Below are 55,581 nucleotides of genomic sequence, written 5' to 3'. Positions count from 1 at the left end.
CGTCCGGCGCCCCCATCGCATCATCGCTCCAGGTGTCTCTTGCCGCGTCTCAGTAGCGATAGGGATCGATATCGAGCAGCGGGAATGCGCTGAACACACTCGGCAGATTGGTCGGCGTCGCCGGGTGCAGATAGGACTTGTCCAGCTCGGCGAAGCTCGTGACGCCGAGCAGCCCGAGGCAGCGGATCACCTCGTCCTCCAGCAATTCAAGCATCCGGACGATGCCGGCCTCGCCGGCCGCGGCGAGCGCCCAGCATTGCAGACGGCCGATCCCGACAAGGTCGGCCCCCGAGACGATGGCCTTGACGATGTCGGTGCCGCGGCAGATCGAGCCATCGACCATGATCTTGGCACGGCCGGCGACGGCCTGGACGATCTCGGGCAGGACATGCATGGACCCACGGCCGTGGTCGAGCTGCCGTCCGCCATGATTTGAGACGTAGATCCAGTCGACCCCGTGATCGAGCGCGATCCTCGCGTCTTCGGCCGTAGCTATACCCTTGAGGATCAGCGGAATCTTGAACTTGTCCTTGATCAACTTCACCGTCCGCCATTCCAGCCCCTTCTGGAAATCGCCGCCGGTGGCGCGGATGCGGCTCTCGCGGACGTAGCGTTTGGCGATGTCACGCTCGCGCCGGCTGTAGTGGGCGGTGTCCACGGTGAGGCAGAACGCGGCGTAACCGTTGTCGATGCTACGGCTGACCACATCCTCGACGAAAGCATCGTCGCCGCGCACATAGAGCTGGAAGATGCGCAAGGCATCCGGCGCCGCCTTGGCGGTATTCTCCAGCCCGGGCTCGGACACCGAGCTCAGCATATGCGCCGCCCCGAACGTTCCCGCGCCGCGCGCGACGGCTGCGCCGGCGTCGGGATCGAAGATCTCGAGTGCACCGACCGGCGCGATCATCACGGGAAGCCGGAGCTTGCGGCCGAAGACCTCGGTGGAGGGATCGACATTGATGACGTTGCGCAGGACGCGCGGCCGGAATGCGATCTCGTCGAGCGCCATCCTGTTGCGGCGCATCGTGGTCTCGGTCTCCGACGCGCCGACGATGTAGTCCCAGGCGTTCTGGTTCAGCTTGGCGCGGGCTTTTTGCGCGAATTCGTGCAGGTTCTGAAATTCCTCGCCGCTGGCGCCGAGTTCGACATTGCGCACCTGCCGAATGGGGGTCCCGTCATTCATGGTGTTTCTTCTCCCGATTTGGCCGGCACATTAGCCGCAGACAAACCGGAAAAGCTACCACCTTGACCTACGAATCCTACCCGCGAAGGCCAGCTATACGCCTGTGAGATAGATCGGCTTTCGACGCAACGCCGCCGCCTCCGGATTGACCTTGCTAGCTGCCCGAAAACCGGTTTCGGTACTCGGTCGGCGACACGCCGAGATGGCGCAGGAAGGCGCGCCGCATTCGTTCGTCATCGCCAAACCCCGCGCGCTTGGCGACCTCGACCACGCCGCCGATCTGGCGGCTTTCGAGCAGCAAACGCGCGGTCTCCACGCGCAGCGCCTCGACACCGCTTGCAGGTGTCATGCCGGTGCGGCTGACATAGGTTCGGGCAAAGGTGCGCGGCGTCATCCCGGCCTTTTCCGCCAGCGTTTCGACCTTGAGATCATCAGTAATGTTCTCGATGATCCAGGCATGCAACGCGCTGAAGCGTCCCTCGACGTCCGACGCCTGGGCCGCAAGCACGGTCGAGAACTGACTCTGGCCGCCCGGCCGTTTCAGAAACACCACAAGCCTGCGCGCGACGTCTAGCGCTATGGTGTGTCCGAAATCTTCCTCGATCATGGCGAGCGCCAGATCGATGCCGGCGCTGACACCCGCCGACGACCAGACATGTCCGTCCTTGACGAAAATCGCGTTGGGCTCGACGCGGATATTGGGAAAGCTGTCCTGCAAACGAGGACAATAGCGCCAGTGCGTTGCAGCACGCTTGCCGTCCAGAATTCCGGTCCAGGCCAGTGCGAATGCGCCGAGGCAGACCGATGCGATACGGCGCGCCTTCGGCAGCGCCTTCGCAATCCAGTCCATCAACTCGGCGTCGTTGCGGATCTTCCAGATGCCGGGCCCGCCGGGGATCACCAGCGTGTCGACCTCGGCAGGCGCAACACTGGCGATCGGCGCCGTGTCGATCATCATGCCGACATCGGTCGGTACCAAGCCACCAGACGTCGACAGATAGGATAGCGAGTAGTCCGGCCCGGGCAGTTCGATCGCCTCCAGCTCTGCGAACACCTGAGCCGGCCCCGAGATGTCAAGCAAGGTCACGCCCGGAAAGGCAACGATCGCGATCCGACGCGTCGCTTTCCTGTCGCGCGGCTCCGGCCGGGGCGGTTTGGCAGCTTTCGAGGGCATATTGTCCTTTAAGCCATTCGAGGCCGCCCTGTATAGCTCGCGATGGAATTCTGGAGTTCTGCCATGTCGCGACATCTGGGCGGCGAATACGGGGCGATCAAATCGCCGTGGGCGGATTACGCAATCTACAGTCTACCCGATGCCTCCCGGATCGAAGCCTGCGACCGTCAGCCGCTGATGGACGCCATGAACGGCATCATCGCCGTCAACTGGCAGGCCACCGAGCCGCACTGGACAGCAACCTCCTCGCCCTTCGACAAGAAGTACAGCCTGATCCTCGTCTATGACGGCTCCGGCCTCGTAGCCTTCTCGGTCTACCGCATCCTGCAGATGTCGGCCGGACTTGGAATCTATCGCAGCGGCACCGAAGTGCTCCCGGCGCACCAGGGACGCGGCTTGTACGGCTTCTTCACGGCGGAAGTTCTGAAATGCTCAGGCGCCGAGCGAGTCGACGGCAACGTGCTCTACGGCTGGCGCACCCGCAATCCGATCGTCTGGGCAGCGAACGCTAAGATTTGCGAAAAAGTGTCTCCATCATTGCTCGATGATGCGCAGGACCCCGCATTGCAGGCGGCCTGTGTCGAGATGTGCACTTCGCTCTATCCGGGCAAGCCGCTCGAACTACCTGATATGATCATGCGCGGCGCTTACGGCCACATTAAGCACCATCGGCAGGCCTATCATGGCACCGCGTCGCTGGTCGATGCCGCGATGTCGCGAAAGATTCCGAATTCAGCGGATGCCCTTTTCTCGGTGGGTTACGCGAGGGTGTGATGTCGATGCTCGGACAACAGGCCGTATACGCCCCAACGTCGCGCTTCACCGATCGCGCTTATCTCGCCTGGACGGCCGTGGCGATCGCCTATGCCATCGCGTTCCTGCAGCGCGTGTCGCCGCAATCGGTCAGCCTCAGCTTCATGCACGACTTCAATACCGACGCGGCCGGTGTTGCGATGCTGGCCTCGAGCTACTTCTGGGGCTACACCTTGATGCAGATTCCGGCCGGCCTTCTGGTCGATCGTTACGGCGTCAAGCGCGCCGTCCTCGTCAGCATGATCGCCTCGTCGCTCGGTAGCGCAGCGTTCGCGCTGGCGCCGAACCTGCTCGACGTGTTTGCGGCCCGCCTGATCGTCGCCTGCGGCGATGCGCTGGTCTTCACCGCACTGCTGAAGCTCGTCGCACAGAGCTTTGCCGACGAGCGGTTCGGCATGATGTCGGGCATTTCACAGGTCTCCGGTTATGTCGGCGGCGTGATCGCGACGACACCGCTGGCCGCCGCCGTCTCGGGGTTCGGCTGGCGGGCCTGTTTCCTGTTCATCGCCTGTATCGGCCTCGCCAACCTTGCCTTTGCCAAGGTCACGCTCAAGCCTGATCCGGCCTCGCACAGCAACAAGACGCTGAAGGGCGTCGTGATCGCCGCGCGGCAATCGCTGGCCCATATCGCGAACTGGGGTTGCGCGATGACGTTTGCGTCGCACTTCGCGGTCGTGACGACGTTGTCGGGCGTCTGGGGCATCCCGATGGTCGCCCACTTCTTCCATATCTCCCCAACAGCCGCCGGCACGCCGCTGCTCGCCTTCATGATCGGCAATGCGCTCGGCTCGATCTTTCTCGGTCACGCCGCCGATCGTGCCGCCGCGGCGCTCGACCGCGCGCTGATCGGCATCTGCGTGTTGCGCATGCTGCTGATCGCGATGCTGCTGCCGCCGGTCGCCCAGACATTCGGTCTCGCCTACGTCACCGTCGTGTTCACGATCCTGGGCCTCGTCGCCGGCGGCACCGTCCCGCTGGTGCTGAAATGCGTCAAGAAGCTCTACACCTCCGACTTGATCGGCGTGGGCGCTTCCGTGAACACCACCGCCGCCGGGATCTTTGCCGGCGTCTCGCAGCCGATCATCGGCTTTGCGATGCTTACCGCCAGCAACGCCTCCGGCACCGACGCCCTGCACAACGCGGCCGCGATCGGTGACGGCGGTTACAGCGCCTTGATCGTCATTCTGCTTCTGATGTCGCTGCCGGGCATTGCCGGACCGCTGATGATGAGAAGCAAGTTGATAGCTCGTTAGTGTCGTTATGAGTGTAGGGGGTGTTATGGAGCGCTTGTTCTTAAGAAGAGGCGACGTTGCGTCGAACTTTCCGGTCAGCAGCTGGCAGAGCGTGATGTTCTCCGAGTTTGAAGCGCAGATGAGCAGCGAGGCAAGGCCTTTCCCTTGCGTGTTCGGAGTGACCGGACATCGCCAGGATCAGCTCCGCTACCTGTTCCTCGATCCGTATGACGTCGCAGTGCTCGGCGAACAGCTCGCACAATATGTTTCGGAGGCGCGCTCGTTCGGTCCCAACACGTCGTTGATCGTGTTCACGCGGCCCCGCCCGGTGCAGACGCTCGACGCCTATTATCGCAAGATGTGGCTGACGCTCGACCAGCTCGCGCGCCTGGACAAGAATCCGTGGCCATCGGACATTCCGGAACAGATCGACCACCCGATGTGGGAGTTCTCGTTCGCAGGCGAGCCGATCTTTGTCGTGTGCACGACGCCCGCCCATGTGATGCGCCAGAGCCGCCGGTCCAGTGCCTTCATGCTCACGTTCCAGCCGCGCTGGGTGTTCGAAAAGATCCTAGGGACGGAAAAGGCGGCGAACGCCGCATTCGCCGAGGTGCGCAAGCGCCTGATCCCGTACGACAGCGCGAGCCCCTCTCCGCTTCTTGGCCGCTACGGCGCGACCGATGGCCGCGAATATCTGCAGTACTTCCTGCACGACGACAACGCCGCGAGCGGGGGCTGCCCGTTTGCCAAGCTCGCGCAGAACAAGGCGCCACCGATCGCGAACAAGGAACAGGCAGCATGACCCAGATCATCGCCGGCACGAAGACTGAATTTGCCATCGATCCGGAGATCCTGAACCTGCTCCCGGCCCAGGGTTCCGTTGAGCTGCAGCACGATGCGGCCGGCAAGGTGCATCACTTCCATACCCATCCGGTCGATGAAATCCTGATGATCATCAGCGGCCGGCTGAACTTCATCTGGGACGGCGGCGAGCGGGTCGTCGGTGCCGGCGACACCATCTTTCTGCCTGCCGGTACCCGGCATCAATCCGAAGCGCTCGAGGGCGGCGCGATCTACGTCATCGCGACGCAGCCGCCCGCCAAGCCGATGAACAACTGACATTCAGGGAAAACGCGAACACCTCAGGACAGTGAAGGATCGCGCGGCGGTTCAACCGCCAAACGTTCGACCAGCTCGATGACCTCGGAACGCTGGCCGGGCGCAAGTCGAAGGAGAGCCTTCAAGAGTCGCAGGCTCTCCAGTGTTTCGCTCGATGGAGCTCCGAGCTTCTTCTGCAGCTCTGCAACATATGTGGGATTTTTCATCTCGCACCTTAAGTGAGGATTACGAATGGCATACCCAGGTAAGCGTGAAGGCTTGGCCCAGAAGGTCGACACCGCAGCTCAAGAGGCCGAACGCCTCGGCCTGACCACGGCAACCTTGATACTCCGGATGGCACGCCTCGAGATCGATCGGGCGGAGCCCGAGGAGGTTGAAAGTATGCCAAGGAACAACTTGCGCAGCAAGCCGAACTGAGCTCCGGACACGGGCCGGTTCCGGCTCCAGAGTCCGCCGGTCCGCACCGAGGCCGTGAACGACGTCGCACGAGGCGAGAGGCTTTGCTCTCGCCTGCCGTCAGGTTGATTTACGTGTATTTGATCTTTGGTGCAGGCTGACTGGCTAGCCGGTGTTGCCTGCCTTGCCGAACGCGCCCGCCTCGGCCAACGCGGCGATGCGCCGGTCGTCATAACCAAGTGTCTTGCTCAGCACATCCCTGGTGTGCTGACCAAGCAGCGGCGCCGCAACGGGATCGACCGTCGGCGTCAGGCTCATGCTGACCGGAGACTCGATGTTCGGAACCGAGCCGGCGGTTGGATGCGCGATCTTGCTGAGGCGGTCACGATCGCGCACTTCAGGTGCGTTGAACCCTTCCTCGACGGTGCGCAGATATCCCACCGGGATGTTGGCCTTCTTCATCTTCGCCATCCAGTGCTCGAGCGTGTCGCCAGCAAAAACGCTGGCAATGATGCCGCGCAGCTTCTCCTTGTTGGCGGAACGCGCCTTGCGGTGAGCAAACTCGGGATCGGTGACGAGATCCGGGCGTTCAAGCACGTCGGTAACAAGCCGGCGATAGAGCCGGTCGTTGGCGCAGGCCATATAGAGCGGACCATCGGACGCCCGATAGACGCCGACGGTCGGCGAACCGTTCGGAGAGTTGCCGAAACGGCCGGGGTTGTTGCCATTGATGAGATAGGCCATGCCATAAAAGCCGGTCATCGACACTGCAGTGTCGATGAGCGCGACCTCGACCTGCTGTCCGCGACCGAGCCGATCCCGCGCAATCAGCGCCAGCAGGATGGCGTTGCAAGCCGACATGCCGGTTGCCATGTCCACAATCGGTGGCCCGGTGCGCACCGGTTCGCCGTCTGGAAAGCCGTTGAGCGACATGAAGCCGCTTTCGGCCTGCGTAATCGGGTCGAAGCCCGGGCGCAGCGCGAAATCGCCTTTGCGGCCGTAGGCCGAGATCGAGCAATAGATCAGCCGCGGATTGGTCTCCGCCACCGACGCATAATCGAGACCGAATTTCTTCATTACGCCGCCGGAGAAATTCTCCACCACGACGTCGGCCTTGGCAATCAGCGCGCGCGCGATCTCGAGCGCAGCCGGATTGTTGAAATCGAGCGCGATACCCCGCTTGTTGCGGTTGAGGCTCAGATACGCTGCGCTCTCGCCGCCGATTTCCGCGTGCTCGTAGGCGCGCGTGTCGTCCCCGCCGTCCGGATTCTCGATCTTGATGACTTCGGCCCCGAAGTCGGCCAGCGTTTGGGTGCAGGCCGGGCCGGCGACGACGCGGGTGAAGTCGACAACCAGCAGGCCATCGAGCGCCGTCGGAACTCCCTCCCCGCGCGGCGCGCGCCCTGGCAATTCTGGTCTGGTCATGATCCGGCGCTTCCTCTGTTATTTTGTCAGGCGAAATACGACGGCCCCTGCCAGGACCGGCACTGCACCGCCTTTTAGCGGAAGCCCGTCACCAAAACCAAACCCGGATTTTGCAGGGCGGGACCTTCGCGCGACATGGCTGTTGTCGGCAAAGGAGGGCCCGCAGTGCCGACGCGGTCGGACGATTTGAATGTCAGGGAGTGCGGCAGGATACCAGAGCCGGAGGTCCGTCCGGCGAGCGGAAGGCGGTCGAAACTAATATCGGCGGGTAGCAACAGTCGTTGCCACCCGCTTTCGTCATCGAGAACCGTCGCGCTATTCGGCGATCATTTCGCCGGAACCGCCGAACTCGGCCGGAAAGTCCTTCAGCTTCGGCAGGCCGTCGCGGATCGGCAGCACCGCCTCGGAATAGTTGACGTGAACGCCGGGGCTGAACTTCAGCGTCGGGATCGTCGCGGTGAACACGTCGACGAGCCCAAGCGTCGGGTGGTTGGTCATCAGGTGACCACCGCACTTGGCGCAATATTTGCGCTGGCTCATCGCGGTCTTCTCGAATGTCGCGATGTGGTCGGCTCCCTTGGTGACCTCGACCGCCTCAGGCTTCCAGAGACTGAACGCATTCACCGGACCGCCGGACCAGGAACGGCATGAACGGCAATGGCAGTATCCCATCGCCTCAGGCTCCCCCGTGACCTTGAGCTCGACGGCGCCACAGAAGCAGTTTCCAGTGTGATTCATCGGTCGGTTCTCCTTGGGTGAAGTGGTCGGATTCCGCGCCCGCATCGACCCACGTTACTCGTGGTGTTCGCGATGCAGGATAAGACGTAAGCGGGCGTAGCCGCAGCGAGCTCCCTTGTGGACGTAACCAGACCCATTCCCCACACAAGAGGCAATCACATTGCACTCGCATGCAGGCAGGTCGTCGACGCCAGCGAAGTTACATGAGAGTCCGCGCGGCTGTCGACCATCTTCCACCCGGCGCGGCCGAGCACGTCGCGCATCACCCATGGATGGCGCTCAGTGTGAGGCAAAGCACAGTGCAGCAATGTGATGAACCGCTGTCGTGCCGGTTGCCCGCACGGCAACCGGCACGTGAGCACGTCACCCTGGATGACGGTCCTTCGCGGGAACCGGGCTCGGTGTGGCAAGTCCGTACATCAGCGCCAGCCGACCCAGGCACTCCTTGAGGCGCCGCGCGAAATAGTCCTGCCAGCGCTGCGTCCGCAAACCGCGCCGCTGCCCGACCTGCTCCATGGTCATGCCAAGGATCAAGACATCATGCACCAGCGCCGAGCCATCGGCGCCAAGCTCATGCTCAGCGCGATTCAAGCGCAAGGTCGCTTGGCGCTGCCCCTCCGTGATCGGCTCACGTTGCAGTCCGCCATCAACATATTCGCGCGTCGTATCCACCGCGCGGGGGCCACGCTCGGCCTTCTCCCAGTCATTCTGGAAGGCCCGGCCGCTCCGATATTGTGTGTCGTCGATCTGTCGGTGCGCATGCAACCGGCCGAGCGGATCGTTGCGGATCGAGCGAAACGCAACGATCTTCTCGCCCGGCTCGATTGCAAGGGGATCGTCGACCTCGACGGTCGCCACCTCGGCATTATAGGGCAGATCCTGGGAGCGCCGGTCATGCGTTCGGGCGGGATCGTACGGCTTCCGGCGTTTTGCGCGCGGCATCGGTGACCTCCAAAATGTTTGATGATGGGCGCGCGGAATCTCTCCGCGCGATCGCGGTTGCGGACCGACACCCGTCGGCCGGAAGATGGCCGTCTCAGATGGCGCCGACAGCTTGAAGCCAGGCGTCGTTCAGGACCGGCCTCGCCGAGGCCTCGGGATCGCGGCTCAAGCGAAAATGCGGGCTGCAGTAGCTCGAGCCGGGCCGGCGCGGATGACCACAGAAGGTCATGGTTTCGCCGTCGGCGTCCCCGCCATAGGGATAGCGGCAGTCTCCGGGTTTAAGATCGAGCAATGAGAGGTGCCGTGGCGCGACCGCCGCGCAGCGAAGTTGGGGCATCTCCACCAATTCGGTGAAGATCTTGGGGTAATGAAGCGGATCGAGCTTCGGCTCGGCCTGCACGTCCCGCAGTCGGCCGATCCGCGTGAGCTCCGGCAGGACCGGCTTGGGTAGTTCGAGATGTCCTGGCAGGGACGGCTCGGGTCGATCGAGGCCGGCCAATCCCATCCGCTGCGCCCGGCTGAGCGCCGCGTTGCGCGTATAGGCCGTATTGAAGGTTGCGTTGATCGTGTCAGCTATTTCCGAATAGGACAAGCCGCGGGCGCGCAGGTCCTGCAAGGCAGCCGAATGCTCCGGCAGCCAGTTCATCATTTCCATTCCAAATTCCCATTTTTGTCATTCCGCCGGCGCCTCGCACAACTTCCGATATTCCGAACAAAAAGTCAAGCTTGATTTCTGATAATCGTAACGGTAGTAATGTGTCCGGGTCTGGAGAGGATGGAACATGCTGGACGCGGCACTGATCGAGCGAGCACTGGAAAAGACAGGGAAGAGCAAAGGCGGGCTGGCCCGCGCGATGGGAGTTCGGGCCGGAGCGGTGTCCGAAATCCTGTCTGGAATACGATTGATCAAGGCATCGGAGATCGCCCCGATCATGGAGTATCTGGAGCTGAACTCGGTGCCGATCGTGGGCCGAGTCGGCGCCGGCGCCTCGATTCAGCCGGAGCTCGAGCAGGTACCGCCGGAGGGGCTCGGGGAGATCGAGCTCCCGTTCCCGATGACGGAGGAGACGGTCGCTTTCGAGGTTTCGGGCGATTCGATGCTGCCCAAATACGAGAACGGCGACGTCATCGTGGTCTATCGCGAGCAGCGCTATCCGCTGTCGAGCTTCTACGGAGAGGAAGCTGCGGTCCGGCTGAAGAGCGGCGAGCGCTACCTGAAGACGATCGAGCGCGGCAGTTCTTCCGGAACCGTCAACCTCAAGAGCTTCAACGCCAAGCCGATCAACGGTGTCAAGCTCGAATGGATCGGCGAGATCTGCGTTACCCTGCCCCGTGGCCAGATCGAGCGGCTGCGTGGCAAGACGGCGGCGAAGGGACGCAAATCCGCTCCCAAAGGCGGCCGATCGTCCGAGAAATAGCAACGCTGCTGCCGGGGCCGGCCAGACCGATTCGGATGCCGCCGCACCGAATCGGCCTGGACGGGCACGCTCGAATTCCGATTATCGGCAATTTCTCTTGACATAATTCCGATTATCGGAAACAATGGTCGATGACAGTCAACGCATCGAACCATCACATCAGGCAATGCAGTATTTCGTCGTGATGATCGACTACGGCCGCCGTGGCCGCGAGGCGATCGTCGATCCCGAACTGACGCGGCGCGAGGTCGTCTCGCGGATCGCGTCGGGAGAATATACAAACGTCAGCTTCATTCACGAGATTGCCGGGTGTTCGGTTGAGGATGTTACGGACGATATCCTTTCCGAGGCCGCCCTGCCCGAGATCCCCCTGACCGGCGCGGAGCTGCAAGCCAATACGCTGGATCACGTCCGCGACCTCCGGAAGCAGAGCCTGTCTGACGGCGCTCACGTGGTGATTGCGAAAACGTGATCTTTCTTGATCCGACCACTTGGCCGGAACCCGAAACGGACTAGATAGGGTTCACGCAGAGTCTATTCGGACCAGGCGTAGGTTCCCCTTAGATTAGCGAATCGTTTTCTCGGGCCGGCAGATTTCAGCTTCAGATGACTTCGACAACCAATGCCGAGATCGCGAGAGCCGATGGCGATCTCCGGATCGCGCTGCTGCTTGGCATCGCAAACTGGTTTCTATTCCTCGACCATATTCCGCATAACTTCGTCAGCGCGCTGACCATGCGCAATTTCGGCTTTAGCGGCGCGACCGATCTCTTTGTATTCATCGGCGGCTACGCGGTGACGCTCATCTACGCCCAGATGACGCTGGAGCGCGGATACCTGGTGGCAGCAACCCGCATCTTCAAGCGCGTATGGCAGCTCTATGCCGCCTACATCGTTCTGTTCGTTGTCTATGTCGAGTTGATCAGCTATGTCGCTGCGCGGACCGCGGCGCCCGAGATCATCAGCGAATTCAACATCACCGGGTTCATCGACCACCCGGTCCGGACGCTGATCTACGGCTTGTTCCTGCAGGCCAAGCCGCTCAATCTCGACGTGCTGCAACTCATCATTGCCCTGATGGCCTTCCAGCCGATCGTCGTCTTCGGACTGCTGTACGTACCGAACGCGACACTTCTCGCGTCCGTGACACTTTACGCCGCCGCCCGCGTGCTCGACTGGAACCTGACATCCTATCCGTATGGAGCCTGGTATCTTAACCCGTTCTGCTGGCAATTGCTGTTCGTGATGGGCGGCTGGCTTGCGCTCATCGGCACGCGCTTTGCCCCTGCGATCCGCGCGATGCAGGCCATTCCCGCGCTGCGCGCCACGGCGTTGCTCTATCTGCTGTTCGCGCTGACGATCGTATCCAGCAACGAAATTCCGGCACTCGCCCAGATGATGCCAAGCGGACTGAGCGATATGCTGCTGCAGAACGACCGCGAGGATGTCGCCCCTCACCGCATCCTGCATTTCCTGACCCTGACATTCCTGTTCACCTGGTTGGTGCCGCGCGACTGGGCATACCTGCGATCGTACGCCTTGCAGCCGATCATCAAATGTGGCGAGGAGTGGCTGGCCGTGTTCTGTGCGGGCGTGTTCCTCTCCTTCGCTGCGCACCTGATGCTGATCACCGGCCCGTACTCGCTGGCAAGGCAGGTCGCGGTCAGCCTCGCCGGTATCGCGGCGATGACGGCCGTTGCCTACTACGTCTCGTGGTCGAAGCAGCAGGACAACAAATCGGCCGTCGGCGCTCATTCCTGAAGCGCGCGGTCTAGAGCGTTTTCGAGCGAAGTGGACCCGGGTTCGCGTGAAGAAAACGCGTCAAACAAGAATCTAGAGCTTTCAGTTCTCGTTCAATCAGAACCGAAGCTCTAGTCGATCAGCTGCGCGTGCCTTAGCCGCGTCTCGCTCTCGCGCAACATTGCGGTGTCGAGCCCGCCCCCCGCCGCCGCATCGGTCGCGCAGGCGAACAGGCGGTAGAACTGCAACCCGTCATAGGCGACCAGCAACAGATCGACGCCCGCATTCAACGCCTCCACGACCGCCGTGCAGACATCGTGCTGATAGATCGCGCCCATCACCAGATCATCCGTCATGACGATGCCCTGATAGTTCCAGGTCTTCCGGATCAGCCCGTCGACGACGGCCTTGGAATGCGACGCCGGCCGTCCGGGGTCGAGCGCACTCACCGCCACATGCCCGACCATCAGGCGCGCGCCGCTCGTTGACAGCACATCGCGGAACGGGCGCCAGTCGGTCGCCTCGAGTTCGCCGACCGGCGTATCGAGATCGGCACTGAAGTGGTGGGTGTCGGCGCGCACCCGGCCCAATCCGGGAAAGTGTTTCACGGTGGCACTGACGCCCGCGGACTCGAGGCCATGGATATAGGCGCCCGCGATCGCGCTCACCTCGGCCGGATCATCGGAGATCGCACGCTGGCTGGTCAGCGTATTGAAATCGAGTTGATTGTGTTTCGCGTCCGGCCGAAGGTCGAGCACCGGGGCAAAATTGAGATTGATGCCAAGCGACGCCAGCTCGCGGCCATGGATGCGCCCGAACTCCTCGGCCTTTGCCTTTCGCTCGTCGGGCGCCAGTTCCGCCAATGAGGCAAGCGCGGGCAGCCTCGTCAGCGGCGGCGCGAGGTGCGAGACGATGCCGCCTTCCTGATCCGTCGCGACCATGAGCGGTGGCAGCCCCGCGGCCCGCCGCCTGGCCTGCAGTGCCGCGATTTCCGCCTTCAAGGCGTCGGCCGTCCTGCCGGCAACATTACGCCGGGTGACATAGATCCCGGCAATGAAGCCTTTCTCCACAAGTGGCGCGACCTCGTCGAACGACCGATAGCCGACGACAAAGTGCTGCCCGAGGGACCGGGCGAGCACCGGGTCCGTCCGGAGAACACGATGCCTTCGCACCTCGAGCACGCCATGCGAGGCCAGCGTCGCAAGCGGCGGCAGGCACCACAGGACGACCAGAAGCCTCCCCGCCCAAATCCGCCTGCGCCAGGCCGCGCGGCGAACCAGCATGAATACGACCGCAATGCTTGCGGCCACGAGGACAAGGTTTCCGGTCCCGCGCAGCGGGACCAGATACGGATCGTTGTCGTTGATGCCGGCAAAGACGAAGACCAGCCCCGCGACCCAGAGCAGGAGTGTGCCGATACATTTGCTGACTTGCATGGGACCACGCGCGACCGGAGAGGCTGATCGGCCTCGTCCGTATCAGACGAGATGGCGCGAGCCGATAAGTCGCCCCTGCACGCAATCTGCATAAAAATCCTGAACTCCTGCAGATCGTGCTCCCGGCATTTGCACATGTACGCTTCAAGGTTCGTCCGAGCGGCGCTTCGATCCCGAACCCAAGCAAGCGGCTCGAGGCGCTGCGGCCGACACATCCCAGCGATCCTGAGGTCATCATGACAAGCCTTGCGCCACCGGAGATCGAAACCCGATCAGTCGACAACAAGCTTCTCCCGGTCAAGATCGGGGCCACGCTCGCTCTCGCGGCATTGGCCGATTGGTTGTTCTACGACCAGCGTCTCGGACTTTCCGTCGTCATTTTTGCAGTCGTGCTCGCTTGCGCGTCATTGTTCGTCAACCTTGGCAATCTTGACCATCGTCGATTGCTGCTCGCCGGAACGATCGTGCTCGCCGGACTGCTGCCTGCGATCGAGGAGCTCAACGCGGCTTCACTGGTCATTATTGTCCTCGCGCTCGGCGCCGCGCTGATGCTGACGACCAATCGTCATCTCGACGGTCTCGCCGCGGGAGCTTCCTCCTTGCTCGATCTCTATCTGGTCGGCCCCTTCAGATTGTTCCAGGATGTGATCTGCGCATTCAATTGGCCTGCGCTCACCAGAGGCTTCACCCTGTGGTGCGTGCCATTGGTGCTCGGAAGCCTCTTTATCCTGCTGTTCGTGGCAGCCAACCCATTGCTGGCGAAATGGATCGGCCAGCTGAATCCGGGTGACCCTTCCTCCTATCTCAGCATCGGCCATACGCTGTTCTGGATCGCGGCGCTGGCACTGGTGTGGCCCTTCATCCAGGTCAAATGGCGGAGCAGTGCCGAGCTTGCGGACGACGCACGCCGATTTGCCGCAAACGATGCGCCGCGCACGGCCGATATCATGAGCTTGCTCAGTGCTGGTACGATTCTGCGCTCGCTAATCCTGTTTAACCTGCTGTTTTCGATCCAGACCGTCCTCGACCTGATCTATCTCTGGGGCAACGGGACCCTGCCCGCCGACGTGACCTACGCGTCCTATGCGCATCGCGGCGCGTATCCACTGATCGTCACCGCGCTGCTCGCCGCGGGCTTCGTCCTGGTGACCATGCGGCCGGGTGGCGCCGCCGAGCGGTCGCGCGTGATGCGCGCACTCGTTTATTTCTGGATCGGACAGAATGTCCTGCTGGTGATCTCATCGATGCTCCGGCTTGACCTTTACGTCCAGACTTACCTGCTCACGTATTGGCGTATCGCGGCTTTCGTCTGGATGCTGCTTGTCGTGCTCGGCCTGGTCCTGATCCTGGCGCGTATCATCCTGCAGCGCTCGAACGATTGGCTGATCCGCACCAACCTGCTCGCATTGACGGTCGTCCTCTACGCTTGCTCCTTGATCAACTTTGCCGCCATCATTGGCGACTACAACATCAGCCATAGCCGGGAAGCCTTGGGCAGCGGGGTCAACCTGGATATCGACTATTTGGTCCGGCTCGGACCGCAGGCTCTCCCGGCCATCGATCGGGAGCTCGTGCTCCACGGTTTCGATCCCAACCTTGTTTACCGCCGCAATTGCCTTGTAAAAGAGCAGCGCGAGCGGATGACCTCCTGGCGCAGCTGGGGTTTCCGCAACTGGCGGCTTCAGCGCATGCTGGATCGCCAGCAGGACTCCGCCGCAAGCTAGATGGCCTCGTATCCGGAGCGCACTGTGACCAACCGCATTCTTGTCGTCGACGATGACCTCCATATCCGGGAGGTCACCCGCGTCGCCCTCAAGAAGGCGGGTATGAACGTGATCGAGGCACGCGATGGGAAGGAGGCCCTGACCCGGTTTTCCGCCGAGCAACCGGACCTGATCGTGCTCGATATCGGCATGCCGGAATTTGACGGCCTCGATGTCTGCCGGGAGGTCCGCAAATCATCCGACGTGCCGATCTTGTTCCTGTCCGCCCGCGACGATGAGATCGATCGCGTCCTCGGGCTCGAGATCGGCGGCGACGACTATGTGACCAAGCCGTTCAGCCCGCGCGAACTCGTCGCGCGGGTCAATGTGATTCTGCGACGGCTGGCACCGCGGCCGGGCCTGGCGGAATCGGGCGCGCTCTCCAAGGGGCAGCTCTCGGTCGACCCCGAGCAGCACGTCGCAACGTACGCTAGCATGCCGCTGCACCTGACCGCGATCGAGTTTGGCATCCTGCGGGCCTTCCTGACACGGCCCACCGCGGTATTCAACCGTGAGCAGATCATGAGCGCTGCCTATCAACTCAATATCCAGGTCTCCGACCGCACCATCGATAGCCATATCCGCAACATCAGAGCCAAGCTCGCCGCGGTGAAATGCGACAATGTCATCGAGACCGTGCATGGCGTCGGGTTCAAGCTCGGCAGGTGCGAGCCTCCCGCATGACATCGTTCCGTGCCCGACAGAAGTGGCGCCCGTCGCTCAGCTTCGTCATCTTCGCCGTGCTCGCCCTGGTCGCCGTGCTCCCCTTGCTCGGGCTGTTCTTCTTCCGGCTCTATGACAACCAGCTCATTCGCCAAACCCAGGCCGAACTGATCGCACAGAGCCGCGTACTGGCCGTGATCTATGCGCGGGACGTGCAGGCGCAGCTTGCCAATGGCATCCCTCTCGGCGCCGCGGTTCCACCCGAGGCGCTTCCGGATCCGGGCGATCAGGTGACGCCGATCCGGCCCGAGCTCGATCTTGCCGGCAACGATCTTCTGCGGCGACGACCCGACGCACTGCCCGCACCCAAGTCGGCAGATCCGGCCCATATCGCCATCGGCGCGCGGCTCATGCCCCTCGTGCTGGAAACCCAGAAAGTGACGCTGGCAGGCTTCCGGATTCTCGATCCGCAGGGCGTCGTCATCGCGGGACGCCAGGAGGTCGGACTATCCCTGGCTCATATTGAAGAGGTGGCGGTGGCGCTGCGCGGCCAGTACAGCGCCGCGTTGCGCATCCGCATCCCCGACAAGCCTCCGCCGCCGATCTATTCGATCAGCCGCGGCGTCGGCGTTCATGTCTTCTCGGCGATGCCTGTCATCGTCAATGACCGGGTTGCCGGCGTGATCTATGCTTCGCGGACGCCGAGCAACATCTTCGAGCATCTCTATCGGGAGCGCGGCAAGTTTTTGCTGGCCGCAATCGTTGTCGTCCTGGCCACGATCGCCATCGGCCTGGTATTCTCACGCACGGTCACGCGTCCGATGCGCGAGCTGGTCGAGCGCGCCGTGCGGATCGGCCGCGGCGACCGCAACGCGTTTCAGCCGCTGCAGCATTATGGCACCCGTGAGCTCGCCCAGCTCTCCGACAGCTTTCTCGACATGGCCCAGCAACTGTCGCGCCGCTCCGACTACATCGCGACGTTCTCCGCGCATTTGACCCACGAACTGAAATCGCCGCTGACATCGATCAGGGGCGCAGCCGAGCTGCTGCAGGATTCGCATCAGAGCAAGTCCGATACGTTGACGCGATCCGAGCAACAGCGCTTCATCTCGAACATCCTCGGCGACGTCGAGCGGCTCGATGCGATGAGTCAGCGGCTGCGCGAGCTGGCCCGCGCCGAAAGCGCGCCGCAAAATGAGCAGACCCCGCTCTCGAGCGTCATCGCGAATTTGAAGAGCCGCTTTCCCGGGCGGACAATCGCGGCGAGCGGCTGCCTCGACCGTTCGATCGGGATGTCCGGCGAAAAGGCGCTGATCGTGCTGGCGCATCTGGCCGACAACGCGTTCCGTCACAATGCGACATCGGTGCAGCTCGAAGCGACCGCCGAAGCTGCAGCCATCAGGGCGACGGTGAGCAACGACGGCGACCCGATCTCCGCCGCCAACAGCGACAAGATCTTCGATGCCTTCTTCACCACCCGCCGCGACAGCGGCGGCACCGGCATGGGGCTCGCCATCGCGCAAGCCGTCATGGCGACTCACGGCGGCACGATCCGCCTGCTGCCCTCCAGCCGGGGCGTCGCCTTCGAGCTGGAGTTTCCCGCGGTCTGACCCGTCCCGGACCCGTGCGATGATGATCGCGGGGCCGTGCGCCGACGCACCCGAGAAATTTCCCGCGCGGTGGACAAAGCATATCGAGACGCGGGTGCTTCTGCAGGATCAGCCATCATCAAACTGCTGAGCCGAGCCCTGCTTGACGCGCAATTTTGTTTGTGCGCAGCTGCTTAAAACAACAAGGCTACTCTGGGGCAGGACATATGGGCGGGCTTCGACGGGCGTTGGCCGGTTACGGCTTCCTCATCGCATCGATCAATCTGGCGGCAGCGGCGGAACCGATCAAGCTGCGGGTCGCCGACTCCTTTCCGAAGGGACACTATCTCGTCCGTCTCGTGCTCGAGCCATGGATGGCCGAGGTCCAGAAGCGCACCAACAATGCAGTGACGTTCGAGCACTATCCGGCGCAGCAGCTCGGCAAGGCCGCCGACATGCTCAAGCTGACGCAAACCGGTGTCGCCGATATCGGCTATGTCGCGCCCGCCTATGTCTCCGACAAGATGCCGGTCTCCGAAGTCGCGATGCTCCCCGGCGCGTTCGAGCATTCCTGTCAGGGCACGCTGGCCTATTGGAAGACTGCGCGAAGCGGCGTGATCGCACAGCAGGATTATACCGCAAACGGCATCCGCCTGCTGCTCGCGGTGAGCCTGCCGCCCTATCGCATCCTGACCGTGAAGCAGCCGGTGAAGGACACAGCCGACATCAACGGACTGAAGTTGCGATCGACCGGCGGCGCGCAAGACCTCACCTTGCGCGCGATCGGCGCCGTGCCGGTGCGCATGGCGGCTCCCGATGCCTATGAGTCGCTGTCCCGCGGCACGATGGACGGCCTGCTGTTTCCGCTCGAGAGCGTCGTCGCCTATGGCGCCGACAAGCTCGTGAAACATTCCACCGATGGCTTCGGCTTCGCGAGCTTCGTGGTCGCCTATTCGATCAGCGAGAACGCCTGGAAGAGGCTGTCGCCCGAGATCCAGAAGGCGATGATCGACACCGCCGAGGAGATCCTGCCGTCCGCCTGCAAGGAAGTGCAGAAGCAGGACAGCGAGACCATGAAGTCGATGGAGGCCGCAGGCGTCCACTTCGATACCCTGCAGCCCGACGTCGTCGCCAAGCTCAAGGACCTCACCAAGGGCGTGGGCAAGGCATGGGCCGACGGGCTCGACGCGCGTGGCAAGCACGGCAGCGACGCCCTGAAGGAATTCAGCGCTGCCGTTGCGGCCGTGCCGGCCCAGTAACGCGGACGGAGCCATACGTGATCAAGACAAGTCTGAGAGCCCTGACTGCCATCGAGAAGGTGACCTCGGCCATCGCCGCGGCCCTGATGTTCGCGATCATGATCATCGTCTTCTCCGATGTCGTGATGCGCTACGTCTTCAACCGGCCGTTCTCCTGGGCTTACGACCTGATCTCGCTCTACGTGATGGCCGGCGTCTTCTTTCTGTCGCTCTCAGGCACCTACGCGGTCAACGGCCATATCAGCGTCGACATCCTGCTGCCGCGCTTCTCCGCGATCATCCAGCGCCTCTGCGTCATCATCTCCAACGTCGTCGGTCTCGCCATCTTCGTTCCGATCACCTGGCTCGGCTACCAGCGGGCGCTCGACAATTATGTCTCCGGCGATGTGATGGCCGGCGCCATCCCGTGGCCGACCTGGGCGTCCTCGATCTTCGTGCCGATCGGCGCGGGAATTCTCGCGCTGCGCCTTGCCATTCATCTCATTGCCAATACCGCAAGCCTCCTGACCGGCGAAAACCTGTTGCCGCTGCCGGCCATCTCCGGCCATTCGGACAAGGCTGCCGGAGGTTTCGAATGATCCCGACCTTCATCCTCGCGCTGCTGTTCTTCCTGCTGGCGATAGGAACGCCGGTCGCTTTCGCGATGGCCTTCTCCGGCGGGCTCGGCCTCTATCTGACCGGCGGCCTGCCGATCCTGCTCGGTGTGCTGCAGACCACGCCGCTGTCGGCCGTCACCTCCTACGAGCTGATCACGATCCCGATGTTTCTCCTGATGGCGGACCTCGTGCTGCTGTCGGGTGTCGCCGACGACCTGTTCAAGACCGCGGCAGCCTGGGTCGGACGCATCCCCGGCGGCCTCGGCATGGCGACCGCGCTCGCCGGCGCGGGCTTCGGCTCAATCTGCGGCACCAGCACAGCCTCGGCCGCGACACTGTCCTCGACCAGCCTGCCCGCGATGATCCGCCAGGGCTACGAGCCCAAGATGGCCGCCGGCGTCGTCGCCATCTCGGGCACGCTCGCGATGCTGCTGCCGACCTCGGTGGCACTGGTGATCTTCGGCCTGCTTGCCGAGGTCAACATCGGGAAGCTGCTGATCAGCGGCATCATTCCGGCGATCTTCGTCACCGTCATCATCATGTCGACGATCTATATCCTGGTGTTGCTCGATCCCTCGCGCGCGCCGACGATCTCGGCGGTGACATGGTCGGAGCGGTTCAGCCTGCTCTGGCAGGTCAGCCCGATGGTGATCCTGTTTTCGATCGTCACCGGCACGATCTATCTCGGGATCGCGACTCCGACGGAAGCCTCGGCTTTCGGTGCATTCGGCGCCTTCTGTCTCGCCTGCTGGAAGCGCAAGATCAACCTGACCTCGCTCTACACGACGTTACGGCACGCCGCCCAGGGCACCTGCATGATCGTGCTGATCATCATGTGCGCGCATATCTTCGGCTATTTCTTCACGCTGACGCAGGTGACGCAGAACATCGTCGGGTGGGTCGGCGGCCTCGACGTCTCGCGCTGGATCATCATCACGCTGATCCTGTGCGGCTACATCGTGCTCGGCTCGTTCATGGATCAGATCGCGATCCTGGTGCTGACGGTTCCGATCGTGTTGCCGCTGATCAAGTCGCTCGGCTTCGATCCGATCTGGTTCGGCGTCATCAAGATCGTGACCGCCGAGGTCGGCATGATCACGCCGCCGATCGGATTGAACTGCTTTATCGTGGCGCGCTACGCGCATCGCCCCGTGGGCGAGGTGTTCCACGGCACATTCCCGCATTTCATCGCGCATCTGATCGCCATCGCCATTTTCGTGGCATTCCCGGAGATCATCCTCTGGCTGCCGAACCATATGCAACATTGAAGAAGCCGTCGGTCGAGACGGCCATCTCTGGGAGACTATGATGAATTTGTATTCCCGTTTCCTCGTCGGCGCAGCTCTCGGCACGGCCCTGCTGGCGGCTTCCGCATCCTCGGGCTTCACCCAGGAGAAGATCACCCTGCGACTTGCCGACAGCCTGCCCTCCGGCCACGTCATCCATGAACTCGTCGGCAAGCCGTTTTCCGAGCTCGTCACCAAGCTGACCAACGGCCAGGTCACGTTCCAGCACTTCCCCGCCGAGCAGCTCGGCAAGGCCAAGGACATGGCGCAGCTCACCGCGCTCGGCGTCGCCGATGTGTCCTACATCGTGCCGTCCTATTCGTCGGACAAGTTTCCGCTAACGGCCGTCGCCGAACTGCCCGGCATCTTCGACAGCGAATGCCAAGGCTCCCTCGCCTTCTACAAGATCTCGCACAATGGCGGCATCCTGGAGACCAAGGAATTCGCGCCCAACCAGCTCCGGCCGCTGGTGACGCTCGCGCTGCCGGCCTACCAGGTCCAGCTTGCGACCAGCCGCGATGTGAAGACGGCAAAGGACCTTGAAGGCCTGAAGATCCGCACTACCGGCGGCGCGATGGACCTCATGATGCGCTCGATCGGCGGCGTGCCGGTGCGGATGGCCGCGCCGGAAATCTATGAATCGCTGACCCGCGGCACGCTCGACGGGCTGATCTTCTCCTACCAGAGCTCGGCGTCCTACGACTTCGGCAAGATCCTGAAGTCGGGTACCGAGGGGCTGAACTTCGGCACCGCGATCTTCACCTATTCGATCGGCGAGCTGAAGTTCAAGTCGCTGCCCGAGAACGTGCGCAAGGCGCTAATCGAGGCCGGCGAGCAGACCACGCGCGAGGCCTGCAAGCGGTTCGAGGACGGCGAGAAGGCCGCGGCCGACAAGATCAAGTCGCAGGGCATGAAGGTCATCAACTTCAGCGCCGACGACAAGAAGGTGTTCGATACCGCCTTCAAGTCGGTGGCGCAGGATTGGGTGAAGGACGTCGACAAGCGCGGCAAGCCGGGCACCGACGTCTTCAAGGCCTTCACCGAAGCACTGGCCGCCACCCATTGAGCCCGGCACCGACGAGAGACGAACCATCAGCGCCGGCGGGCCCGCTCGCCGGTGTCAGGATCATCGACCTCACCAGCGTCATGATGGGGCCCTACGCGACCATGATCCTCGGCGACTACGGCGCCGACGTGATCAAGGTCGAGAGCCCGGATGGCGACGTGATGCGCCACGCGGCCCCGATGCGCCATCCAGGCATGGGCGCGATGTACTTGCAGGGCAACCGCAACAAGCGCTCGATCGTGCTTGACCTGAAGAAGACAGGCGGCCGTGCGGCCCTGCTGCGGCTTGCCGCGGACGCCGACGTGTTCGTCCACAACGTCCGGCCCGCGGCGATGGCGCGGCTGAAGCTTGGCGCCGACGATCTGCTCGCCGTCAACCCGCGGCTGGTCTATGCTAGCCTGCACGGCTTCGGCGAGACCGGCCCCTATGCAGGCCGGCCCGCCTATGACGACCTGATCCAGGGACTGACGGCGCTGCCGACGCTGACCGGCCAGATCACCGGCGAGCCGCGCTACTCGCCAGCCACAATGGCCGACCGCATCGTCGGCCTCAACGCGGTCCACGCCATCCTGGCAGCGCTGTTCCACCGCGAGCGCACCGGCGAAGGCCAGGCAATCGAAATCCCGATGTTCGAGACCATGGCGCAGTTCGTGCTCGGCGATCACATGGCCGGCCGCAGCTTCGAGCCGCCGATCGGACCGCCCGGCTACTCCCGGCTGCTGTCGCCGGACCGCCGTCCCTATCAAACCAGCGACGGCTATATCTGCGCGCTGGTCTACTCCGACAAGCAGTGGAACGCGTTTTTCGCCAAGATCGGGCTCGCCAATGAAGCCGACCGCGACCCGCGGCTGAACAGCATTTCGGCGCGAACGCGGAACTACGATTTCGTCTACGACTGGTTCTCGCAGGTGATGCAGACCCGCGGCACAGCCGAATGGATGCGCTTCTTCGACGAGGCCGACATCCCGCACGCGCCGCTGCACGACCTCGACAGCCTGATCGACGATCCGCATCTGGCTGCCGTCGGGCTTGTTCAATCACTGGAGCATCCGACCGAAGGCACGCTGCGGGTCGCCGGACCAGCCGCAACCTGGAGCCGGACGCCGCCGTCGATCCGGACCTATCCGCCGAACCTCGGCGAGCACGGCCGGGAGATCCTGCGCGAGGCAGGACTTGCGGATGCGGAAATTGCGGCCCTCCTCAAGGAGGGCGCGCTGATCGAACCGAACCGCTGACTATTTCCTGCGCGACGCCAGGATCTTCTCGGCAGCGCGCAAATGCGGCTTGTCCAGCATCTTGCCGTCCATCTTGGCGACACCGGATGGGTTGTCGGCAAATGCGGCAATCACGCGCTCAGACCACGCGATCTCCTCATCCGTCGGCATGAAGGCCGCGTTGACGACGTCGACGTGCTTGGGATGGATCACGGCCTTGGCCAGAAAGCCGTCCTGCCGCGCGGCGATCGCCTCTGCCTTCAGTGCATCGAGATCGTTGATGTCGGTGGCGATGGTGTCGATCGCAACGACGCCGGCCGCGGCCGCGCCGATCAGGCAGAGATCGCGAGCCAGGATGAAAGGCGAGTGATAGCGGCCGTCGGTACGGTTGCGGGTCGCACCGAGCGAAGCCGCGAGGTCTTCCGCACCCCACATCATGCCCCACAGCCGCGGGCTCATATTCTCGAAATCGAGGATCTTCAGCACTGCCCGCGCCGTCTCGGTCGCGACCGTGACGATGCGCGTGGTACCCTGCGCGATACCCGAGGCGGCCTCGAATGCATCCAGATACAGCGCCAGCTTGTTGACGTCGGCGGCGCCGGCGCATTTCGGCAGCACGATGCCATCGGGCTTGCCGGCCATCACGGCGGCGAGGTCGCCGAGCGTCAGGTCGGTGTCGAGGGCGTTGACGCGGATATAGAGCTTCTGCTCCGGATTGCGCGCATCGAGCATTGCGCGCGTGATCCCGCGCGCGACGACCTTCTGCTCCGGCGCAATGGAATCCTCGAGGTCGAGGATCAATGCATCGGCCGCGGTCTTCTTGGCGCTTTCATATTTCCGGGTGCTGTCGCCGGGAACGAACAGGAACGATCGCATCACTTACGCCTTCGGCTTGCAGTGCATCAGCCCGGTGCGGCGGCAGCTCGCCACCACCTCGCCCCGCTGATTGGTCATGGTGTGCTCGAACTCGACGATGCCCTGAGTCGGCCGCGACTTGCTGGCGCGCTTGCCGATGATCTTGGTATGCGCTTTCAAGGTATCGCCATGAAACACCGGCTTCGGAAACTTGACGTCGGTCATGCCGAGATTGCCGACCGTCGTGCCCAGCGTCGTATCATACACGCTCATCCCGATCATGATGCCGAGCGTATAGAGGCTGTTGAACAGCCGCTGGCCGAATTCCGTCTTCTCGGAGAAATGCGCGTCGAGATGCAGCGGCTGCGGGTTCATGGTCAGCAGGCTGAACATGGTGTTGTCCATTTCAGTCACGGTCCGGCTGAACTCGTGGTGAAATTCCCGGCCGACCTCGAACTCTTCGAAATACAATCCAGCCATTTACCGTCCCTTGTAGTTGGGCGCCCGCTTTTCAACGAACGCATTCAGCCCTTCCTGGCAGTCTTCCGTCGAGGCGACCACCACGAAACTTTCCGCCGTGTTCTCCACCGAGCGGCGGAAATCGGCATCGACCGCCCGCATGAAGGCGTCGCGGCCGATCTTCATCACGATCGGCGACTTCGCGGCGAGCTTCCGTGCGATCTCGCGAGCCCGCTCGAGTGCCGCGCCTTTCGGCACCACTTCGCTAAGCAGCCCCATGCGATAGGCGGTTGCGGCATCGAAGGGCTCGCCGAGGAACAGCGGGCCGAACGCCTGGTGCTTTCCGACGAGCCGCGGCAACTGCACGAAATGGATCGCCGGGATCAGGCCGACGTCGATCTCGGGATAGCCGAAGGTCGAGCTATCGCCCGCAATGATCATGTCGCAGGAGATCGCAATCGTCATGCCGCCGGCCCGCACCGCGCCGTCGATCGCGGCAATGGTCGGCTTGCCCATGCGGTACTGCGTATCGTTCAGCGCGAAATACAGCCGCTCGAGGAATGTTTTGGTCTCGATCGCGGGCTTGCCCCTGACGATGTCGAGGTCGAGCCCGGCGCAGAACACCTTGTGGGCGCTGCTGATGATGACGGCCCGCACCGCGTCATCATCGCGCGCCTTTGCCAGCGCCGCCAGCAACGCGTCGATCAAGGGGATGCTGAGCGCATTGACCGGCGCGCGATCCAGCACGATTTCGGCAATTTGCTCAGTGACTGAGTAACGAACGAGGTCAGTGCTCATGTTGTCTTGGCTCCCGTCATCGCCTGGCTTGCCGCACCGCGCCCGACAGCAAGAAGCCATCGATCTCGGCAGGACCAAATCCAGCCTCTGTCAATATCCTCAGGCTATCCTGTCCAACGTCCGGCGCGGGACAAAGATCGTCCTCGGACAGGCTCGCGATCCCCGGCGTCCGCGGCGAATAGACCGCACCAACGCCCGGCGTATCCTGGCGGACCGACGCCCTGGTCGCCTCGACATGGGGATTGCGCAGCCATTCGCCGGGATTGAGGATCCGCTCCGCGATAATATCGGCCGCGTGCAGCGCCGTGAGCCAGGCATTGGTCGGCTGCATCAGGAACACCTCGCGCAGCTGCGGGATCAACGTGTCGGCCGCGTCCGCACGCCGCGCAAAGTCGGCAAACCGCGGATCGCTGGCGAGGTCCTCGCGGCCGATCGCGCCGCAGAGCCGCTTGTACTGCGGCTCGTTCACAAGCGTCACCATCATCCAGCCGTCCTGCGTCTGGTAGGTGCCGGCTGGTACATTGAGCGCGCGCGGCGCGCCGCCCTCCAGGATGAACTCGGCGACCTTGTGCCCGAGCAGCGCTGACGTCGACTGGCAGAGATTGACGTCGATCCAGCGGCCGGTGCCGACCGTCGCGCGCGCGAAAAGGGTCGTCGCGATGGCCTGGAACGCATAAACGCCGGTGACCACGTCGGAGATCGTAGTGCCGACCCGGTGCGGCACGCCATCGGCGCCGACATTGACCGAGACCAGTCCCGAAAACGCCTGCGCCACCGAATCCGAGCCGGGCCGCTTTGAGTACGGCCCGCTTTGCCCAAAGCCGCTGACCGAGAGATAGACGAGGCCTGAATTGTCGCGCGACAGGCTCTCGTAGCCGAGCCCGAGCCGCTCGGCGACACCAGGGCGGAACCCTTCAATCAGCACATCAGCCTCGAGCGCCAATCGCTGCGCGATCGCGATGCCGTCCTTGTGCTTCATGTCGAGGCAAAGGCTGCGCTTGCCGCGGTTGTAGACCGCCGACAAGGTCGTGTGATTGCCATAGGTCGTGCCGAGATAGCGCGACCAGTCGCCTTCCGGCGGCTCCACCTTGATGACGTCGGCGCCATAGACCCCGAGCAGCATCGCGCAATAGGGCGAAGCGATCCCCTGCCCGAAATCGAGCACTTTCAGCCCGCGATACGGCGCCTCGTGCGTCGGCGTCAGCTTGCGTTCGCCCGCCATCTGTCCTCCCCGTTAGTTTCGAAGGGCCCTACAGCGCCAGATAGCGCTGCCGGATGTTGTCGTTGGCCTTCAGCTCTTCGATCGAGGATGTGTAGACGATCTGTCCCTTGTCGATAACCGTCGCGTGGCTCGCAAGGCCAAGGCAAAAATGCATGTTCTGCTCGGCGATCAATACTGTGGCACCGGTGCCGCGGAGCTGCCGCAGCAGCTCGCCGATGCGTTGCACGATGATCGGCGCCAGTCCCTCGCTCGGCTCGTCCAGCAGCAGCAGCACCGGGTTGCCCATCAGCGTACGGGCGATCGCCAGCATCTGCTGTTCGCCGCCGGAGAGCCGGCCTGCGATCCGGTGCCGCAACGGCTCCAGCAGCGGAAACACGTCATAGACGCGGCGGATCGACCACTCGTCCTCGCCATCGGGCCCCTTCTTCTGGCCGATCACCAGATTGTCCTCGACCGTATGCTCGGGAAAGATCTGGCGGTCCTCCGGCACGAAGCCGAGCCCGGCCCGCGCGATGCGATGCGGCCGCATTCCGGACACCACCTGACCGCGCAAGCTCACCGTGCCGCGCCGTGCGGGCGCCAGCCCCATGATCGCCTTCATGGTGGTCGACTTGCCGGCGCCGTTGCGGCCGAGCAGCGCCATGGTCTCGCCCTTGCGCACCGAGAGACCAACGCCGAACAGAATCTGGCTGGTGCCATAGTAGACGTCGAGGTCCTCGACCTGCACCACCGGCTGCGCGCTCATGCCACCGCTCCCGCATGGTCGTCGCTGCCAAGATAGGCTTCGATGACGGCTTCGTTCCTCCGGATCGCATCCGGCGTCCCGGTCGCCAGAATCCGGCCGTAACACAGCACGACGATCCGCGGCGCGATCTTGAACACGATGTCCATGTCGTGCTCGATGAACACGACGGTGATCTTCTGCTTCTCCCAGAGCTCGCGCACCTTGTCGATCATGCGCCAGCGCTCTTCGGTGCCCATGCCCGCGGTCGGCTCGTCCAGCAGCAGCACCTTGGGCTCGAGCACCAGCGCCAGCGCGATATCAAGCAGCTTCTGGTCGCCATGCGACAGCGTCGCCGCGGTCCTGTTGCGCTTGCTGGCAAGGCCGAGCAGCTCCATTGCATGCTCGGCGCGGTCGCGCGTCTCGGCCAATGGAAAGCGCCGATGCATCACGCCGGCTCGGCGCTGATCGGCGCAGACCGCGGCCAGCATCGTCTCCTCGACCGTCAGCGACGGGAAGATGCTCGCGACCTGAAAGGCGCGGCCAATGCCGTGGCGCACGATCTCCGGCGGCGCCCGGCCCGCCATGTCGACGCCATTGAGCAAAATCTGCCCAGCGTCCGGCCGCAGCGCGCCCGTGATCAGGTTGAAGAAAGTGCTCTTGCCGGCGCCATTGGGGCCGATCACGGCGGTCAGCGAACCGTCGGCGAAGTCGAGCGAGACGTTGTCGGTCGCCCTGACGCCGCCAAAGGATTTCGAGAGGGCGCGAATCTCCAGCATGGCTAACCGCTCGCCTCGCCGCGACGCTGCGCGAACCATTCGACGACAAAATCCATCAGGCCCTTTCGCAGGCCGATGGCAAAGAACAGGATCACGACGCCGAGCACGATGCCGTGATACTCGGTCAGGCGGGTGACGGTATCATTGAGGATCAGCAGCAATACCGTGCCGACCATCGGCCCAAGGAAGGTGGTCACGCCGCCGAGCATGTTGATGAAGATGCCCTCGCCCGAGATCGTCCAATAGGCGAATTCGGGATAGGCGCCGGAGACGAACAGCGCCATGATCATGCCGCCGGTCGCGGCGAACAACGCCGCCAGCACGAAGATCGTCAACTTCGCGCGCCAGACGTCGATGCCGATGAAGCTCGCCCGGGTGGCGTTGTCGCGAATCATGCGCAGCGTGTAGCCGAACGGCGACTGCGCGATCTGGCGCATCAGGAACAGCCCGATCACCAGCAGCGCGCAGCTCGTGATGTAGAGATGCAGATGGTTGGAGAGGTCGATGCCGAGAAACGGCGGCCGCGGAATGCCACCACGCAGGCCCTGGTCACCGCCGGTCAGCGACTGCCACGACAGGATCGTCGAATGGATCAGCATCTGGAACGCCAGCGTGACGAAGGCGAAATAGATCTCCTTCAGCCGTACGCAGATCGCGCCGATCACGACGGCGACGACGCAGGTGATCGCCAGGGTGGCGACGAAGGCCACTGGAATCGGCACGCCGGTCTTCTGCATCATCAGGCCGAAACCATAGGCGCCGAGGCCAAAGAACATGCCGTGGCCGAAGGAGATCAGTCCAGTATATCCGACCAGGAGATTGAGCGAAGTTGCGAATAATCCGTAGGCCGCGCAGCGGATCACGAAATCGAGCAGCTGCTTGCTGCCAAAGATGAACGGCAGCAGTGCCAGCAAGGCAAACGCCACCAGCGCGATCAGCACATCGCGATAGCGCTGCGGTCTGGCGTCGATCCGGGGAGGCGCCAAGGTTTGCGCGCCCTGCCCGGCCTGCAACTCGGTCATGCGACCTCCTTGCCGAACAGGCCGGTCGGACGCGACACCAGCACGATCACCATGAAGAGATACATCAGTCCCTCGGTGAACAGCGGGAAGCCGAGCGATCCGAACGAGCGGATCAGGCCGATCAGGAGCGCGCCGATCAGCGCCCCCAGGATCGAGCCCATGCCGCCGATCACGGTGACGATGAAGGACTCGATCAGAACCGAGAAACCCATGCCCGGTGTCAGCGAGCGCACCGGCGCGGCCAGCGCTCCCGCGAGCCCCGCCAGCATGCCGCCGAGCGCGAACACGCCGCCATAGATAAGCCCGGTGTTGATGCCAAGCGCCGACACCATTCCCGGATTCTGTGCGGCCGCGCGGATCACCTTGCCGATCCGGGAGCGCGCCAGCCCCAGTCCGAGAACGACGGCGGCAGCCAGTGCCACGCCGATCAGCAGCAAGTAATAAGGCGGCACCACGCCGCCGGCGATGAACAGCGGCGGCACCTGGAACGCAGCCGGCATGCCCATCGACTTGAATTCAGGTCCCCAGATCATGCGGACGACGTCATCGAAGATCAGCACGAAGGCATAGCAGACCAGGAGCTGCATCAGCACGTCGCGGCCGTAGACCCGGCTCATGAACACGCGCTCGAAGATCAGGCCGAGGATCGCGGTGCCGGCGGCGCCCGCCAGGATCGCCAGCGCAAAGCTGCCGGTGAGCTGATAGACCGTCATCGCGAAATAGGCGCCGAACATATAGAAGGCGCCGTGGCTGAAATTGACCACCTTGAGCACGCCGAAGATCAGCGTCAGCCCGACGGCGACGAGAAACAGCAGCATGCCGATGATCAGGCCGCTGGTGGTCTGCGTCACCAGGCAGGCAGGGCTGGCGAGGCAACTGGCGAGCGCGTCGAGGTCCACGGGAATCATCCATTACGGCGGGCCGCAACGCCGGCGCGCGACAAACATCAGATGAAAGGCGGAGACGGCTTGCGGCCCTCTCCGTCTGACATGTGGATCAGGTGTAGCCCTTGCTCTTCTTCCACTCGGCTTCGAGTTCGAAGATGGTCTTCCAGTCACCGGCCTTCACATCAGGCACATAGGGCTCCTGCGGGATCGTGGTGCCCCAGCCGATCGCGTAGCCGACCAGCGTGTGGTCGTCCGCCCGCATCGTGACGGTGCCATCGGCGCCGAACGGGCACTTGATGGTGAGCCCGGTGAGGACTTCCGCGACCTTCTTGCCGTCGGTCGAGTTCGCCTTCTTGACGGCTTCGTTGAGGAACATGACCGCCGTCGCGTTCTGCCAGGACCAGTTGGTCGGGTACTCGTTGTACTTCGCCTTGTAGGCATCGCCCCAGGCGGCATTCTCCGGCGTCGCCGGGAACGTCTTGATGTAGCGGTCGCCGGAGTGGATGCCCTTCGGCAGGTTCTTCACCACCGTGAGCGCGGTGTAGTCGGCCATGTTGACCGCGAACACCTCCATCTGGGTGAACAGCGCGTAGATATTGGCCTGGTCGATATAGGAGGTGAGATCGCCGCCCCACAGGCAGGAATAGAGCGCCTGCGGCTTCGCCTGCAGGATCTTGGTCACCACCTCGGTGTAGTCGGGCTGGAACAGTTTTGGCCAGGACTCGCTGATGACCTCGACGTCAGGCGCGAATTTCTTCAGGTACAGCACGAACTCGCCGGTGGTGTCGCGGCCATAGGCATAGTCGGGCGAACAGGTCGCCCATTTCTTCAGCCCCTTGGCCTTGGCGATCCCTGCCGCGTAGCCGGCGCCGACGATCGAGTCATGAATACCCTGCCGGACGCAACGGAAGGCGTTTGGTATGTGCTGCTTCGGATCGGCCGTCAGCGACGACGCTTCCGAGCAGGTGTGGATGCAGAGCACGCCGAGGTCGCGCGCCACCTCGTGAACCGCGAACGATCCCGACGATGCCTCACCGTCGAGCAGCATCTCGCAGCCGTCGGTGTTGACGAGCTCGCGCGCGATACGCGCGGCTTCCTGCGGCTGTCCCTTGGAGTCGCGGATCACCATCTCGATCTGCCGCCCGGCAAGGCCGCCGGCGGCATTGACCTTCTCGACTTCCAGCATCACCGCGTTGCGCGAGGATGTGCCGAGCTGCGCGACGCGACCCGACAGAATCGTCGGCATGCCGATCTTGATCGTCTTCGCCTGCGCGCGCGCCACCCATGGCGCGGCAAAGGTCACCGCACCGGCGCCCATCAGCGCAAGCGTCGAGCGCCGGCTGATGCCCGGTTTCCGGGTCCTCGTCATACTCCCCTCCCTGTCGGGTTCGCGTTCCCAAAAATCCCTTGCGGAGATCGTTTCGTCTCCATGGCCATGATGTTTTCAGAGCAAGGGGGGTGACGTCAAGCCAAATATGAATTACGACTCATAGTTCATCAAGGGAGAAAACGGCGCCGGAGTTGGCCCGACGAGCGGCAAATGATCAATCTTTCCAGCTTCATCGCATTTCATGCCAGGCGGACGCCGGACCGCTGTGCGCTGAAATATCGCGGCGAAGACATCTCCTATGCGGATTTTGACCTGCGGATCCGCCAGGTCGGCAGCTGGCTCGCGATGCACGGGATTGCGCCCGGCGATGTCGTCGCCGTTTTGATGAAGAACAGCACCGCCTTTCTCGAGCTGGTGTTTGCGGCCAGCCATATCGGCGCGGTGTTCCTGCCGATCAATTATCGCCTATCGGCCGATGAGGTCAGCTACATCGTCGGCAATTCCGGCGCGCGCCTGCTTGTCGCCGACGAGGAATTTGCTGCGATTGCGACCGGCGACGCGCCGGTGGTGCCGTTGGGTGAAGTCGCGCAATCCAGCGTCACCAACCTTGCGCCCGACATCGCGCCGGCGCCGATGCATGTGCGCCAGCCGAGCGACCTGATGCGGCTGATGTACACCTCAGGCACGACCGATCGTCCCAAGGGGGTGATGCTCACTTACGAGAACATCTACTGGAAATCCGCCGACCAGACCCTGGTGCTCGGATTGAACGCCGACACCCGGCTGCTCGTCGTCGGCCCGCTCTATCATGTCGGCGCGCTCGATCTGCCCGGCATCGCCGTGCTCTGGCACGGCGGCATGCTGTGCATTCACCGCAGCTTCGAGCCCGAGCCGGCGCTTGCCGCGATCGAGCGCGAGAAGCTGAACGCGGCATGGTTCGCGCCGGTCATGACCACGGCCCTCCTCACCTGCCCGAATCGCGAGCGCTACGATGTCTCCAGCCTGCGATGGGCGATCGGCGGCGGCGAGAAGACGCCGGAGGTTCGCATCCGCGCCTTCTCCGACTATTTCAGGAATGCGCGCTACATCGATGCCTACGGCCTCACCGAAAGCTGCGGCGGCGACACCTTCATGGACGCCGGCCGGGAGATCGAGAAGATCGGCTCGACCGGCCGCGCCATCGCCCATGTCGAGATCGATATCCGCGACGACACCGGCAAGCGCCTGCCCGCGGGCCAGGATGGCGAGATCTGCCTGCGCGGCCCGAAGGTGACGCAGGGCTACTGGAAGGATCCCGAGAAGACCGCGTCCGCCTTCTTCGGCGACTGGTTCCGCACCGGCGACATCGGCTATCTCGACGACGACGGCTTCCTCTATCTGACCGACCGCAAGAAGGACATGATCATCTCCGGCGGCGAGAACATCGCCTCCTCCGAGGTCGAGCGCGTCATCTACGAAATCCCCGGGGTGCGCGAGGTCGCGGTGATCGGCCTGCGGGACGACCGCTGGGGCGAGAAGCCGGTCGCCATCGTGGTGCTGGCGGACGACGCAAGGCTCGATCTCCCTGATCTCACCGACTTCTGCCGCGCGCGGCTGGCTGCCTTCAAAGTGCCGAGGCAACTCATCATCCGCGACAGCCTGCCGCGCAATCCATCCGGCAAGGTGCTCAAACGCGTGCTCCGCGCCGAACTCGAGGCCTCCGCATGACACAAGCGACACCTGCCAAGGTGACAAAGCTCAACCGGGTCGAGCGCAACGCTTGGACCAAGCAGAAGATCTTCGACGCCGCGACCAAGATCGTCGGCAAATATGGCTATGCCGAAGCCTCGGTCGCCCGCATCACCGAGGCCGCCGGCGTCGCGCAGGGCACCTTCTACAATCATTTCGAGAACCGGCAGGAGCTGCTCGATCAGCTGCTGCCGAAGATCGGCCTCGACATGGTCCGCTTCATCCATGCGCGCACCGGCACCGCCAGCGAGGCCCGGCAGGAGATCGAGCGCTTCAGCGCCTTCTTCGATTTCATCCGCGAGGTGCCGGAGTTTCTCCGCATCCTCAACGAGGCCGAGTTCTTCGCACCGACCGGCTACCAGAAGCATTTTGACAACATCTCGAACGCCTATGTCCGGATCCTCCAGCGTGCACGCGCGGCCGGCGCCACCAACACCTTCAGCGACGAGGAATTCGAGGCCATCGTCCAGGTCCTGATGGGCGCGCGCGGCTATCTCAGCCGGCGCTATTCCTATTCCGAGCAAGGCGTCACCGCCGTGCCCGACTATGTGATCACGGCCTATCAGAAGCTGGTCACGCATGGCCTGTTCAACAGCAACGTAGGGAAGAAGCGATGAGCGTTGACGGCACCATCCTCATCACCGGCGGCAGCCGCGGCATCGGCGCGGCGACCGCGACGCTGCTTGCCAATCAAGGGCACCGCGTCGTCATCGTTGACATCGCGCCCGAACCGCTGGTCGGCACGAACGCCATCCTCTGGCCGGCGCCGTTCGACGTCGCAAGCGAAGCCGCTGTCGTCGCCGGCATTGCCGATATCGAGAAGGCGCACGGCCCGATCACGGGCCTCGTCAACGCGGCCGGTGTGTTCGGCAAGATGCACACGATCGACCGGGTGCGGATGGAGCAATGGGACCGCGAGGTCAATATCGACCTGCGCGGCACCTTCCTGGTCGCGCGCAGCGTCGGCATCGGGATGGCGAAGCGGCGGCAGCACGGCGCAATCGTCAACGTCGCTTCCGTGGCCGGCATGACGTCGGGCCCGATCCACGCCTATACCGCGGCGAAGGCCGGCGTCATCCAGATCACGCAGACGCTCGCCGCCGAATGGGGACGTAGCGGCGTGCGCGTCAACGCGGTATCGCCCGGCTTCACCCGCACGGCGGCGCTCGAGGCCGGCATCGCGTCAGGCGCCCTGAACAAGGATCTGCTGGCACGCCCCACCGCAATGAACCGGCTGGTCGAGCCGATGGAAGTGGCGCAGGCGATCGCCTGGCTGCTCTCACCGCAGAGCAGCGGCGTGACCGGCATCAACCTGCCGGTCGATGCCGGCTACATCGCGGGCACCACCTGGGCCGCCTATGGCGGTTTGCCGGACGCACCACGGAGCTGAGGACAACGCATGAATATCGAGCTTCCGCGCCAACACCTCGACCTGTCCTCCGCCATCGCCGAAGGCGACATCCGCGTGCTGCTGATGGTGCTGGTGCACATGACCGGCGACGAGAAGTGGCTCGAGCCGCCCTACAAGCCGAAGCGCGACGTCCGCCTGATCCCCGATCCCGACGCCGGCGTGCCGAAGGAGATCCAGGACGAGATCCGCGCGGCGGCCCTGAACCTGTTCGCGAACGGGACGCCAAAGCCCGTCATCACCGATCCCGGCGATGAGCTGATGCTGCGGATGATGCGCGCAACGCTCGGCGAGAACGTCGCGCCCGAATATGCCCCGCTGATGCGGGAGGAGATGGGCTTCGTTCCCCGCGAGGCGCGCTGGCGCGAGCGCCCGTCCGGCGAGAAGCTGGTGCAGCAGCATGTCCTGATCGTCGGCGCCGGGGTCTGCGCGATCGCGCTCGGCGTTGCGCTCGGGCGGCTCGGCATTCCCTACACGATCGTCGAGAAGCAGGACGAGATCGGCGGCACCTGGTACGTCAACCGTTATCCCGGCTGCGGCGTCGATACGCCGAACCACTCCTATTCGTTCTCCTTCGGCGCCCGCAATCCGTGGACCCGCTACTTCGCACAGCGCCAAGAGCTGCTGGACTATCTGCTCAACGTCGTGCGCGAACACGATATCCGCAGACACGTCCGCCTCTCGACCGAGCTCGTCGCTTCGCGCTGGGACGACGCCAAGCGGCGCTGGGTCTCGACGCTGAGGACCGCGGACGGCGAAGCGACCTTCGAGTCGACCGCGCTGGTCAGCGCGATCGGGCAACTCAATGATCCCCTGCCCGCCCGTTTCGACGGCGACGAGGATTTCGCCGGCCTCAAGGTTCATTCGGCGCTGTGGTCCGACGACATCAAACTCGACGGCAAGCATGTCGCCGTGATCGGCACCGGCGCGACCGCGATGCAACTGGTGCCGTCGATCGCCGACCGCGTCGCCTCCGTCACCGTCTACCAGCGCACCGCGCAGTGGGCGCGGCCGGTGAAGGGCTATTCCGATCCGATCACCGACGGCGCGCAGTGGCTGCTGGCGCATCTGCCATTCTATGTGCAGTGGTATCGCTTCAACATGTTCTGGCGCTACGGCGACGGGCTGCTGCCGTTCCTGCGCAAGGATCCGGCCTGGCCGCATCCCGAGCGCGCCGTCAACAAAGGCAACGACCGGCATCGCCAGGAGCTGGCCGAGTTCATTCTCTCCGAGCTGAAGAATCGTCCCGATCTGATCGAGAAGTGCATGCCGACCTATCCGCCCTACGGCAAGCGCATCCTGCTCGACAACAACTGGTTCAAGACGCTGACCAAGCCGAATGTCGAGCTGGTCACCGACAAGATCGATCATTTCGCGGCTGACAGCATCGTCACGGTCGACGGCATATCGCGGCAGCACGACGTCATCGTGATCTCGACCGGCTTCAAGGTCTCCGAGATGGCGGCGCGTCTCAACATCACCGGGCGCGAGGGAAAGAACCTGAAGCAGGTCTGGAGTCATGACAATCCGACCGCCTATCTCGGTCTCACCGTGCCTGACTTCCCCAACCTCTTTCTGATGCTCGGGCCCAACTCGGGACCTGCGCATGGCGGCAGCGTGATCTTCCAGTCGGAATGTCAGAGCCGCTATATCTCCGCTTGCCTGGTCGAGATGATCGAGAACGACATCGCTGCGATCGACGTCGATCCCGACGCGCATGACGAATACATCCGCAACGTCGATGCCGAGCATGAGCGGTTGATCTGGACGCATCCGGGCATGACGACCTACTACCGCAACAGCCGCGGTCGTGTGTTCTCAGCAATGCCGTGGCGATTCGTCGACTACTGGAAGATGACGCACGATCCCGACTTCACACAGTATCGAAAGACCAAGGCGCGACAGGATTCCTGACCTGAATTCCCTTGTTCGTTAACTTGACAGCAGGCCATAACTGCCGCAGCATTTCCGTGACTGCACCTGTAGGGGTGCTGGAGCGCCTGCTCCTCGCGTCGCAGGAATTGACGGACGATTATGGGATCGGCCGCCAGGCAGCAGAAGCGGACAGAGGTCCGTCGGCCCACCCTTGGAGAGGAGCATGACGCCACCGGCGAAAGCCAGCGACCTTGCTCAGCGGCAAGGTCTCGGTGCACGTGAGGCGAACAGCAGCTGCTAGCTGCGTGCACTGCCGACAATCTGTACATATCCGCAGGACGAGAGCGCAAAGGCCAAGCGCTTTTAGGTCCCGAAACACCACTGGTCTACACCAGAGATCCTTCGCTAAAACGAAGTAGCAGGGCCCCGCGATGCTTGACTGCACCGGGGCCCGTTCGTTTGCCTGCGATCTCCCCGTCGTCACGCCGCATTGCGCCACCGCCTGCGATCAGGAACAATCGTTCTGACGGGGAGAGGAACGATGATGGAAAAGCCGAAGGTCCGAATCTACACCGACTACAAGTCTCCCTACGCCTATGTTGCCAACAAGCGGCTGTTCGAGCTCGAGGAAACCTACGGCGTCGAACTGGAATGGCTGCCCTACACGCTGCGCATTCCCGAGTTCATGGGCACGGTGGAAGAGCGCACGCCGCACTTCTGGCGCAAGGTGCGCTACGCCTACATGGACGCGCGGCGGTTCGCCAACGCGCAGGGACTCACTATGAAGGGCCCGCGCCGGATCTACGACGCCTTCTACGCCAGCGCCGGCATGCTGTTCGCGCAGCGGCACGGGCTGTTCCGGCCCTACCATGACACGGTGTTCCGGAAGTTCTGGAACCATGAGCTCGAGATCGACGAGCTGCCGGAGATTGCCGGCGTGATTGCCGCGATCGGTGGTTCCGCTGAGGCGTTCGAGACCTATGTTCACGGCCCTGCCCGCGCCGAACACGATCGCATCATCGACGAGGCCGAAGCGCTTGGCGTGTTCGGCGTCCCCAGCATGGTGTTCAACGGGGAACTGTTCTGGGGCGGCGACCGCATCGACCTGCTGATCGAGCGGATCAAGAATCCGGAGACGATCGCCGCAGCACTCGGGAGCAGGCACCGGACCTAAGCTCACGCTGATTTGAACCTGCTTGCCTTCCCGGATCGATCAGCCTCCATTCAGGACGGCCCAGCACCCCGTGCGCTCCAGGACGGGCTTCAACGCAATGCGATCGCCGGCACCGAGCGCGGCGAACTTCTTGCGCAACTGCTGCAGGCACTTGACCTGATATTTGAACGGCGCCAGCGCGTAAGGCAGTCCCCAGACGTTGATCTCGAGGCGAGCGAGGCCTTTCGCGAATGCATCCGCATTGGCGGCGAGGAACGGCAGATAGAGTTCGCCCGCGATCCGCAGCAATGCTTCAGCGAACCCGCCAAGCGCCTGCTCGCGCGAATACCAGGCGCCCTCGACACCGGATGCGTCGTCGAGCCGCCGCACCCAGTGATCGGTGAACGGCGCGTGCTCGCGCATGATCCGCATCGGGGTCGGGTCGGTCGCCATCTCGCTGAGTTGTCCGAACCAGGCGAAGTCCGCCAGCGACGGCCGGCTGCCGAACAGATAATTCGTCATGCCGACATGCGGCTCGAACGCCGCCAGCGTCCGCCGATAGCTCTCCTCGAGCAGCGGCCTATTCTCGTCCGTCGCACCGAGAATGCTCATGCGCGAAATCTGCCGCTGCCGGAACTCCTCGATCTCCTCCCGGCTGCCGGCCTCGGCTTCCGACGTCGACCATTCCTCGCCCGCCCAGCGCGAGACGTAGGCCTGGTCTTCCGGATCCCACCAGCGATAGAGAAACAACGGCTTCACCGCCCATTCATCGGCGAGGTCCTCGAGCAGATCGCAGACGAATGCGACCGCCTTGTCCTCGGGGATCACCGAGCGCCCCTGGTGGCGCGCTTCCAGATCATAGGCGAGCGTCGTGGTCTCACCGCGATAGCTGCCGTCGGGATATTGCAGCACCGGGATCAGCATCGGCTTCAGATGCGCGGTCGCCGCGCGCAGCGCCTTGCTCATGATCACCCAGTCGTGCGGGATCCGCCGGTAGCGCATCAGTGCGCGCAGCTTGATCGCATAGGGCGACGCGGTCGAACCGATCAGGCGATAGCGCCCCCCGGTCATGACGATGCCTCCGGAAACGTCGGATTGCCGTACGGATAGTACCGCGTCAGGTCGACATTCCTGTACGGCAACTTGTCGAGACGCGTCGTGCCGAGGAACGGTTGCTCCGGCTCGACCAGCAGGATCGTCTTGGCAAAGCCATTGTCGTCGAAGCCGCGCCGGAAATGTACCCGCGACTTGATCGCCATCACCTCAAAGCTGCCGATGTCGGGCACCAGCGCCTTCAGCGAGAACGGCTCCATGATCTGCACCAGATAGGTGGAGAGTATCAGCACATTGTTGCGGCCGAAGCGCACGCAGACCCAGAACTGGCCGTAGCCCTCGCCCGCAGCCGAGATGGTGCCTTGCATCCGAACCGGATCGCCCGCCGACTCGTCGGCGCCGCCACCGATCTCCATGTCGAAGGCATCGCCGGCCTTGGCGCCGGCCGCCTTCAGGCTTGCCGTCGCTTTGGCATCGGCAATGGTTGCAATCACGGTGTTGGCGAGGTCCTGCGCGATGATCTCGCGCAGCAGCCAGGTCGACGATCCCGACCGGTCGCTGTGATCGGCAAGCACCACCGGCGTGTTGCGGTCAGCGACGGCCTGCTTCGCCAGCGCAACGCCCTCGGTGATGCTGTGGAGTTTCGTCGATTGCAGCAGGGCCTCGCGCAGCCGCCAGATCGTGCCGGCGAGATCGCGCGCGATCTGCTCGGCGACCTTCGGGTTGTCGTTGGTCAGGACCTGCACGGTCATGCCGACATCCGGTACGTCGGCGAACGGGAAGCCGAAGAAAATGTTGACGTAGACGTCGACCTCGCGGGCCTCCCACACCAGCGCGCGCTGCACGAGATCCATCCAGGGACGCGCCCCGGTCCATTGCAGCACGCCGGGCGAGATCACGGGAACCTTGATCGTCTTGTGCGCCGGCCGGTAGTCGCCGCGGATCGCCCGCACCAGCATGCGCGCCGCGCGCTCGCCCTGCAGATGCGCATCATAATGCGGGAAATATTTGACGGCGAACGCCATGTCCGCCTGTTCAAGGAACGCCTCGTCCTCGTTGCCGTGAGGATCGAAGGTTGCGGCGATGAACGCCGAGCGGCCGATCACCTCGCGCACCTGCCGCGCCAGATCGGCCTCCGGCCGCGGCACGTCGCGCACGGCCATGGCGCCATGCAGGCACAGATAGACGCCGTCGAACGGCCCCTCCTCCTTGAGCCCGGCAATCATCTTGCCGGTGAAGGTCCGGTAGGCTTCCTGGGTGATCCAGCCCGATCCGGTGTAGGTCTTCGGCCAGAGCGGGGATTCGATGCCGACCAGTTCGACCTCGGAGAATTCGCGCGCCACCTGCACGAAGCCGCCCATGTAGTTCTTGGGATCGAACTGCAGCAGCGCCTCGCCCTTGGCCGGCGAGCCCGGATAGATGAAGTCGTCGAGCGTGGTCTCGTTCGGCAGGAACGAGACGGTTTCGTGGGAGAAATGCAGGACGGCGATACGTATCTTGCGATCGCTCATTTTGATGCGCCTCGGCTGTTTTCCGCATAGTGGCATCGAAGCCGCCGCGCGCCAATCCGCATTCGGTTTTTACCCGCCAGACCTGCAAATACGCAGACGCGTCACGGCTTGCCACCGCGCGGATTCTGCTATGTTCCAGGCCAACAATCGGGCCCCGGCCTCGCAGACATCTCAAGGAGAGAACGCCATGAATCCCCCCGTCAGCTCGCCCGCGATCAAGGTGGTCAAATCCGTCCGCGAGCAGGTGAGCGCCGAGGAGTGGCAGGCCCGCGTCGATCTGGCCGCCTGCTATCGTCTCACCGCGACGTACGGCATGACCGAGATGATCGCGAACCACATCTCCTGCCGCGTGCCCGGCACCACCGACCAATTCCTGATCAACGCCTACGGCATGCTCTATGAGGAGATCGACGCCTCGAGCCTGATCAAGGTCGACGTCGAGGGCAACACGCTGCTCAACGCAACCGACTATGACGTCAACGTCGCCGGCTTCGTCATTCACAGCGCCATCCACATGGCCAAGCACGACATGGACTGCGTCGCGCACACCCATACGCCCGCCGGCATGGCGGTCTCGGCAATGGAATGCGGCCTGCTGCCGCTGGCGCAGACCTCGATGCGCTTCCTGCACATCGCCTATCATGACTTCGAAGGCATCGCCGATAATGTCGACGAACGCGAGCGGCTGGTCCGCGACCTCGGCGACAACGAGGCGATGATCCTGCGCAACCACGGTCTGCTGGTGGTCGGCCGCACCGTGCCCGCCGCCTTCAACGTGCTGTTCCGTCTCGAGCGCGCCTGCCAGACCCAGGTGATGGCGCTGTCCTGCAACACCAAGCTGGTCTATCCGCCGCAAAACATCCTCGAAGATACCTATGAGCGGATGCTGCCCAAGCCCGGCCGCGCCGCGCGCAACGGCGAGCTTGCCTGGCCGGCGCTGCTGCGCAAGCTCGACCGGGCGGATCCGTCGTATCGGGATTGAGGCGCTCGAGCGCACCCCCATGACCGGTGTCGTCCCTGCGAAAGCAGGGACCCATACTCCGCGGCGGGGGTTGTGAACGGGACTCGTCGTTCCGACGTAGCTCAACAATAACCGTTCGTGGTTATAGGTCCCTGCTTTCGCAGGGACGACAGCGGATGTGGCGCGGCCCGTGGGTCGACCGCGACGCCGCACCGCCATGCCTTGTTCGCGCCATGAAGTAACTGACCATTCAGCACGACACCCGAACAGCTCTCACCACACCGAGCGATAAGTTAGACTCCCCGAAATCGAGCCGCGGCTTCGAACGTGCTGCAATGGAGCTCTGCCTGTGAACACCTGCTTCCGTCTGTTCGCTTGCGCCGTCATCCTGATTGCCACGGCGCAAAACGTCGCTGGACAATCATCCGCGCCTTTGCCTGCCACCATCGGTTCGGAGGCGGAAGCAGACACGCTGGAGAACCTGGCGCGCAAGGAAGGCGACGCACTGATCCCGACATGTCGATTTGCCGCCGCCCGATGCGGCTATATCGACCGCCATGGCACCACCGTCATCGCCCCACAGTTTGATTGGGGCGATCGCTTCGTCGCCGATCGGGCGCTGGTTCGCGGCGCCGGAAAGTACGGCATGATCGACGCGACGGGGCGCTACGCAATCGCTCCAGTCTACGATTCGCTGAGCAAGCTGGATCATGGTCTGGCGTTGGCGCTCGTTGAGGGTCGACTGGGCGTGATCGACGAGAATGGCGGATCGGTCGTGCCGGTAGAGCACGGAGCGATCGTCCGCCTCTCCCAGGATGCTTTCCTTGCCGCGGAGCCCCCTTACGTCAGGATGGGCGGAAGCTTCGCCTGGCTCGACGCGTACTCGATCGCTCATGCGCCCGGCAAGCGCTGGGGCATCGTCGCCCGCGGCGGCAATTGGATCGTGCGGCCCACATTCACGCAGGTGAGCTTGCTGTCGCACGACCTGACCGGATTGTTCTGGGCGGCGGACGGTACGCATGCTGATGCCCGATGGCAGTTGATGGGCCTGAATGGAATCCCGGTCAACGGTGAGCTTTTCGATCATGTGCAACAGATTCAGCGGGGCCAGGATCGCGCCATCGTGCGCCGCGGCAATCGCTGGGGCGCTGTCAACGGCAGGGGAGAGATCGTCGTAGCTCTGAAATTCGATTGGCTCGGCTATTTTCGCGACGGCTGGTCGCCCTATCGGCTGGCCGGACGTGAAGGACGGATCGACCGCGACGGAAACATCCTCAGCGATGCAGCCGCCCAACCTTCGATATCCAACAGCAAGCTCGGCGCGACCGTGAACGACAAGCCGCTCTATTTCGATCAGGCCGGTACAAGGTTGCTCGGCGCCGACGATCAGAGGTGCCCTGACGGTCGCCACCTGCGCTTCGAGCAGGGACACCTGACGATCTTGGCGGCCGACGACCGGCCTGCGCCCGACATCCCGTTCCAGTACGTACAGCTCGCTTGCGACGCACCTTCGATCGTCCAGCACGACGCCAAATGGGGCTTCATCTCGATCGACGGCAAACTGCTCGCGGACCGCTATTTCGATCAGGCCGACGCATTTCACGGCGGGATTGCATCGATCCGCGATCACGGACTTTGGGCCGTCATCGGGGAAGATGGATCATTTCTGCTGGGCCCGCTGAAGCTCGCGAGGGGCACGTTCATCAGCGGTACGGGGGAATACGGCATCGAGCTCGAGGCAGGCTACAGGACACTCGACAAGGCCCTCGTCGCCGAGTTGGCGAAAAATCCCGATATCCTGACACGACATCTTCCGCAACGTCCGTACTGGTCCGAAGGGCTTGCCGCGCGGTTCGACGACAGCACCAGCAAATGGGGCTTCATCGATCCGACCGGAAAATTCGTCATCGCACCGCAGTTCGACGCGGTGGACAGCTTTCGGAACGGCGCGGCCTGGGCGGCATTTCCCGACCGCCGTGAATGGTGCCAGATCGACAAGGCGGGCCATATCAAGCCGGATACACGGTGCCGATGCGGCCAGCCGCTCATCATCATCGAGCATTACTACCCGCCACCCGACGCTTGTTACGACGACGGCATTCGCATCGTTCGCGGCTTTCCTGTGGTGGGCGGAACAGCCAGGTGACACCGATCGCAGGGCACGCAGCGCGCGGGCTCACAGTTCGGCTGCCAGCTGGACCACCTGGTTTCGCAGCCAGGCATGGGCGGGATCGTGATCGTAGGAGGCGTGCCACAACAACGTCGCCGGCATCTCGCTCAGCTCCACCGGCGGCGGGCTGAGGCTGAGCCCGAGCTCAGCGGAGAAGCGCGTGGCCAGTCGTGCTCCCATGGTGACGATGACGGGCGCCTGCGCCACCAGGTGCGGGACGGTGAGGAAACGCGGCGTGGTGAGCGCAACCGTGCGCTGCAGGCCGAGCTTGTCGAGCGCTTCGTCGACGATGCCGCGCACGCTGCGGGCAGGCCGCAGGCTGGTCAGCACGTGCGGAAGCCGGACGTAGTCCTCAAGCGAGATCGGAGGCGTGATACCAGTCTTCTCGGCATTGAACATGCACACGAAGCGCTCGGTCAACAGCGTGCGCCGCTTGTGATGCAATTGTCCCTGCGGGAGCGGCCCATGGGCGACTGCGAGATCCAGCTCATCGGCGTCGAGGTCATCAAGCAGCCGGGACGAATCAACATTATAAAGCCGGAAGTGAACGCCAGGTGCGATCTGGCGCATGCGCGCCAGCAGAGCCGGCATGATCAAAATTTCCATGCTGTCGGATAGTCCGAGCCTGAACGTCCGCACCGCTGTGGCCGGATCGAAGGCCTGATCGCGCAGCACCACCGCCTCGACCTGAGCAAGCGCGCTCCGCACCGGCTCGCGCAGGGCCGCCGCGCGCGGGGTGAGGCGCATGCCGTCGGCCCCCCGCGTGAGCAGCTCGTCACCGAACAGCTCGCGCAAGCGGGCAAGGTTGTGGCTCATCGCGGATTGGCCAATCCCGACGCAGGCCGCCGCCTTCGTGACGCTTCGTTCGGTCAGCAGCGCATCGAGATGAACCAGCAGATTCAAGTCGATACGACCTAAATTAACGGTATCGATGGCCATTATCGATCTCATCTCTTTGATCGATGATCATAGCCTGACCATCTCCTTCGGCAAGGGAGCAGACGGGCCACCGCCCGCCGCCCAAGTTCACCCCAAGCCAACGGAGGATCCCATGTCGATCCGCAGCACAATTCTCGCCGCCACCTTTAGCCTGGCCTCGCTGGGCGCCGCGCACGCAAGCACGCTCAGGCCGATCGAAGGTCAAAGCGTTCGTCTCGGCGACCTCGCCGGCATCGTCTACTACACCGTCGAGCGCGATGGATATCGCGTCGTGACCACGCTGGCAGAGGGCGCGGCCGGGACGCCGATCCGCTTCGTATCGGTGCTTGCGCCCGGTCAGCGCGCCCTGCTCTCGACTCCGAACCAGGCAGACGCATTGGAGATCAGCCGAAGCGGCGACGGCCTGACCGTCCGCACGTCGGGCCCAGTCTCCAACTAGTTCCGACACCGCCGTCTTTCCGTCACTTGTGCAGGAACCCCAGATGTCCACGATCCGCCTTCATCGAACGACGAGCCTGACGCCTGAGCAATACGTAGCCGGCCTCACCGACTTCGGCCCGGGCCGCTCCAAACTGTTCGGCAACAGTGCCGATGCCTATCTCAAGGTGCATGATCGCGGCCCCGCCGACGCCGACGTGACGGAAGGCTCGGGCGGCATCTGGGAGCGCTTGTACTACGATTGGTCCGACCCCGATCACGTCGTCCTGACGACGATCGACTCCAATGTGTGGGGCGGCGCGTCGGGCCATACCTACAACTTCACGCGCCGGCCCGACGGCACCACCGATATCGACGTGATCGTGGTGCGCGACGGCAAGAACCTCAGGGGATGGATCCTCGGCCTCGTGCTCCGCACCGTCGGCCGAGGCGTGCTGGTGAAGGCGTTCGAAAACTCCGTCACGGCGATCGAGGCCCGCAATGCTGCCGCGAATGATGGCGATCGGTTCGCCGCGTAAATAGCCTTGCGGCCTCGCGCAGGCCGCGCTCGCGACGCGCCGGTCAGCTGCCAAGTTGAATGGTGCGCTCCAACGCCGCGGCGAAGCCGTTGAGCGGCACATTGAAGACGACCGCCTGCCCGGTGTTGATGTTCTGCGCGGCGACGGTGAGCGTCTTGCCCTTGCTCATGGTGTCGGTCACAACAGTGGGAAAGGACACCGGAAGCAGACAGCCTTGCGCGGTGCAGGTGGAGAAGCGCGTCTGCTCCAGGTCCTTGCCGTCAAGCTTGACGACGGCCCCGGCGTCGAGCTTGAGCCCAAATGGCATCAACATGTTGCCTTCGGCCTTTCCGTTCTGTGGCAGCAATTCGATGGCGAAGACTTGCTGGTTGGTCTCCTTGGAGGTCTGTGTCTGACCGAGGGTGCACAGCCTTGCTCCGCCGTCGAGCTGACATTTGACGATCCAGTCTCCGTAGGTCTCGCTCATCGCGGACGCACCCTTGGGAAGCTGCACGGGGCGGACCGCGCCATCCATCGCCAATGTCTGGCTCCGCGTGTCGATCGGAACAGAGACGATCCCTCCGCTGGCGTCCGACATATCGGGCGTTCGAGCGGCGTGCGCCGAGCCGATGCCGGCCGTGACGGCGAGAGCAACGATTGCCCGAAGACGTCTGTCTGCTGCACCGCCCCTCGCTGCGCTGACCTTCACCATGCGTTCACCCCGTCTCATTACGCCTCGAAGCCGATTTCGCTTTACGTGGGTAAATTTCCCACATAGAGGAGACACATCTACTTGGAGAACCTCGGACATGCAAGAGATTATCGCCGCCAGCGTGATTGTTGCGATTGTTGCATTCTGCGGCGGGTATTTTTGGGCCATCGCGCGTGAAGTCAGGGCCTCGAACAGGCAACGGCGGAAATGACGCAGCATGGGTGGAGCGCAGCGATACCCATCCTGCGCGATTTGCCCGCCGCGTGTTTCTTACAAAGGCGCGATGAGATCAGCTTGAACCGTCATCGCGCTTTAGTTTCTGGTTTAAGCATGATCTTTTCGGAAAACCGCTTCGCACTTTTCTGGATCATGCCTTAAGGTCGCCGGATGGACATGCTCGTCAAGCTCTATGCCCTGCCCGATTCCCGGCCCGCCTACGATCGATTGCAGCAGGCCGGAATTGTGATGCGCCGCGCGCTCGCCCCCGAAAAGCACAAGGTCACAGCCTGGGTGCGGGAGACCTTCAGCGAGGCATGGGCCAGCGAAACCGAGGTCGCGTTCAGCCGCGAACCGGTTTCCTGCTTCATCGCGATCCAGCAAAAGAAGATTCTGGGATTCGCCTGCCACGACGCGGCCTGCCGCAACTTCTTCGGTCCGACCGGCGTCGCGCCAAAGGCCCAGCAGGGCGGCATCGGCAAGGCGCTGCTGTTCGCCTGTCTCGAGGACATGAAGCACCAGGGCTTCGGCTACGCCATCATCGGTGGCGTCGGGCCGGCAGACTTCTATGCGAAGGCCGTCGGCGCGGTGGCCATCGAAGGCTCCGCGCCAGGAATTTATCGGGGACTGCTGTAGATGGCGGGTTGCGCTTCGCTCGACCGATAGCAGCCTGCGTTCGAACCCTGCCTTGGCAGATTCAGAACGGAACCCGAAATCCGTTCAATCGCAATCGCTTACATACAAGCAAAAGTTGCACTGCGGTCGATGCCACCGCATCGCAGATGCACGCCACGCGCTGCGCGTCCGTGATCCCGCTCTTCGCATCGAGGCGGCACAATTATTTGGTGCCGGTCGCCATCGACACGACATGAGGACCTTGCGCTGGACATGCCGCCGATGGTCAACTCGTTGATCGGAATGTTCCTGCATCGTTGGGGGAAACATGAAGTTCAAGTTGATTGCGATCGCGGCCGGCCTGGGGTTCGCACTCGCCGCCACAGCGGCGGCCCAGACACCGCGCAAGGGCGGGACCATTCGCATGACGGCGCCCTACGGCTCCAGCTTCACCAGCATGGACATCCACACGACACCACGCGCCCAGGACGAGATCTACGCCAAGGCCCTGCACCGGTCGCTCTACATCTGGGACTCCACCGAGGGCAAGCCGGTTCTGGAACTTGCCAAGGAGGTCGCCGTCTCGGGCGGAGGTCTCGTTCATACCTTCAAGCTGCGCGACGACGCCTATTTCCACAACGGCCGCAAGATGACGGCGGACGATATCATCTGGTCCTACAATCGCATCATGGACGGCACCAAGGCCTATCCCGGTGCGCGCTTCGTCCGCATCATCGAGGGCGCGTCCGAGGTCGAGAAGGGCCAGGCCAAGGCCATCTCCGGCCTGAAGAAGATCGACGACTTCACCCTCGAAATGAAACTGACCGAAAAAGTCGATCCCGCCTTCTATTTCTTCACCGCGTTGACCTCGATCTATCCCGCCGACGAGGGTGCCAAGGAGAGCTTTATCCAGAAGCCGATCGGTCTTGGTCCATTCAAGTTCGTCGAGCACGTGCCGGGTTCGCGTATCGTGCTGGAACGCTGGGACCGGTTCTACAAGCCGGGCAAGCCATACGCCGACAAGCTCGTCATCTCGCTGATGGGCGAAGCCGCGGCGCGCGACGTCGCCTTCCGCAACAAGGAGATCGACACCTCGGTGCTGGGGCCTGCACAGTATGTCGCCTATCAGGCCGACCCTGATCTCAAGGGCACCATCGTCGAGGTCGCCGAGGTCTTCACGCGCTATATGGGGATGAATCCCGCCTTCAAGCCGTTCTCCGACAAGCGGGTTCGCCAGGCCATCAACTACGCGATCGATGCCGATCTGATCATCAACAAGCTGGTCAAGGGCAAGGCCTATCGCGCCACGAGTTGGCTGCCCTTGACGTCGCCCGCATACGACAAGGCCATGAAGCCCTACCCGTATGATCCCGCGAAGGCGAAGCAATTGCTGGCCGACGCGGGATATCCTACGGGCTTCGAATTCGAATGGACCACCAGTCAGAATGAAAGCTGGGGCCTGCCGATCGTCGAGGCCGCGATCCCGATGCTGGACAAGGTCGGCATCAAGGTGAAGGTCAAGCAGGTCGAGACCGCGGTGCTGGCGGAGGTCATTCGCAAGGGCGACTTCCAGGCCTTCATCTATTCCCAGGCGACCGGCCCGGATCCACAGGCCGCGCTCAAATGCTTCCACTCGGCGACGCCGCAATCGGCCTGCAACTACACGAACTTCAAGAACGCCGAGTTCGACAAGGTGATCGACGAAGCCGGGCAGAGTGACGACGCTGCCAAGCGCGTCCAGCTGCTGCAAAAGGCGAATGCGCTGCTCCATGACGAAGCACCGGTCTGGTTCTTCAACTACAACAAGGCGGTCATGGCGGTGCAGCCCTGGCTCAAGGGAATTCAGTTGGACGCGACCGAACTGACCCATCAGAACGTCGAGGACCTCTGGGTCGACGAGACCTCGCCCGCGAAGTGACAGGTGCCATCGTCCTCCCTCCATCACGAGACATGATGGAGGGAGTGAGGAAAACGTCCAATGCTCTCCTTCGCGATCCGTCGAGTCCTGCAAACCATTCCGACCGTGCTGGCCGTCGTGCTGCTGATCTTTGTGCTGTTCAGCGTCGTCCCGGGCAGCATCGTGTCGAGCATGGGCGACGACGGTCGGGGCCCGACCGACCCGCAGGTCGTGGAACGCATGAAGAAGCAGCTCGGTCTCGACGATCCCGTTTACGTGCGCTTCGGCTCCTATATCGCCAAGCTCACGACCGGTGATTTCGGCACCTCGTTCCGGACCCGCGAGCCGGTCACGACGATGATCGCCAAACGGATGTGGCCGACGCTGCAATTGATATTCGCAGCCCTGGCTTTCGCGGTTGCGGTCGGCGTACCACTCGGCTTCATCGCCGCACTGAGGCCGGGCAGCATCGTCGACACGATCTCGATGGTGCTGGCGGTATCAGGCCTTTCGATGGCCAAGTTCTGGCTCGGGCTGCTGCTGATGTATCTGTTCGCATTGAAGCTCGGCTGGCTACCGAGCTTCGGCTACGGCGATGGCGGGCTCAAATATCTGCTGCTGCCCGCCGTGACGCTCGGCGTCTCGCCGATGGCGCTGCTGGCGCGGACAACGCGTGCGGCGGTACTCGAGATCATGACCGCGGATTTTGTCCGCACCGCACGCTCGAAGGGCATGAGCGAGACCCGGGTCGTGACCTGGCACGTAATGCGCAATGCCCTCGTCATCATTCTCACGGCGATCGGCCTGCAATTCGGCGTCGTGATGGGCCAAGCGGTCGTCGTCGAGAAATTGTTCTCCTGGCCGGGCATCGGCTCGCTCTTGGTCGACAGCGTCCTGCAGCGCGACATTCCCGCGGTGCAGGGCACCATTCTGGTGGTGGTGCTGTTCTTCCTCGCCGTCAATACGCTGGTCGACCTGCTCTATGGCGTGATCGACCCCAGGATCAGATACGCATGAGCGGCCGTCGGTTTCACCATACCTGTGCACGACGGACCGTGCGACCCGTCACGGCGGAGCGGCCGCGATGAAGCTTGGCACCAGCGCGATCATCGGCGGGACGCTGTTCGTGCTTGCGATCTTCGTCGGCCTGTTCGCGCCCTGGCTGGCACATACCGATCCGGTCATGGGCGCCAACCTCATGAATGCGGAAGAGCCACCGAGCTGGATCTGGTGGTTCGGTACCGATGCGCAGGGCCGCGATATCTATTCCCGCGTCGTGCACGGCGCGCGCATCTCGCTGACCGTCGGCATCGTCTCGCAGCTCGTCAACAGCGTCATCGGCGTGACGCTGGGCTTGACCGCGGGCTATTGGGGCGGCTGGTGGGACGATGTCGTCAACGGGCTGACCAATGTCATGCTCGCGATCCCCTCTCTGATCTTCGCACTCGCCATCATGGCGGTGCTTGGACCCGGCCTGACCAGCCTGCTGATCGCGCTCGGATTGACCAACTGGTCCTTCACCTGCCGGATCGCGCGGGCCTCGACACTGTCGCTCAAGAGCCAAGGCTATGTGCAAGCTGCGAGAGTGCTGGGCTACGGAGATCTGCGCATCATGATCACGCAATTGCTGCCGAACATGATCGGTCCCATCATCGTCATCGGCACGCTCGGCATGGGCGGCGCGGTGCTGGCCGAAGCCTCGCTCTCGTTCCTTGGCCTCGGCATCCGTCCACCCTATCCCAGCTGGGGCAGCATGCTGTCGGAGGCGCGCGACCAGATCACCACGGCGCCATGGCTGTCGGTCTTCCCGGGCCTTGCGATATTCCTGACTGTGCTCGGCCTCAATTTGCTGGGCGACGGCTTGCGCGATGTGCTCGATCCCCAGTCGCGGAGCCGGCGCACATGACGGCCGCTCCGCTGATCGAAGTCGAGGATCTGCGCATCGATCTCGACGATGGCGCCAAACTTGTTGCAGCGGTCGAGGGCGTTTCATTCCGCATCGATCGGGGCGAGACATTCGGCCTTGTCGGCGAGTCCGGCTGCGGCAAGAGCATTACGGCGCTTGCCCTGATCGGCCTGCTGCGCCGGCCGCTCTCGATCGCCGCCGGCGCCATCCGCTTCGAAGGCCGCGAGATCCAGGGACTTTCAGCGGCCGAGCAGCGCGCGCTGCGCGGCAACCGGATCGCAATGATCTTCCAGGAGCCGATGACGGCGCTCAATCCGGTCTCGCCGGTTGGCCGGCAGATCGCGGAAATGTTTGTGCTGCACAAAGGCAAAAGCTGGCGCGAGGCAAACCAGCTGGCCGTCGAGGCGCTGGCGAATGTCCGCGTCCCCGCGCCGGAGCGGCGGGTGAAGGACTACCCGCATCAGCTCTCGGGCGGCATGCGCCAGCGCGTGATGATCGCCATTGCGCTGGCATGCGATCCGGATCTTCTGATCGCCGACGAGCCGACCACCGCGCTCGACGTGACGGTGCAGGCGGAGATCATCGAGCTGATGCGCAACCTGTGCGCCGAGCGAGGCACCGCGATCCTGATGATCAGCCACGACCTGGGCCTGGTCGCCAATGTCTGCCGCCGCGTCGGCGTGATGTATGCCGGCCGCATCGTCGAGGAACGCGGCTCGGACGACATCTTCCGCGCCGGCGCGCATCCTTACACACAAGGGCTGGTCGACTCGCTGCCACGGCTGGGGAGCCGCGCGGCGCTTGGCCGGTCGCGGCTCAGGGAGATCGCCGGCGTCGTACCCGCGATCGCGGATTTCCCAGGCGGCTGCCGATTCAATCCGCGTTGCGCGCTGGCGACCGAGATCTGCCGGACCACCGTGCCGGAGACGACATGGCTCGGTGCAGGCGGCCTCGTCAGGTGCCACCACCATGCTTGACCCCGCGGTGAGGCCTGGCGACGACGTCATCCTCAGCGTGAAGGATCTCGCGGTGCATTTTCCGCTTGGCGGCGGCCTGCTCGGCGGCCATCGGCTGCTGCGCGCGGTCGACGGCATCGATCTCGAGCTCAAGCGCGGTGAGTGCCTGGGTCTCGTCGGAGAATCCGGTTGCGGCAAGTCGACCGTCGCCCTTTCGCTGCTCGGGCTGCTAACGCCGACGCGGGGCAGGATCGTGCTGGACGGGCACGTCGTGACGGAGCGGCGGTCGGTCGATCGAAAGCGATTGGCCCGTATCGCCCAGATGGTGTTTCAGGATCCCTACGCTTCGCTCAATCCACGCCAGACCGTTCGCCGCACGCTTGAAGACCCGTTGCGCCTGCATGGCGTGACGGCCCAGAGCGAGATCGACGGACGCGTTGCCGAGATGCTCAGGCATGTCGGCCTGCGGCCTGAACAGGCCGGCCGCTACCCGCATGAATTCTCGGGCGGCCAGCGCCAGCGCATCGGCATCGCCCGCGCGCTGATCCTCAATCCGAAGATCGTCATCTGCGACGAACCGGTATCGGCGCTCGATGTCTCGATCCGCGCCCAGATCATCAACCTGCTGCTGGAATTAAAGGAGAGCCTCGGTCTCTCCTACATCATGATCAGCCACGACCTCGGCGTGGTCGAGCACATGAGCGACAGGGTCGCGGTGATGTATCTCGGCCGCATCGTGGAGACAGGCGGCTGGCGCGAGATCTTCGAACGGCCGGCGCACCCCTATACGCAAACCCTGATATCAGCGATTCCCGATCCGCTACGCCGCGCGCCGCTGGCGACGGCAAGGGGCGAGCTTCCCAATCCGCTCGATCCGCCGGACGGATGCGCATTCAGTCCGCGCTGTCGTTACGCCGAAGCGGTGTGCCGTCGCGAACCCGGGCCCTCGCTTGAAACGCGTCCGGACGGTCACGCAGTGCGGTGCTGGCGAGCCGACGAGATTGCCGGTCAGCTTCCAAGCTGAATGGTGCGCTCGAGGGGCGCATTTGCCTGCGGGGCGCGTTTTCCACTAAGGTCGCCGGATGGCGACAGGCGGGTTGAAGATCACGACCGGCATCATTGCCGCGGTACTGGTCACTGCGGCGGTGGCTCAGGCGCGCAGCGTGCTGGCCCCGCTTGCGGCCGCGCTGTTCATCATCGCGATCGTCTGGCCCGTTCAGGAACGGCTGCAGTCGTGGCTGCCGAAACTCCTCGCGCTCGCCATCACCGTCGTCGTTACGACCACCGCCTGCATCGCATTTGCCTCGCTCGCGGCGTGGGGATTCGGTCGTGTCGGGCGTTCCTTGCTTGCGGATGCGGTGCGATATCAAGCCCTCTACGACGCCGCGGTGATATGGCTGGACGGCCACGGCATCTCGTTTGCAGGCCTTTGGGCGGAGCATTTCAATGTAGGCTGGCTGCTGCGCGTCACGCAGTACGTCACCGGCCGCGTCAACACCACGTTGAGTTTCTGGCTCATCGTGCTGGTCTATGTCGTTCTGGGACTTCTCGAGGTCGAAGACGCTGGTCGACGAATAGAGCGACTGGAGAATCGCACAGCCGCGCGCGTTTTGCTCAAGGGCAGCAAGGCCACGGCCGCCAAGTTTCGCAAATATATGCTGGTGCGGACGCAGATGAGCGCGGTCACGGGTCTCCTGGTCGGCCTGTTCGCCGCCGTGACCGGACTGCCATTCGCGTTCGAATGGGGCGTCATCGCCTTTGTCCTCAACTACATTCCTTTCATCGGCCCGTTCATCGCGACATTGTTCCCCACGCTGCTGGCCATGACGCAGTTCGAGAGTTGGCCAGCGGTATTTGGTGTGTTCGCCTGTCTCAACGTCATCCAGTTCGTGGTCGGCAGCTATATCGAACCGCGGGTGGCCGGCTCGACGTTGTCGATCTCGCCGTTCCTGGTGCTGTTTGCGATCTTCTTCTGGAGCTCGCTTTGGGGCCTGTTCGGGACTTTCATCGGCGTGCCGATCACGCTCGCTATTCTGACCTTCTGTGCCGAGAGTCCGTCGGCCGCATGGATCGCTGATTTGTTCGGCGGAACGCACGAAGAAAGGCCGGAAACGCCTTAGCTTCCGGCAATTTCAACCCGCTCGGGCTGGGCGAGGCAGAGCTTCCGGTCCGGCCCGACCACCATTCTGTGGATATAGAAATAGGTGACCGCATCATCGGCCGCCCCCATCACCGGCGACGGGGCCGAGACGATCTTCGACGCACCGCAGGTACCGATCCAATCGATATGCCGGTGACCGTGCATCACGACCGAGCGATCGGAAAACTTTTGCAACCTGCGTACAAACCAACTCCCGTTGATCAGGGCCGTCCCGATGCGTTCGGCAAACGTCTTGACCGGCATCGGATACTCCATCAAGTGATGATGCAGCGCGATGATCCAGCATGCCGTCGGGAAATGACGGATTGCAGCCTCCAATCGCCGCGTTTGCGCTTCCGAAACCAGACCGAGCGCGTTGGTGAAGGAAAAGTGGGTTTCTGCGTTGGAGTTGAGAATGGCGATCCCGAGGCCGCCATCCCGGTCCGGCGGCAGGATCATCGGGAATTGGTCATCGAACAAGCCGCGGACCGCCACTGCACGGCGCACACCCCCGTGCTGCGCAAATTGCACTATCCGGTCTTGGTAAGGTGCCAGCGCCTGGTTCAGCGTAGCCGATGGTTTGCCGGAATCGTCGATGACACGCACGCGATCGCCCTGGACGGCCGCAATCGCCGACAGGGTACGCATCTGCCGTAGCCGCTTGCCTGGGCTGAACGGCAGGTCGAGGCGCGCGGGATTCGCGCGATCCACGACGTTAACGTCATGATTGCCCGGAAGCATGATGATGCGTGCTGCAAGCTCAGGGTGACCGGCCAATGCATCGAGAAATTCCGCCCATTCGCCGGGCCGGCCGGCATCCGTCATATCGCCGCTGATCAGCACATGGTCGAGTGGATCGACGCCGTGAATTTCGGCGAGGCGAGCCAGCACGCGATGGAAGCGCTGATTTCCCCGCGGACCGGCCGTCCCGCTTTCGATGCGGAAGCCGTATCGCTCGCCGACCACGTGAAGATCCGACAAATGCGCAAGGCGCCAACAGCGGCCTCCGAGCGGCGTCGCGTCGAAGGCGGCAAGGTCGGCCGGTTGATCCATGCTGGCGTCGGCAACACTCCAGGCCAGTGATGCGACCGCAAGATAGCTGGACACCAGTACCACGGCGTTCGCGAACGTCGGCACCACAAGACGATGGATCAGAACAAGGTCATTGACGGTCGCAGTCCATTGCGAAGCAGGCCAGGACAGGACCGCGATCAATACTGCACCTGCAGAGAGCAGCATGCCGGCGCCGATCGAACAATTGCGGCGCAGCCTTATGCGAGAAGCAGGAGTTGCGCCGGTTCGCCAGCGCAGTTCCGCCAGATGGCCCAGCGCCTCACGCGTGAAGGTGTAGCTCGGTTGCACCGCGAGCGCGTTCAATGACCAGAAGTTTGTTTCTGCGATTTGAAACAGCGGTCGCCCGCCGAGCCACCCTAACGCTGCGATCACAACCAACGCCAGCACGGCCCCCACTTCGGACAACGCCAGAACTTGTTGCGAAAGGCTCGAGATCCAGGCGGACGCGACCAGCGGCGCAAGGCCGAGCAGCAGACCCGGAAGCAGAAGTGAAACCGTCCAGGCGAATAACAGCTTCGCCGGGCTTATCTCAACCAGAAGGCTGCCCACGATCGCGAACAACGAACGCTGTTCGGGACTGGCGGCATTGTCCTCAAAGTCGCCATCGCGGGGATCAAGCAGCACGCCGACGTTCCTCCGTTGCGCAGCGCATTGACACAAACGCAGCTAGCGCAGCTTCCCGAAAAACTCCCGCACCTCGCCAACGAACAGCTCGGGCTGCTCGAACGCGGAGAAGTGCCCGCCCTTCGGCATCTCGTTCCAGTGCTGGATGTTGGTGAAGTTGGTTTCCATCCATTTGCGGACCGGCGTGACGATCTCCTTGGGGAACACGGCAACGCCAGTCGGCACATTCACCTTGTGCGGAGTTCGCTTGCCCGGCCCGAAGCTTTCCCAATAGAGCCGCGCCGATGATGCCGCCGTCTCGGTGACCCAGTACATCATGACGTTGTCGAGCAGTTCGTCGCGGCCGAGGACGTTTTCCGGATGCCCGTCGCAATCGGTCCAGGCCCAGAACTTTTCCAGGATCCAGGCCGCCTGCCCGCTCGGTGAATCCGTCAGGGCATAGCCGAGCGTCTGCGGCCGGGTCGACTGCTGCTTGGAATAGCCGGAATCCCAATCGGCATAATATTTGATGCCGTTGAGCGCGCGAGTTTCCTCCGGCGTCGGCTGCCCCTCGACATTGGGCCGGGTCGACATCGCAAGCGTG

The 55,581-nt window shown here is 63.4% G+C and carries 55 protein-coding genes (1 of these 55 running past the window's edge); 32 read left to right on the top strand and 23 right to left on the bottom strand.

What is annotated here, in order from left to right:
• Positions 1–49: 49 nt before the first annotated feature.
• Positions 50–1,183: an alpha-hydroxy acid oxidase gene (locus tag FBZ93_RS19570; RefSeq protein WP_146987610.1), complete on the bottom strand. Its 1,134-nt coding sequence runs from the start codon at positions 1,181–1,183 to the stop codon at positions 50–52.
• A gap of 154 nt (positions 1,184–1,337) precedes the next feature.
• Positions 1,338–2,357, bottom strand: a complete 1,020-nt coding sequence (locus tag FBZ93_RS19565) for a GlxA family transcriptional regulator (RefSeq protein ID WP_146987608.1) — start codon at positions 2,355–2,357, stop codon at positions 1,338–1,340.
• A gap of 42 nt (positions 2,358–2,399) precedes the next feature.
• Here FBZ93_RS19565 and FBZ93_RS19560 point away from each other — a divergent pair, with 42 nt between their 5' ends.
• The 4 genes from FBZ93_RS19560 to FBZ93_RS19545 all read left to right on the top strand — a co-directional run bounded on the left by FBZ93_RS19560 (position 2,400) and on the right by FBZ93_RS19545 (position 5,521).
• Positions 2,400–3,131, top strand: a complete 732-nt coding sequence (locus FBZ93_RS19560; protein WP_146987607.1) for a hypothetical protein — start codon at positions 2,400–2,402, stop codon at positions 3,129–3,131.
• Positions 3,131–4,423, top strand: a complete 1,293-nt coding sequence (locus tag FBZ93_RS19555; RefSeq protein WP_146987605.1) for an MFS transporter — start codon at positions 3,131–3,133, stop codon at positions 4,421–4,423. Before FBZ93_RS19560 ends, FBZ93_RS19555 begins: the two co-directional genes overlap by 1 nt.
• A gap of 94 nt (positions 4,424–4,517) precedes the next feature.
• The gene (locus tag FBZ93_RS19550; RefSeq protein WP_246667574.1) at positions 4,518–5,204 is read left to right on the top strand and encodes a YqcI/YcgG family protein; all 687 of its coding nucleotides are present in this window, start codon (positions 4,518–4,520) and stop codon (positions 5,202–5,204) included.
• Positions 5,201–5,521 (top strand): cupin domain-containing protein, encoded by a 321-nt coding sequence (locus FBZ93_RS19545; protein WP_146987602.1) that lies wholly within the window; start codon positions 5,201–5,203, stop codon positions 5,519–5,521. Before FBZ93_RS19550 ends, FBZ93_RS19545 begins: the two co-directional genes overlap by 4 nt.
• Positions 5,522–5,544: 23 nt before the next feature.
• On the opposite strand, the gene FBZ93_RS41340 is transcribed toward FBZ93_RS19545, so the two are convergent.
• A complete protein-coding gene (locus FBZ93_RS41340; protein ID WP_146987600.1) occupies positions 5,545–5,727 on the bottom strand; it encodes a hypothetical protein in 183 nt (60 codons plus the stop codon).
• 52 nt (positions 5,728–5,779) lie between these two features.
• On the opposite strand from FBZ93_RS41340, the gene FBZ93_RS19535 reads away from it, so the two are divergent.
• Positions 5,780–5,938 carry a hypothetical protein gene (locus FBZ93_RS19535; protein ID WP_225645895.1) on the top strand — a complete coding sequence of 53 codons (159 nt, stop codon included), beginning with the start codon at positions 5,780–5,782 and terminating at the stop codon, positions 5,936–5,938.
• 144 nt (positions 5,939–6,082) lie between these two features.
• Here FBZ93_RS19535 and FBZ93_RS19530 read toward each other — a convergent pair whose 3' ends face one another.
• The 4 genes from FBZ93_RS19530 to FBZ93_RS19515 form a co-directional block, all read right to left on the bottom strand.
• Positions 6,083–7,345: a CaiB/BaiF CoA transferase family protein gene (locus tag FBZ93_RS19530; protein ID WP_146987598.1), complete on the bottom strand. Its 1,263-nt coding sequence runs from the start codon at positions 7,343–7,345 to the stop codon at positions 6,083–6,085.
• A gap of 312 nt (positions 7,346–7,657) precedes the next feature.
• Positions 7,658–8,080 (bottom strand): GFA family protein, encoded by a 423-nt coding sequence (locus FBZ93_RS19525; RefSeq protein WP_146987596.1) that lies wholly within the window; start codon positions 8,078–8,080, stop codon positions 7,658–7,660.
• Between the two features lie 363 nt (positions 8,081–8,443).
• The gene (locus FBZ93_RS19520) at positions 8,444–9,022 is read right to left on the bottom strand and encodes a DUF6456 domain-containing protein (protein ID WP_146987595.1); all 579 of its coding nucleotides are present in this window, start codon (positions 9,020–9,022) and stop codon (positions 8,444–8,446) included.
• 94 nt (positions 9,023–9,116) lie between these two features.
• Positions 9,117–9,677, bottom strand: a complete 561-nt coding sequence (locus tag FBZ93_RS19515; RefSeq protein ID WP_146987593.1) for a GcrA family cell cycle regulator — start codon at positions 9,675–9,677, stop codon at positions 9,117–9,119.
• A gap of 127 nt (positions 9,678–9,804) precedes the next feature.
• On the opposite strand from FBZ93_RS19515, the gene FBZ93_RS19510 reads away from it, so the two are divergent.
• The 3 genes from FBZ93_RS19510 (at position 9,805) to FBZ93_RS19500 (ending at position 12,201) form a co-directional block, all read left to right on the top strand.
• Positions 9,805–10,440, top strand: a complete 636-nt coding sequence (locus FBZ93_RS19510) for a LexA family transcriptional regulator (protein ID WP_050419158.1) — start codon at positions 9,805–9,807, stop codon at positions 10,438–10,440.
• Between the two features lie 166 nt (positions 10,441–10,606).
• Positions 10,607–10,912 carry a hypothetical protein gene (locus tag FBZ93_RS19505; RefSeq protein ID WP_146988118.1) on the top strand — a complete coding sequence of 102 codons (306 nt, stop codon included), beginning with the start codon at positions 10,607–10,609 and terminating at the stop codon, positions 10,910–10,912.
• 134 nt (positions 10,913–11,046) lie between these two features.
• Entirely contained in the window at positions 11,047–12,201 is a 1,155-nt protein-coding gene (locus FBZ93_RS19500) for an OpgC domain-containing protein (RefSeq protein WP_146987591.1), read from the top strand.
• Between the two features lie 110 nt (positions 12,202–12,311).
• On the opposite strand, the gene FBZ93_RS19495 is transcribed toward FBZ93_RS19500, so the two are convergent.
• The gene (locus tag FBZ93_RS19495; protein ID WP_146987589.1) at positions 12,312–13,616 is read right to left on the bottom strand and encodes a glycoside hydrolase family 3 N-terminal domain-containing protein; all 1,305 of its coding nucleotides are present in this window, start codon (positions 13,614–13,616) and stop codon (positions 12,312–12,314) included.
• Positions 13,617–13,852: 236 nt separating this feature from the next.
• On the opposite strand from FBZ93_RS19495, the gene FBZ93_RS19490 reads away from it, so the two are divergent.
• The 8 genes from FBZ93_RS19490 to FBZ93_RS19455 all read left to right on the top strand — a co-directional run bounded on the left by FBZ93_RS19490 (position 13,853) and on the right by FBZ93_RS19455 (position 23,073).
• Positions 13,853–15,340 carry a DUF4153 domain-containing protein gene (locus FBZ93_RS19490; RefSeq protein WP_146987587.1) on the top strand — a complete coding sequence of 496 codons (1,488 nt, stop codon included), beginning with the start codon at positions 13,853–13,855 and terminating at the stop codon, positions 15,338–15,340.
• 24 nt (positions 15,341–15,364) lie between these two features.
• Entirely contained in the window at positions 15,365–16,063 is a 699-nt protein-coding gene (locus tag FBZ93_RS19485) for a response regulator transcription factor (RefSeq protein ID WP_146987585.1), read from the top strand.
• Complete coding sequence (locus FBZ93_RS19480) at positions 16,060–17,652, top strand: ATP-binding protein (protein WP_146987583.1); 1,593 nt, start codon at positions 16,060–16,062, stop codon at positions 17,650–17,652. The genes FBZ93_RS19485 and FBZ93_RS19480 overlap by 4 nt, the downstream gene beginning before the upstream one ends.
• 206 nt (positions 17,653–17,858) lie before the next feature.
• A complete protein-coding gene (gene dctP / locus FBZ93_RS19475) occupies positions 17,859–18,890 on the top strand; it encodes a TRAP transporter substrate-binding protein DctP (protein WP_146987582.1) in 1,032 nt (343 codons plus the stop codon).
• Between the two features lie 17 nt (positions 18,891–18,907).
• A complete protein-coding gene (locus FBZ93_RS19470) occupies positions 18,908–19,468 on the top strand; it encodes a TRAP transporter small permease (RefSeq protein WP_146987580.1) in 561 nt (186 codons plus the stop codon).
• Positions 19,465–20,754: a TRAP transporter large permease gene (locus tag FBZ93_RS19465; protein WP_074125386.1), complete on the top strand. Its 1,290-nt coding sequence runs from the start codon at positions 19,465–19,467 to the stop codon at positions 20,752–20,754. The genes FBZ93_RS19470 and FBZ93_RS19465 overlap by 4 nt, the downstream gene beginning before the upstream one ends.
• A gap of 40 nt (positions 20,755–20,794) precedes the next feature.
• On the top strand, positions 20,795–21,838 hold the full coding sequence (dctP, locus tag FBZ93_RS19460) for a TRAP transporter substrate-binding protein DctP (protein ID WP_167529112.1): 1,044 nt from the start codon (positions 20,795–20,797) through the stop codon (positions 21,836–21,838).
• The gene (locus FBZ93_RS19455) at positions 21,835–23,073 is read left to right on the top strand and encodes a CaiB/BaiF CoA transferase family protein (RefSeq protein ID WP_146987576.1); all 1,239 of its coding nucleotides are present in this window, start codon (positions 21,835–21,837) and stop codon (positions 23,071–23,073) included. The genes dctP (FBZ93_RS19460) and FBZ93_RS19455 overlap by 4 nt, the downstream gene beginning before the upstream one ends.
• On the opposite strand, the gene FBZ93_RS19450 is transcribed toward FBZ93_RS19455, so the two are convergent.
• The 9 genes from FBZ93_RS19450 to FBZ93_RS19410 form a co-directional block, all read right to left on the bottom strand.
• A complete protein-coding gene (locus FBZ93_RS19450) occupies positions 23,074–23,928 on the bottom strand; it encodes an HpcH/HpaI aldolase/citrate lyase family protein (RefSeq protein WP_146988116.1) in 855 nt (284 codons plus the stop codon). It lies immediately after the preceding gene.
• Positions 23,929–23,931: 3 nt separating this feature from the next.
• Positions 23,932–24,387: a MaoC family dehydratase gene (locus tag FBZ93_RS19445; protein WP_024582047.1), complete on the bottom strand. Its 456-nt coding sequence runs from the start codon at positions 24,385–24,387 to the stop codon at positions 23,932–23,934.
• The gene (locus FBZ93_RS19440; protein ID WP_146987574.1) at positions 24,388–25,164 is read right to left on the bottom strand and encodes an enoyl-CoA hydratase/isomerase family protein; all 777 of its coding nucleotides are present in this window, start codon (positions 25,162–25,164) and stop codon (positions 24,388–24,390) included. It lies immediately after the preceding gene.
• Positions 25,165–25,180: 16 nt separating this feature from the next.
• Positions 25,181–26,386, bottom strand: a complete 1,206-nt coding sequence (locus tag FBZ93_RS19435) for a CaiB/BaiF CoA transferase family protein (protein WP_146987572.1) — start codon at positions 26,384–26,386, stop codon at positions 25,181–25,183.
• A gap of 28 nt (positions 26,387–26,414) precedes the next feature.
• Positions 26,415–27,131, bottom strand: coding sequence for an ABC transporter ATP-binding protein (locus FBZ93_RS19430; protein ID WP_146987570.1), 717 nt, complete (start codon positions 27,129–27,131; stop codon positions 26,415–26,417).
• Complete coding sequence (locus FBZ93_RS19425) at positions 27,128–27,886, bottom strand: ABC transporter ATP-binding protein (protein ID WP_146987568.1); 759 nt, start codon at positions 27,884–27,886, stop codon at positions 27,128–27,130. The genes FBZ93_RS19430 and FBZ93_RS19425 overlap by 4 nt, the downstream gene beginning before the upstream one ends.
• 2 nt (positions 27,887–27,888) lie before the next feature.
• On the bottom strand, positions 27,889–28,908 hold the full coding sequence (locus FBZ93_RS19420; protein WP_146987567.1) for a branched-chain amino acid ABC transporter permease: 1,020 nt from the start codon (positions 28,906–28,908) through the stop codon (positions 27,889–27,891).
• The gene (locus FBZ93_RS19415; RefSeq protein WP_146987566.1) at positions 28,905–29,807 is read right to left on the bottom strand and encodes a branched-chain amino acid ABC transporter permease; all 903 of its coding nucleotides are present in this window, start codon (positions 29,805–29,807) and stop codon (positions 28,905–28,907) included. The genes FBZ93_RS19420 and FBZ93_RS19415 overlap by 4 nt, the downstream gene beginning before the upstream one ends.
• 97 nt (positions 29,808–29,904) lie before the next feature.
• A complete protein-coding gene (locus tag FBZ93_RS19410) occupies positions 29,905–31,164 on the bottom strand; it encodes an ABC transporter substrate-binding protein (RefSeq protein ID WP_146987565.1) in 1,260 nt (419 codons plus the stop codon).
• A gap of 171 nt (positions 31,165–31,335) precedes the next feature.
• Between FBZ93_RS19410 and FBZ93_RS19405 the strand changes: the two genes are divergently transcribed.
• The 5 genes from FBZ93_RS19405 (at position 31,336) to FBZ93_RS19385 (ending at position 37,310) form a co-directional block, all read left to right on the top strand.
• The gene (locus FBZ93_RS19405) at positions 31,336–32,832 is read left to right on the top strand and encodes an AMP-binding protein (protein WP_146987564.1); all 1,497 of its coding nucleotides are present in this window, start codon (positions 31,336–31,338) and stop codon (positions 32,830–32,832) included.
• Positions 32,829–33,470, top strand: a complete 642-nt coding sequence (locus FBZ93_RS19400; protein WP_146987563.1) for a TetR/AcrR family transcriptional regulator — start codon at positions 32,829–32,831, stop codon at positions 33,468–33,470. The genes FBZ93_RS19405 and FBZ93_RS19400 overlap by 4 nt, the downstream gene beginning before the upstream one ends.
• Positions 33,467–34,243 (top strand): SDR family NAD(P)-dependent oxidoreductase, encoded by a 777-nt coding sequence (locus tag FBZ93_RS19395; RefSeq protein ID WP_146987562.1) that lies wholly within the window; start codon positions 33,467–33,469, stop codon positions 34,241–34,243. The genes FBZ93_RS19400 and FBZ93_RS19395 overlap by 4 nt, the downstream gene beginning before the upstream one ends.
• Positions 34,244–34,252: 9 nt before the next feature.
• Positions 34,253–36,175: a flavin-containing monooxygenase gene (locus tag FBZ93_RS19390; RefSeq protein ID WP_146987561.1), complete on the top strand. Its 1,923-nt coding sequence runs from the start codon at positions 34,253–34,255 to the stop codon at positions 36,173–36,175.
• Between the two features lie 505 nt (positions 36,176–36,680).
• A complete protein-coding gene (locus tag FBZ93_RS19385; protein ID WP_146988114.1) occupies positions 36,681–37,310 on the top strand; it encodes a 2-hydroxychromene-2-carboxylate isomerase in 630 nt (209 codons plus the stop codon).
• A gap of 39 nt (positions 37,311–37,349) precedes the next feature.
• Here the strand turns inward: FBZ93_RS19385 and FBZ93_RS19380 are convergent, their stop codons facing one another.
• Positions 37,350–38,360, bottom strand: a complete 1,011-nt coding sequence (locus FBZ93_RS19380) for a glutathione S-transferase N-terminal domain-containing protein (protein WP_146987560.1) — start codon at positions 38,358–38,360, stop codon at positions 37,350–37,352.
• Positions 38,357–39,853, bottom strand: a complete 1,497-nt coding sequence (locus tag FBZ93_RS19375) for a M81 family metallopeptidase (protein WP_146987559.1) — start codon at positions 39,851–39,853, stop codon at positions 38,357–38,359. The genes FBZ93_RS19380 and FBZ93_RS19375 overlap by 4 nt, the downstream gene beginning before the upstream one ends.
• Before the next feature lie 187 nt (positions 39,854–40,040).
• Here FBZ93_RS19375 and FBZ93_RS19370 point away from each other — a divergent pair, with 187 nt between their 5' ends.
• Together FBZ93_RS19370 and FBZ93_RS19365 are read left to right on the top strand one after the other, a co-directional pair.
• Positions 40,041–40,835, top strand: a complete 795-nt coding sequence (locus FBZ93_RS19370; RefSeq protein ID WP_146987558.1) for a class II aldolase/adducin family protein — start codon at positions 40,041–40,043, stop codon at positions 40,833–40,835.
• Positions 40,836–41,163: 328 nt separating this feature from the next.
• The gene (locus FBZ93_RS19365; RefSeq protein WP_146987557.1) at positions 41,164–42,960 is read left to right on the top strand and encodes a WG repeat-containing protein; all 1,797 of its coding nucleotides are present in this window, start codon (positions 41,164–41,166) and stop codon (positions 42,958–42,960) included.
• 30 nt (positions 42,961–42,990) lie between these two features.
• On the opposite strand, the gene FBZ93_RS19360 is transcribed toward FBZ93_RS19365, so the two are convergent.
• Entirely contained in the window at positions 42,991–43,923 is a 933-nt protein-coding gene (locus tag FBZ93_RS19360; RefSeq protein WP_146987556.1) for a LysR family transcriptional regulator, read from the bottom strand.
• Here FBZ93_RS19360 and FBZ93_RS19355 point away from each other — a divergent pair.
• Together FBZ93_RS19355 and FBZ93_RS19350 are read left to right on the top strand one after the other, a co-directional pair.
• A complete protein-coding gene (locus tag FBZ93_RS19355; protein WP_246667559.1) occupies positions 43,916–44,362 on the top strand; it encodes a hypothetical protein in 447 nt (148 codons plus the stop codon). The two genes, FBZ93_RS19360 and FBZ93_RS19355, sit on opposite strands and share 8 nt — an antisense overlap.
• A gap of 43 nt (positions 44,363–44,405) precedes the next feature.
• The gene (locus FBZ93_RS19350; RefSeq protein WP_146987555.1) at positions 44,406–44,879 is read left to right on the top strand and encodes a hypothetical protein; all 474 of its coding nucleotides are present in this window, start codon (positions 44,406–44,408) and stop codon (positions 44,877–44,879) included.
• Positions 44,880–44,922: 43 nt separating this feature from the next.
• Here the strand turns inward: FBZ93_RS19350 and FBZ93_RS19345 are convergent, their stop codons facing one another.
• The gene (locus FBZ93_RS19345) at positions 44,923–45,570 is read right to left on the bottom strand and encodes an invasion associated locus B family protein (RefSeq protein ID WP_146987554.1); all 648 of its coding nucleotides are present in this window, start codon (positions 45,568–45,570) and stop codon (positions 44,923–44,925) included.
• Positions 45,571–45,957: 387 nt separating this feature from the next.
• Between FBZ93_RS19345 and FBZ93_RS19340 the strand changes: the two genes are divergently transcribed.
• The 7 genes from FBZ93_RS19340 to FBZ93_RS19310 all read left to right on the top strand — a co-directional run bounded on the left by FBZ93_RS19340 (position 45,958) and on the right by FBZ93_RS19310 (position 53,280).
• The gene (locus FBZ93_RS19340) at positions 45,958–46,422 is read left to right on the top strand and encodes a GNAT family N-acetyltransferase (protein WP_146987553.1); all 465 of its coding nucleotides are present in this window, start codon (positions 45,958–45,960) and stop codon (positions 46,420–46,422) included.
• A gap of 307 nt (positions 46,423–46,729) precedes the next feature.
• Complete coding sequence (locus FBZ93_RS19335; protein WP_146987552.1) at positions 46,730–48,319, top strand: ABC transporter substrate-binding protein; 1,590 nt, start codon at positions 46,730–46,732, stop codon at positions 48,317–48,319.
• A gap of 60 nt (positions 48,320–48,379) precedes the next feature.
• Positions 48,380–49,315: an ABC transporter permease gene (locus FBZ93_RS19330; protein WP_146987551.1), complete on the top strand. Its 936-nt coding sequence runs from the start codon at positions 48,380–48,382 to the stop codon at positions 49,313–49,315.
• Positions 49,316–49,382: 67 nt separating this feature from the next.
• Positions 49,383–50,204, top strand: coding sequence for an ABC transporter permease (locus FBZ93_RS19325; RefSeq protein ID WP_146987550.1), 822 nt, complete (start codon positions 49,383–49,385; stop codon positions 50,202–50,204).
• A complete protein-coding gene (locus FBZ93_RS19320; RefSeq protein WP_146987549.1) occupies positions 50,201–51,181 on the top strand; it encodes an ABC transporter ATP-binding protein in 981 nt (326 codons plus the stop codon). The genes FBZ93_RS19325 and FBZ93_RS19320 overlap by 4 nt, the downstream gene beginning before the upstream one ends.
• Entirely contained in the window at positions 51,174–52,184 is a 1,011-nt protein-coding gene (locus FBZ93_RS19315) for an ABC transporter ATP-binding protein (protein WP_146987548.1), read from the top strand. Before FBZ93_RS19320 ends, FBZ93_RS19315 begins: the two co-directional genes overlap by 8 nt.
• A gap of 58 nt (positions 52,185–52,242) precedes the next feature.
• Positions 52,243–53,280, top strand: a complete 1,038-nt coding sequence (locus tag FBZ93_RS19310) for an AI-2E family transporter (RefSeq protein WP_146987547.1) — start codon at positions 52,243–52,245, stop codon at positions 53,278–53,280.
• Here FBZ93_RS19310 and FBZ93_RS19305 read toward each other — a convergent pair.
• Positions 53,277–54,998 (bottom strand): metallophosphoesterase family protein, encoded by a 1,722-nt coding sequence (locus tag FBZ93_RS19305; RefSeq protein ID WP_246667558.1) that lies wholly within the window; start codon positions 54,996–54,998, stop codon positions 53,277–53,279. The two genes, FBZ93_RS19310 and FBZ93_RS19305, sit on opposite strands and share 4 nt — an antisense overlap.
• Positions 54,999–55,040: 42 nt before the next feature.
• Positions 55,041–55,581: the 3' end of an epoxide hydrolase family protein gene (locus FBZ93_RS19300; RefSeq protein WP_146987545.1), read on the bottom strand. Its footprint extends 602 nt past the window's final position; the window shows 541 of its 1,143 coding nt (coding positions 603–1,143); the start codon falls outside the window, past its right edge; it ends in the stop codon at positions 55,041–55,043.

This window comes from Bradyrhizobium macuxiense (assembly GCF_007993935.1).
In the GTDB taxonomy this organism is placed as follows: domain Bacteria; phylum Pseudomonadota; class Alphaproteobacteria; order Rhizobiales; family Xanthobacteraceae; genus Bradyrhizobium; species Bradyrhizobium macuxiense_A.
This window is presented reverse-complemented; position numbering and strand designations above follow the sequence as displayed.

Coding starts and splice junctions, on each gene's coding strand:
- FBZ93_RS19325 (WP_146987550.1), top strand. CDS start 49,383: ATGAAGCTTGGCACCAGCGCGATCATCGGCGGGACGCTGTTCGTGCTT.
- FBZ93_RS19495 (WP_146987589.1), bottom strand. CDS start 13,616: ATGCAAGTCAGCAAATGTATCGGCACACTCCTGCTCTGGGTCGCGGGG.
- FBZ93_RS19320 (WP_146987549.1), top strand. CDS start 50,201: ATGACGGCCGCTCCGCTGATCGAAGTCGAGGATCTGCGCATCGATCTC.
- FBZ93_RS19515 (WP_146987593.1), bottom strand. CDS start 9,677: ATGGAAATGATGAACTGGCTGCCGGAGCATTCGGCTGCCTTGCAGGAC.
- FBZ93_RS19505 (WP_146988118.1), top strand. CDS start 10,607: ATGCAGTATTTCGTCGTGATGATCGACTACGGCCGCCGTGGCCGCGAG.
- FBZ93_RS19345 (WP_146987554.1), bottom strand. CDS start 45,570: ATGGTGAAGGTCAGCGCAGCGAGGGGCGGTGCAGCAGACAGACGTCTT.
- FBZ93_RS19330 (WP_146987551.1), top strand. CDS start 48,380: ATGCTCTCCTTCGCGATCCGTCGAGTCCTGCAAACCATTCCGACCGTG.
- FBZ93_RS19445 (WP_024582047.1), bottom strand. CDS start 24,387: ATGGCTGGATTGTATTTCGAAGAGTTCGAGGTCGGCCGGGAATTTCAC.
- FBZ93_RS19435 (WP_146987572.1), bottom strand. CDS start 26,386: ATGGCGGGCGAACGCAAGCTGACGCCGACGCACGAGGCGCCGTATCGC.
- FBZ93_RS19480 (WP_146987583.1), top strand. CDS start 16,060: ATGACATCGTTCCGTGCCCGACAGAAGTGGCGCCCGTCGCTCAGCTTC.
- FBZ93_RS19310 (WP_146987547.1), top strand. CDS start 52,243: ATGGCGACAGGCGGGTTGAAGATCACGACCGGCATCATTGCCGCGGTA.
- FBZ93_RS19465 (WP_074125386.1), top strand. CDS start 19,465: ATGATCCCGACCTTCATCCTCGCGCTGCTGTTCTTCCTGCTGGCGATA.
- FBZ93_RS41340 (WP_146987600.1), bottom strand. CDS start 5,727: ATGAAAAATCCCACATATGTTGCAGAGCTGCAGAAGAAGCTCGGAGCT.
- FBZ93_RS19490 (WP_146987587.1), top strand. CDS start 13,853: ATGACAAGCCTTGCGCCACCGGAGATCGAAACCCGATCAGTCGACAAC.
- FBZ93_RS19380 (WP_146987560.1), bottom strand. CDS start 38,360: ATGACCGGGGGGCGCTATCGCCTGATCGGTTCGACCGCGTCGCCCTAT.
- FBZ93_RS19425 (WP_146987568.1), bottom strand. CDS start 27,886: ATGCTGGAGATTCGCGCCCTCTCGAAATCCTTTGGCGGCGTCAGGGCG.
- FBZ93_RS19545 (WP_146987602.1), top strand. CDS start 5,201: ATGACCCAGATCATCGCCGGCACGAAGACTGAATTTGCCATCGATCCG.
- FBZ93_RS19525 (WP_146987596.1), bottom strand. CDS start 8,080: ATGAATCACACTGGAAACTGCTTCTGTGGCGCCGTCGAGCTCAAGGTC.
- FBZ93_RS19315 (WP_146987548.1), top strand. CDS start 51,174: ATGCTTGACCCCGCGGTGAGGCCTGGCGACGACGTCATCCTCAGCGTG.
- FBZ93_RS19370 (WP_146987558.1), top strand. CDS start 40,041: ATGAATCCCCCCGTCAGCTCGCCCGCGATCAAGGTGGTCAAATCCGTC.
- FBZ93_RS19550 (WP_246667574.1), top strand. CDS start 4,518: ATGTTCTCCGAGTTTGAAGCGCAGATGAGCAGCGAGGCAAGGCCTTTC.
- FBZ93_RS19355 (WP_246667559.1), top strand. CDS start 43,916: ATGGCCATTATCGATCTCATCTCTTTGATCGATGATCATAGCCTGACC.
- FBZ93_RS19375 (WP_146987559.1), bottom strand. CDS start 39,853: ATGAGCGATCGCAAGATACGTATCGCCGTCCTGCATTTCTCCCACGAA.
- dctP (WP_167529112.1), top strand. CDS start 20,795: ATGAATTTGTATTCCCGTTTCCTCGTCGGCGCAGCTCTCGGCACGGCC.
- FBZ93_RS19450 (WP_146988116.1), bottom strand. CDS start 23,928: ATGCGATCGTTCCTGTTCGTTCCCGGCGACAGCACCCGGAAATATGAA.
- FBZ93_RS19350 (WP_146987555.1), top strand. CDS start 44,406: ATGTCCACGATCCGCCTTCATCGAACGACGAGCCTGACGCCTGAGCAA.
- FBZ93_RS19395 (WP_146987562.1), top strand. CDS start 33,467: ATGAGCGTTGACGGCACCATCCTCATCACCGGCGGCAGCCGCGGCATC.
- FBZ93_RS19420 (WP_146987567.1), bottom strand. CDS start 28,908: ATGACCGAGTTGCAGGCCGGGCAGGGCGCGCAAACCTTGGCGCCTCCC.
- FBZ93_RS19405 (WP_146987564.1), top strand. CDS start 31,336: ATGATCAATCTTTCCAGCTTCATCGCATTTCATGCCAGGCGGACGCCG.
- FBZ93_RS19510 (WP_050419158.1), top strand. CDS start 9,805: ATGCTGGACGCGGCACTGATCGAGCGAGCACTGGAAAAGACAGGGAAG.
- FBZ93_RS19360 (WP_146987556.1), bottom strand. CDS start 43,923: ATGGCCATCGATACCGTTAATTTAGGTCGTATCGACTTGAATCTGCTG.
- FBZ93_RS19555 (WP_146987605.1), top strand. CDS start 3,131: ATGTCGATGCTCGGACAACAGGCCGTATACGCCCCAACGTCGCGCTTC.
- FBZ93_RS19335 (WP_146987552.1), top strand. CDS start 46,730: ATGAAGTTCAAGTTGATTGCGATCGCGGCCGGCCTGGGGTTCGCACTC.
- FBZ93_RS19570 (WP_146987610.1), bottom strand. CDS start 1,183: ATGAATGACGGGACCCCCATTCGGCAGGTGCGCAATGTCGAACTCGGC.
- FBZ93_RS19560 (WP_146987607.1), top strand. CDS start 2,400: ATGGAATTCTGGAGTTCTGCCATGTCGCGACATCTGGGCGGCGAATAC.
- FBZ93_RS19400 (WP_146987563.1), top strand. CDS start 32,829: ATGACACAAGCGACACCTGCCAAGGTGACAAAGCTCAACCGGGTCGAG.
- FBZ93_RS19430 (WP_146987570.1), bottom strand. CDS start 27,131: ATGAGCGCGCAGCCGGTGGTGCAGGTCGAGGACCTCGACGTCTACTAT.
- FBZ93_RS19440 (WP_146987574.1), bottom strand. CDS start 25,164: ATGAGCACTGACCTCGTTCGTTACTCAGTCACTGAGCAAATTGCCGAA.
- FBZ93_RS19520 (WP_146987595.1), bottom strand. CDS start 9,022: ATGCCGCGCGCAAAACGCCGGAAGCCGTACGATCCCGCCCGAACGCAT.
- FBZ93_RS19410 (WP_146987565.1), bottom strand. CDS start 31,164: ATGACGAGGACCCGGAAACCGGGCATCAGCCGGCGCTCGACGCTTGCG.
- FBZ93_RS19565 (WP_146987608.1), bottom strand. CDS start 2,357: ATGCCCTCGAAAGCTGCCAAACCGCCCCGGCCGGAGCCGCGCGACAGG.
- FBZ93_RS19340 (WP_146987553.1), top strand. CDS start 45,958: ATGGACATGCTCGTCAAGCTCTATGCCCTGCCCGATTCCCGGCCCGCC.
- FBZ93_RS19500 (WP_146987591.1), top strand. CDS start 11,047: ATGACTTCGACAACCAATGCCGAGATCGCGAGAGCCGATGGCGATCTC.
- FBZ93_RS19385 (WP_146988114.1), top strand. CDS start 36,681: ATGGAAAAGCCGAAGGTCCGAATCTACACCGACTACAAGTCTCCCTAC.
- FBZ93_RS19390 (WP_146987561.1), top strand. CDS start 34,253: ATGAATATCGAGCTTCCGCGCCAACACCTCGACCTGTCCTCCGCCATC.
- dctP (WP_146987582.1), top strand. CDS start 17,859: ATGGGCGGGCTTCGACGGGCGTTGGCCGGTTACGGCTTCCTCATCGCA.